The sequence below is a fragment of the Gluconobacter sp. ESL1110 genome, from assembly GCF_058107395.1.
The window spans coordinates 407,501-462,417 of record NZ_JBYLUK010000007.1 but is presented as its reverse complement, the minus strand read 5'-3'; the positions used below and the strand labels follow the sequence as shown (position 1 = coordinate 462,417).

The 54,917-nt window shown below is 55.8% G+C and carries 56 protein-coding genes, 2 tRNA genes and 1 pseudogene (2 of these 59 running past the window's edge); 34 read left to right on the top strand and 25 right to left on the bottom strand.

Features of this window, described 5'->3' with window-relative positions; translation table 11 throughout:
- Positions 1 to 557 carry the end of an aminomethyl-transferring glycine dehydrogenase gene (gene gcvP, locus AC3B6F_RS06195; RefSeq protein WP_489823710.1) on the top strand. The gene continues 2,281 nt to the left of window position 1, outside the view, so the window shows 557 of its 2,838 coding nt (coding positions 2,282-2,838); the start codon falls outside the window, past its left edge; its stop codon occupies positions 555 to 557.
- A 67-nt stretch (positions 558 to 624) separates the two neighbouring features.
- Here gcvP and AC3B6F_RS06190 read toward each other — a convergent pair whose 3' ends face one another.
- Positions 625 to 1,095: a YbaK/EbsC family protein gene (locus AC3B6F_RS06190; RefSeq protein WP_489823709.1), complete on the bottom strand. Its 471-nt coding sequence runs from the start codon at positions 1,093 to 1,095 to the stop codon at positions 625 to 627.
- Between the two features lie 105 nt (positions 1,096 to 1,200).
- On the opposite strand from AC3B6F_RS06190, the gene AC3B6F_RS06185 reads away from it, so the two are divergent.
- Positions 1,201 to 1,557 (top strand): putative quinol monooxygenase, encoded by a 357-nt coding sequence (locus tag AC3B6F_RS06185; RefSeq protein ID WP_148621140.1) that lies wholly within the window; start codon positions 1,201 to 1,203, stop codon positions 1,555 to 1,557.
- 84 nt (positions 1,558 to 1,641) lie between these two features.
- Positions 1,642 to 1,854 (top strand): heavy-metal-associated domain-containing protein, encoded by a 213-nt coding sequence (locus AC3B6F_RS06180; protein WP_489823708.1) that lies wholly within the window; start codon positions 1,642 to 1,644, stop codon positions 1,852 to 1,854.
- Between the two features lie 18 nt (positions 1,855 to 1,872).
- On the opposite strand, the gene AC3B6F_RS06175 is transcribed toward AC3B6F_RS06180, so the two are convergent.
- From AC3B6F_RS06175 to glnA, 3 genes are all read right to left on the bottom strand, one after another.
- A complete protein-coding gene (locus tag AC3B6F_RS06175) occupies positions 1,873 to 2,865 on the bottom strand; it encodes an MBL fold metallo-hydrolase (RefSeq protein ID WP_489823707.1) in 993 nt (330 codons plus the stop codon).
- A 29-nt stretch (positions 2,866 to 2,894) separates the two neighbouring features.
- Positions 2,895 to 3,524, bottom strand: a complete 630-nt coding sequence (locus tag AC3B6F_RS06170; protein ID WP_063904849.1) for a trimeric intracellular cation channel family protein — start codon at positions 3,522 to 3,524, stop codon at positions 2,895 to 2,897.
- 84 nt (positions 3,525 to 3,608) lie between these two features.
- Positions 3,609 to 4,991 carry a type I glutamate--ammonia ligase gene (glnA, locus tag AC3B6F_RS06165; RefSeq protein ID WP_023944416.1) on the bottom strand — a complete coding sequence of 461 codons (1,383 nt, stop codon included), beginning with the start codon at positions 4,989 to 4,991 and terminating at the stop codon, positions 3,609 to 3,611.
- A gap of 505 nt (positions 4,992 to 5,496) precedes the next feature.
- Between glnA and AC3B6F_RS06160 the strand changes: the two genes are divergently transcribed.
- The 3 genes from AC3B6F_RS06160 (at position 5,497) to AC3B6F_RS06150 (ending at position 9,014) form a co-directional block, all read left to right on the top strand.
- A complete protein-coding gene (locus tag AC3B6F_RS06160) occupies positions 5,497 to 6,660 on the top strand; it encodes an aminotransferase (RefSeq protein ID WP_489823706.1) in 1,164 nt (387 codons plus the stop codon).
- A 77-nt stretch (positions 6,661 to 6,737) separates the two neighbouring features.
- On the top strand, positions 6,738 to 8,201 hold the full coding sequence (gene tldD, locus AC3B6F_RS06155) for a metalloprotease TldD (RefSeq protein WP_489823705.1): 1,464 nt from the start codon (positions 6,738 to 6,740) through the stop codon (positions 8,199 to 8,201).
- Positions 8,202 to 8,801: 600 nt separating this feature from the next.
- Complete coding sequence (locus AC3B6F_RS06150; RefSeq protein WP_062022902.1) at positions 8,802 to 9,014, top strand: hypothetical protein; 213 nt, start codon at positions 8,802 to 8,804, stop codon at positions 9,012 to 9,014.
- A 3-nt stretch (positions 9,015 to 9,017) separates the two neighbouring features.
- On the opposite strand, the gene AC3B6F_RS06145 is transcribed toward AC3B6F_RS06150, so the two are convergent.
- Entirely contained in the window at positions 9,018 to 9,323 is a 306-nt protein-coding gene (locus AC3B6F_RS06145; protein ID WP_010504486.1) for a YggT family protein, read from the bottom strand.
- A gap of 143 nt (positions 9,324 to 9,466) precedes the next feature.
- Here AC3B6F_RS06145 and AC3B6F_RS06140 point away from each other — a divergent pair.
- Positions 9,467 to 9,542 (top strand) — tRNA-Ala (locus AC3B6F_RS06140).
- 52 nt (positions 9,543 to 9,594) lie between these two features.
- On the opposite strand, the gene AC3B6F_RS06135 is transcribed toward AC3B6F_RS06140, so the two are convergent.
- From AC3B6F_RS06135 to AC3B6F_RS06100, 8 genes are all read right to left on the bottom strand, one after another.
- Positions 9,595 to 11,247, bottom strand: coding sequence for an ArnT family glycosyltransferase (locus tag AC3B6F_RS06135; RefSeq protein ID WP_489823704.1), 1,653 nt, complete (start codon positions 11,245 to 11,247; stop codon positions 9,595 to 9,597).
- A gap of 76 nt (positions 11,248 to 11,323) precedes the next feature.
- Positions 11,324 to 12,076 carry a glycosyltransferase family 2 protein gene (locus tag AC3B6F_RS06130; protein ID WP_489823703.1) on the bottom strand — a complete coding sequence of 251 codons (753 nt, stop codon included), beginning with the start codon at positions 12,074 to 12,076 and terminating at the stop codon, positions 11,324 to 11,326.
- A 4-nt stretch (positions 12,077 to 12,080) separates the two neighbouring features.
- Complete coding sequence (locus AC3B6F_RS06125; protein ID WP_023944425.1) at positions 12,081 to 12,581, bottom strand: F0F1 ATP synthase subunit B; 501 nt, start codon at positions 12,579 to 12,581, stop codon at positions 12,081 to 12,083.
- A gap of 10 nt (positions 12,582 to 12,591) precedes the next feature.
- Entirely contained in the window at positions 12,592 to 13,152 is a 561-nt protein-coding gene (locus tag AC3B6F_RS06120) for a F0F1 ATP synthase subunit B family protein (protein ID WP_061929101.1), read from the bottom strand.
- An 8-nt stretch (positions 13,153 to 13,160) separates the two neighbouring features.
- Positions 13,161 to 13,385, bottom strand: a complete 225-nt coding sequence (locus AC3B6F_RS06115) for an ATP synthase subunit C family protein (protein WP_010504497.1) — start codon at positions 13,383 to 13,385, stop codon at positions 13,161 to 13,163.
- Between the two features lie 46 nt (positions 13,386 to 13,431).
- Positions 13,432 to 14,181, bottom strand: a complete 750-nt coding sequence (locus tag AC3B6F_RS06110; protein ID WP_010504500.1) for a F0F1 ATP synthase subunit A — start codon at positions 14,179 to 14,181, stop codon at positions 13,432 to 13,434.
- Positions 14,159 to 14,527 carry an AtpZ/AtpI family protein gene (locus tag AC3B6F_RS06105; protein ID WP_282858123.1) on the bottom strand — a complete coding sequence of 123 codons (369 nt, stop codon included), beginning with the start codon at positions 14,525 to 14,527 and terminating at the stop codon, positions 14,159 to 14,161. The genes AC3B6F_RS06110 and AC3B6F_RS06105 overlap by 23 nt, the downstream gene beginning before the upstream one ends.
- A 146-nt stretch (positions 14,528 to 14,673) precedes the next feature.
- On the bottom strand, positions 14,674 to 16,188 hold the full coding sequence (locus AC3B6F_RS06100) for a TSCPD domain-containing protein (protein ID WP_489823702.1): 1,515 nt from the start codon (positions 16,186 to 16,188) through the stop codon (positions 14,674 to 14,676).
- 194 nt (positions 16,189 to 16,382) lie between these two features.
- Here AC3B6F_RS06100 and mlaD point away from each other — a divergent pair.
- From mlaD to AC3B6F_RS06070, 6 genes and pseudogenes are all read left to right on the top strand, one after another.
- Positions 16,383 to 16,930, top strand: a pseudogene (mlaD, locus tag AC3B6F_RS06095) (outer membrane lipid asymmetry maintenance protein MlaD).
- Complete coding sequence (locus AC3B6F_RS06090) at positions 16,927 to 17,148, top strand: hypothetical protein (protein ID WP_489823701.1); 222 nt, start codon at positions 16,927 to 16,929, stop codon at positions 17,146 to 17,148. Before mlaD ends, AC3B6F_RS06090 begins: the two are co-directional and overlap by 4 nt.
- Complete coding sequence (locus tag AC3B6F_RS06085; protein WP_489823700.1) at positions 17,148 to 17,828, top strand: DUF2155 domain-containing protein; 681 nt, start codon at positions 17,148 to 17,150, stop codon at positions 17,826 to 17,828. Before AC3B6F_RS06090 ends, AC3B6F_RS06085 begins: the two co-directional genes overlap by 1 nt.
- A gap of 54 nt (positions 17,829 to 17,882) precedes the next feature.
- Positions 17,883 to 18,605, top strand: a complete 723-nt coding sequence (gene otsB, locus AC3B6F_RS06080) for a trehalose-phosphatase (protein ID WP_023944430.1) — start codon at positions 17,883 to 17,885, stop codon at positions 18,603 to 18,605.
- A complete protein-coding gene (locus AC3B6F_RS06075; protein ID WP_489823699.1) occupies positions 18,593 to 19,930 on the top strand; it encodes an alpha,alpha-trehalose-phosphate synthase (UDP-forming) in 1,338 nt (445 codons plus the stop codon). Before otsB ends, AC3B6F_RS06075 begins: the two co-directional genes overlap by 13 nt.
- Positions 19,927 to 20,442 (top strand): disulfide bond formation protein B, encoded by a 516-nt coding sequence (locus AC3B6F_RS06070; RefSeq protein ID WP_061929098.1) that lies wholly within the window; start codon positions 19,927 to 19,929, stop codon positions 20,440 to 20,442. The genes AC3B6F_RS06075 and AC3B6F_RS06070 overlap by 4 nt, the downstream gene beginning before the upstream one ends.
- Positions 20,443 to 20,447: 5 nt before the next feature.
- Here the strand turns inward: AC3B6F_RS06070 and AC3B6F_RS06065 are convergent, their stop codons facing one another.
- On the bottom strand, positions 20,448 to 20,621 hold the full coding sequence (locus AC3B6F_RS06065; RefSeq protein WP_026017668.1) for a DUF1328 domain-containing protein: 174 nt from the start codon (positions 20,619 to 20,621) through the stop codon (positions 20,448 to 20,450).
- 166 nt (positions 20,622 to 20,787) lie between these two features.
- Here AC3B6F_RS06065 and AC3B6F_RS06060 point away from each other — a divergent pair, with 166 nt between their 5' ends.
- Entirely contained in the window at positions 20,788 to 22,806 is a 2,019-nt protein-coding gene (locus AC3B6F_RS06060) for an NAD(+) synthase (protein WP_489823698.1), read from the top strand.
- A 92-nt stretch (positions 22,807 to 22,898) separates the two neighbouring features.
- Positions 22,899 to 24,290 carry an NAD-dependent succinate-semialdehyde dehydrogenase gene (locus tag AC3B6F_RS06055; protein WP_489823697.1) on the top strand — a complete coding sequence of 464 codons (1,392 nt, stop codon included), beginning with the start codon at positions 22,899 to 22,901 and terminating at the stop codon, positions 24,288 to 24,290.
- A gap of 96 nt (positions 24,291 to 24,386) precedes the next feature.
- On the opposite strand, the gene AC3B6F_RS06050 is transcribed toward AC3B6F_RS06055, so the two are convergent.
- On the bottom strand, positions 24,387 to 26,594 hold the full coding sequence (locus tag AC3B6F_RS06050) for a glycosyltransferase (RefSeq protein WP_489823696.1): 2,208 nt from the start codon (positions 26,592 to 26,594) through the stop codon (positions 24,387 to 24,389).
- 1,289 nt (positions 26,595 to 27,883) lie between these two features.
- On the opposite strand from AC3B6F_RS06050, the gene AC3B6F_RS06045 reads away from it, so the two are divergent.
- Both AC3B6F_RS06045 and AC3B6F_RS06040 read left to right on the top strand, forming a co-directional pair.
- Complete coding sequence (locus AC3B6F_RS06045) at positions 27,884 to 29,239, top strand: beta strand repeat-containing protein (RefSeq protein WP_426067257.1); 1,356 nt, start codon at positions 27,884 to 27,886, stop codon at positions 29,237 to 29,239.
- Positions 29,240 to 29,342: 103 nt separating this feature from the next.
- Complete coding sequence (locus AC3B6F_RS06040) at positions 29,343 to 32,123, top strand: glycosyltransferase (RefSeq protein ID WP_489823695.1); 2,781 nt, start codon at positions 29,343 to 29,345, stop codon at positions 32,121 to 32,123.
- On the opposite strand, the gene AC3B6F_RS06035 is transcribed toward AC3B6F_RS06040, so the two are convergent.
- Positions 32,124 to 33,023 carry a rhamnan synthesis F family protein gene (locus AC3B6F_RS06035; protein ID WP_489823694.1) on the bottom strand — a complete coding sequence of 300 codons (900 nt, stop codon included), beginning with the start codon at positions 33,021 to 33,023 and terminating at the stop codon, positions 32,124 to 32,126.
- A gap of 167 nt (positions 33,024 to 33,190) precedes the next feature.
- Here AC3B6F_RS06035 and AC3B6F_RS06030 point away from each other — a divergent pair, with 167 nt between their 5' ends.
- The 3 genes from AC3B6F_RS06030 (at position 33,191) to AC3B6F_RS06020 (ending at position 35,394) form a co-directional block, all read left to right on the top strand.
- A complete protein-coding gene (locus AC3B6F_RS06030) occupies positions 33,191 to 33,460 on the top strand; it encodes an HU family DNA-binding protein (RefSeq protein ID WP_010504529.1) in 270 nt (89 codons plus the stop codon).
- Positions 33,461 to 34,029: 569 nt separating this feature from the next.
- Positions 34,030 to 34,641, top strand: a complete 612-nt coding sequence (locus AC3B6F_RS06025; protein WP_489823693.1) for a 3'-5' exonuclease — start codon at positions 34,030 to 34,032, stop codon at positions 34,639 to 34,641.
- A gap of 186 nt (positions 34,642 to 34,827) precedes the next feature.
- Complete coding sequence (locus AC3B6F_RS06020; RefSeq protein WP_489823692.1) at positions 34,828 to 35,394, top strand: recombinase family protein; 567 nt, start codon at positions 34,828 to 34,830, stop codon at positions 35,392 to 35,394.
- An 86-nt stretch (positions 35,395 to 35,480) separates the two neighbouring features.
- Here AC3B6F_RS06020 and AC3B6F_RS06015 read toward each other — a convergent pair.
- From AC3B6F_RS06015 to AC3B6F_RS05995, 5 genes are all read right to left on the bottom strand, one after another.
- A tRNA-Gln gene (locus AC3B6F_RS06015) sits at positions 35,481 to 35,555 on the bottom strand.
- Positions 35,556 to 35,624: 69 nt separating this feature from the next.
- Positions 35,625 to 36,314: a hypothetical protein gene (locus tag AC3B6F_RS06010; protein ID WP_061929087.1), complete on the bottom strand. Its 690-nt coding sequence runs from the start codon at positions 36,312 to 36,314 to the stop codon at positions 35,625 to 35,627.
- Positions 36,315 to 36,394: 80 nt separating this feature from the next.
- Positions 36,395 to 37,216, bottom strand: a complete 822-nt coding sequence (proC, locus tag AC3B6F_RS06005) for a pyrroline-5-carboxylate reductase (protein ID WP_489823691.1) — start codon at positions 37,214 to 37,216, stop codon at positions 36,395 to 36,397.
- A gap of 2 nt (positions 37,217 to 37,218) precedes the next feature.
- A complete protein-coding gene (locus tag AC3B6F_RS06000; protein ID WP_489823690.1) occupies positions 37,219 to 37,725 on the bottom strand; it encodes a type III secretion system chaperone family protein in 507 nt (168 codons plus the stop codon).
- Between the two features lie 201 nt (positions 37,726 to 37,926).
- Positions 37,927 to 38,217, bottom strand: a complete 291-nt coding sequence (locus tag AC3B6F_RS05995) for an accessory factor UbiK family protein (protein ID WP_010504534.1) — start codon at positions 38,215 to 38,217, stop codon at positions 37,927 to 37,929.
- Between the two features lie 82 nt (positions 38,218 to 38,299).
- On the opposite strand from AC3B6F_RS05995, the gene rfaD reads away from it, so the two are divergent.
- From rfaD to AC3B6F_RS05975, 4 genes are read left to right on the top strand one after another with little or no spacing between them, the layout of a single operon-like run.
- A complete protein-coding gene (gene rfaD / locus AC3B6F_RS05990) occupies positions 38,300 to 39,280 on the top strand; it encodes an ADP-glyceromanno-heptose 6-epimerase (RefSeq protein WP_489823689.1) in 981 nt (326 codons plus the stop codon).
- An 11-nt stretch (positions 39,281 to 39,291) separates the two neighbouring features.
- A complete protein-coding gene (gene lgt, locus AC3B6F_RS05985; protein WP_010504537.1) occupies positions 39,292 to 40,098 on the top strand; it encodes a prolipoprotein diacylglyceryl transferase in 807 nt (268 codons plus the stop codon).
- Positions 40,091 to 40,864: a peptidoglycan editing factor PgeF gene (pgeF, locus tag AC3B6F_RS05980; RefSeq protein WP_489823688.1), complete on the top strand. Its 774-nt coding sequence runs from the start codon at positions 40,091 to 40,093 to the stop codon at positions 40,862 to 40,864. Before lgt ends, pgeF begins: the two co-directional genes overlap by 8 nt.
- A gap of 55 nt (positions 40,865 to 40,919) precedes the next feature.
- On the top strand, positions 40,920 to 42,320 hold the full coding sequence (locus AC3B6F_RS05975) for an amidohydrolase family protein (RefSeq protein WP_489823687.1): 1,401 nt from the start codon (positions 40,920 to 40,922) through the stop codon (positions 42,318 to 42,320).
- Positions 42,321 to 42,361: 41 nt separating this feature from the next.
- On the opposite strand, the gene AC3B6F_RS05970 is transcribed toward AC3B6F_RS05975, so the two are convergent.
- Positions 42,362 to 44,470 (bottom strand): catalase, encoded by a 2,109-nt coding sequence (locus AC3B6F_RS05970; RefSeq protein ID WP_489823686.1) that lies wholly within the window; start codon positions 44,468 to 44,470, stop codon positions 42,362 to 42,364.
- 225 nt (positions 44,471 to 44,695) lie between these two features.
- Here AC3B6F_RS05970 and AC3B6F_RS05965 point away from each other — a divergent pair, with 225 nt between their 5' ends.
- The gene (locus AC3B6F_RS05965) at positions 44,696 to 45,571 is read left to right on the top strand and encodes an SDR family oxidoreductase (RefSeq protein WP_489823685.1); all 876 of its coding nucleotides are present in this window, start codon (positions 44,696 to 44,698) and stop codon (positions 45,569 to 45,571) included.
- Positions 45,572 to 45,592: 21 nt separating this feature from the next.
- Here AC3B6F_RS05965 and AC3B6F_RS05960 read toward each other — a convergent pair whose 3' ends face one another.
- Positions 45,593 to 46,918, bottom strand: a complete 1,326-nt coding sequence (locus AC3B6F_RS05960) for an MFS transporter (RefSeq protein WP_489823684.1) — start codon at positions 46,916 to 46,918, stop codon at positions 45,593 to 45,595.
- 209 nt (positions 46,919 to 47,127) lie between these two features.
- Between AC3B6F_RS05960 and AC3B6F_RS05955 the strand changes: the two genes are divergently transcribed.
- The 7 genes from AC3B6F_RS05955 to AC3B6F_RS05925 all read left to right on the top strand — a co-directional run bounded on the left by AC3B6F_RS05955 (position 47,128) and on the right by AC3B6F_RS05925 (position 52,544).
- A complete protein-coding gene (locus tag AC3B6F_RS05955; protein ID WP_062018581.1) occupies positions 47,128 to 47,787 on the top strand; it encodes a 50S ribosomal protein L25/general stress protein Ctc in 660 nt (219 codons plus the stop codon).
- A gap of 3 nt (positions 47,788 to 47,790) precedes the next feature.
- On the top strand, positions 47,791 to 48,360 hold the full coding sequence (gene pth / locus AC3B6F_RS05950) for an aminoacyl-tRNA hydrolase (RefSeq protein WP_489823683.1): 570 nt from the start codon (positions 47,791 to 47,793) through the stop codon (positions 48,358 to 48,360).
- Between the two features lie 213 nt (positions 48,361 to 48,573).
- Positions 48,574 to 49,668, top strand: coding sequence for a redox-regulated ATPase YchF (gene ychF / locus AC3B6F_RS05945; RefSeq protein WP_007284278.1), 1,095 nt, complete (start codon positions 48,574 to 48,576; stop codon positions 49,666 to 49,668).
- On the top strand, positions 49,661 to 50,917 hold the full coding sequence (locus AC3B6F_RS05940) for a glutamate-5-semialdehyde dehydrogenase (RefSeq protein WP_489823996.1): 1,257 nt from the start codon (positions 49,661 to 49,663) through the stop codon (positions 50,915 to 50,917). The genes ychF and AC3B6F_RS05940 overlap by 8 nt, the downstream gene beginning before the upstream one ends.
- A gap of 32 nt (positions 50,918 to 50,949) precedes the next feature.
- Positions 50,950 to 51,537 (top strand): nicotinate-nucleotide adenylyltransferase, encoded by a 588-nt coding sequence (locus tag AC3B6F_RS05935; protein WP_489823995.1) that lies wholly within the window; start codon positions 50,950 to 50,952, stop codon positions 51,535 to 51,537.
- A gap of 95 nt (positions 51,538 to 51,632) precedes the next feature.
- Entirely contained in the window at positions 51,633 to 52,085 is a 453-nt protein-coding gene (rsfS, locus tag AC3B6F_RS05930; RefSeq protein ID WP_061929063.1) for a ribosome silencing factor, read from the top strand.
- Positions 52,086 to 52,544 (top strand): 23S rRNA (pseudouridine(1915)-N(3))-methyltransferase RlmH, encoded by a 459-nt coding sequence (locus AC3B6F_RS05925; protein ID WP_023944458.1) that lies wholly within the window; start codon positions 52,086 to 52,088, stop codon positions 52,542 to 52,544.
- Positions 52,545 to 52,610: 66 nt separating this feature from the next.
- Here the strand turns inward: AC3B6F_RS05925 and AC3B6F_RS05920 are convergent, their stop codons facing one another.
- Together AC3B6F_RS05920 and AC3B6F_RS05915 are read right to left on the bottom strand one after the other, a co-directional pair.
- Positions 52,611 to 53,336 carry a CHAP domain-containing protein gene (locus AC3B6F_RS05920; protein WP_489823682.1) on the bottom strand — a complete coding sequence of 242 codons (726 nt, stop codon included), beginning with the start codon at positions 53,334 to 53,336 and terminating at the stop codon, positions 52,611 to 52,613.
- 174 nt (positions 53,337 to 53,510) lie between these two features.
- A complete protein-coding gene (locus tag AC3B6F_RS05915) occupies positions 53,511 to 53,861 on the bottom strand; it encodes a RidA family protein (RefSeq protein WP_010504564.1) in 351 nt (116 codons plus the stop codon).
- 147 nt (positions 53,862 to 54,008) lie between these two features.
- Between AC3B6F_RS05915 and AC3B6F_RS05910 the strand changes: the two genes are divergently transcribed.
- Complete coding sequence (locus AC3B6F_RS05910; RefSeq protein WP_489823681.1) at positions 54,009 to 54,665, top strand: MBL fold metallo-hydrolase; 657 nt, start codon at positions 54,009 to 54,011, stop codon at positions 54,663 to 54,665.
- Positions 54,666 to 54,684: 19 nt separating this feature from the next.
- Positions 54,685 to 54,917: the 5' end (the start) of a DUF192 domain-containing protein gene (locus AC3B6F_RS05905; protein WP_023944463.1), read on the top strand. 259 nt of this gene lie beyond the right edge of the window; only the first 233 of its 492 coding nucleotides appear in the window; the start codon lies at positions 54,685 to 54,687; the stop codon falls past the right edge of the window.

Sequence of the window (54,917 nt, the reverse complement as noted above, 5' to 3'; positions counted from 1 at the left end):
AGGGGCTGCGCCGTGCAACGGAAGTGGCCATTCTGAATGCGAACTACATCGCGACGCGTCTGGAAGCGCATTATCCGGTACTGTATCGGGGCAGCAATGGCTTTACGGCGCATGAGTGCATTGTTGATCTGCGGCCGATCAAGGATACCGTGGGTGTGACGGTGGACGATATTGCCAAGCGTCTGATTGACCATGGGTTCCACGCCCCGACGGTCAGTTTCCCCGTAGCGGGGACGTTCATGATCGAGCCGACAGAGTCTGAGGGGAAGGTCGAGCTGGATCGATTCTGTGATGCCATGATCGCCATTCGGAAGGAAATTTCCGAGGTGGAGGCTGGTGCTGTGGCGATCGAGAACAGCCCGCTGCGTTTTGCGCCGCATACGACGGCGGATCTGGCGGGTGCGTGGGATCGGTCTTACAGCCGTGAGACGGGATGTTTTCCTGGGGGTGTTTCCACGTCCAAGTACTGGTCTCCGGTGGGGCGTCTGGATAATGCCTGGGGTGATCGGAATCTGGTTTGTTCCTGCCCGGATATTTCCACCTATGCAGACGCGTAAGCTGGTCTGTTTTTGATGCAAAAGGCGCCCTGAGAGGGGCGCCTTTTTTGTTGGATAGGGGCGAGGATCAGGTACTGACTTTGACCCATGTGGCAGACGTCAGTTCTGCGAGGCGTTGCGGTGTGAGGACCACGGAAGCGTTGGTGGCGCCGCCTGCGGGGATGATCTGTTCAAAGGCGCGCAGGGAGTCATCGCAGTACACAGGCAGAGGTTCGGGGAGGCCGAACGGGCAGACGCCGCCCGGTGAATGGCTTGTCAGGGCCAGAACCTCTTCACCGTTGAGGAAGCGGGGACGACCGCCGAGCGTTTCTTTTGTCAGGCGGTTGTCCAAGCGTTTTGTGCCTGCCATCACGATGAGAACGGTTCTGGCATTTGGACCTGATCCGACTTTGACGCCGAGGGTTTTTGCAATCTGGTCGGGTTCAACGCCATGTGTGGCGGCGGCTTCTTCGACTGTTGCTGTGGAACTGCTGGTCACGACGACGGAGAGGTCAGGCGCGCGGGTGGCGAGATCTGCTTTGACGCTTTCGAGGCTCATGGATGTTGGTTCCGGCGATGGGAAAAGGATGTTTCATGTGAAACATGGGCGAGACTTCTGAAAACTGATCTTTTAGAAGCAGGCTTTGGCAGGGCCGTGGATCGGATGTTTCATGGCGGTGCTGCGTTTCGTTTCCTGAAGGATCTTATGATGAGCCATTCTGCCTGTGTTGTCGCTATCCTGACTGTTTCTGCTGATAGGGCGCGCGACCTGGAACTGGAATTGGTGCGCTGCACGGTGGCGTCCCGCAAGGAAGAAGGCTGCCAGCGTTATGTGATCAGCCGGGATATGGAGACGGCAGGACGGTTTACGGCGGAGGAGCGCTGGGCGTCTACGGCAGCATTTGAGCAGCATCTTGAGACGCCGCATTTCCGGGCTCTGGCGGGGCTTCTGGACCGACTGGATGCCACGGTGCAGCTGATGCGCGTGGAGCCTCTGGATGAAATCAGTGACGGCGTCTGAAAGCAGTTTCAATTCCAGTAGGAATGTGTCTCTTCTGTGGGGCCGCTGTTGGAGCGACGGAACGGGGATAAAGGAGAGACACCCATGACTGCATCTGTGACGTTCAAGGTTGAGGGCATGTCCTGCACAGGGTGTTCAGGTAAGTTGCAGAAGGCGCTTGAGGCTGTGCCGGGTGTGTCGGTAGCGAAAGTCACGCTGGAGCCGGCTCAGGCTGTTATTCAGTATGATGAGGCAAAAGTTTCGCCTTCTGCACTGAAGGACACTGTTGAAGATGTTGGTTTTGATGTTGTTGGCTGATTGAAGCCGCATGGCCCATCAGAGCCTGAGATGCAGGCTCTGATGGGCCATAATGAAATGGACGCCTGTTACATTCGTAGCGTTCAATTCTTCGAAAATACGGACTGCGGGATCGTCCTGACGTTTGAGCGTTGGCTTGACGTGCGTGATGATGACGGGAAGGCCTTGGAGACTGGTTCCTGCGACCGTTTGCAGATCCTGTAGTTCTTTCTGGACCCAGTGTGGTGTCAGATGGCCATAGAGGTGGCTGGTAGGTTGACTGTTGTCGTAGGAGCATTCCATCAGGATGGCATGCAGGTGTTTCTGATGAACCAGTGGTGCGATGGCTTGCCAGAGGTGATGCAGATTGTCCGAGTGCTGGGGGGTATCTGGGCCTGTATCGCCCAGATAGAGCAGGGCGTCTGATCCGCTGATTAGCAGGAACGCGGTTGATTCCACGCCGCCATGATTGAGGGGATAAGCCTGAACCTGAAGCGGGGTTTGTGGCAAGAGGACAGTTCTTCCGGGTTCAAGGTCCTGATAATGATACAGGCCCAGGCGGGGTGTGGGGCCGCGGTCGCCCATGTTGGGCCAGACCTGCCAGTTGAAGACGTGTTCCGCCAGAACGGCGTTGACGGACGGAAGTGCCAGAATGGGTTTGGGGGCGTCATCTGGCGAGACGGCGACGAGGCCGGCGATATGATCCAGATGGGCATGGCTGATGAGGTAGGCGGTGACCCTGTCATGAAGGATTTCGCCTTCCGGGGACAAGGTCTTTGATGTCAGGGTGTGTGTGTCGAAGGCGCCTGTTCTGGTTGCTTCCTTCAGGCCGTGAAGGATGGTTCCGGCGTCGCAGAGGACACCTTTATCGGACGTGGTTGGACGGATGAAATAGGCGCTCAGGTTTCCATCTTCCAAGCCACCCTCTGCACCGAGAACAACGATGTCAAAATCTGCTGCACGGCTGCATGCGGGAGCCATGAAGAACGGAAGCGCTATCAGAAGCTTTTGCAGGCAGGTTACAAAGCGCATGGGTGATGGTCTTTCCCGCTTGAGAGGCGTTATTTCCGGTAATGAGGAAGTCCAAGCCCTTTGATGAGAGCCAGGGCGCGTAGGGCAAAACCGGCCGTAATGGCGATTGCGGCGGCAAGTGTTGTGCTGAGGCCTGCGGCGGTCAGAAACACATAGCTGCATGAGGAGAGGGCCACGGCCGTAACGTAGAGTTCCGGGCGGATGATGATGGAGGGGACACCCGCCAGAACGTCACGGAAGATGCCGCCCATGCAGGCGCTGACAATGCCCATGAGGGCTGCTGGGACGAGGGGGATGCCGTAAGCGATGGCTTTGGCGGAACCGTACACACCGTAAGCGGCAATTCCCATTCCATCGAACCAGTCCACGGCGCGTTCCGACCAGAGGCGCCCGGGGGTGAACCAGACGAGCAGTGCGCAGACCATGCAGACGGTGATCCCGGTGGAGTTGTGCATCCATGCGACCGGGGCTCCGATCAGCAGATCGCGGACGGTACCGCCTCCGACGCCTGTGATGGCGGCGAAGAACATGAATGTCAGGATCGTCAGGCGTTCACGCGCGGCCGCCAGTGCTCCTGAGACGGCGAACACAGCGGTGCCGGCGATATCCAGAACCGGCAGAATGGAAGTTGAGAAAGCCTCGAAGGCGGGGTGCATCATAAGGGATGCCGTAGCAGGGAAACTGCATACAAAAAAGCCCGGCGCGATGGCCGGGCTTTCTCGTTTGACAGATGTCTGTTCGGATCAGACCGAATAGTACATTTCGAACTCTGCCGGGTGCGGCGTGTGCTCGAACTTGTAGACTTCTGCCCACTTGATGTCGATGTAGCTCTCGATCTGGTCCTTGGTGAAGACGCCGCCTTCGAGAAGGAACGCGTGATCTTCCTTGAGGGCTTCGAGGGCTTCACGGAGCGAACCGCAGACCGTCGGGATCTGGGCCAGCTCTTCCTTCGGCAGTTCGTACAGATCCTTGTCCATGGCGTCGCCCGGATGGATCTTGTTGCGGATGCCGTCCAGGCCAGCCATCAGCATGGCAGCGAAGGCGAGGTATGGGTTTGCCATCGGGTCCGGGAAGCGGACTTCAACGCGCTTTGCTTTCGGGTTCGTCGCATGCGGGATACGACAGGAAGCGGAGCGGTTGGCTGCGGAGTAGGCGAGCAGCACAGGTGCTTCGAAGCCCGGGATCAGGCGCTTGTAGGAATTGGTGGACGGGTTCGTGAAAGCGTTCAGGGCCTTGGCGTGCTTGATGATGCCGCCGATGTAGTACAGGGCTTCATCAGACAGGTCCGCATACTTGTCGCCAGCGAATGTTGGCTTGCCGTCACGCCAGATGGACTGGTGAACATGCATGCCAGAGCCGTTGTCGCCAGCGATCGGCTTCGGCATGAACGTGGCCGTCTTGCCGTAGGAGTGGGCGACGTTGTGCACGCAGTACTTGTAGATCTGCATGAAGTCAGCGGACTTCACGAGCGTTGCGAACTTCGTGCCAAGCTCATGCTGGGACTGTGCAACTTCGTGATGGTGCTTCTCGATCGGCAGGCCCATTTCGCCCATCGTGGAGAGCATTTCGGCGCGCAGGTCATGTTCGCTGTCCACTGGAGGGACAGGAAAGTAGCCACCCTTGACGACAGGGCGGTGGCCCATGTTGCCTTCCGGGTAGGCCTTCAGGGATGCGCCCGGGCCTTCGATGCTGTCGAGCTGGTACGTGCCGAAGTTCGGGCCCGTGCCGAACTGCACGTTGTCGAAGATGAAGAACTCAGCTTCCGGACCGAAGAATGCCGTGTCACCGAAGCCGGCTTCTTTCAGATAGGCTTCTGCGAGCTTTGCAGTCGAGCGCGGGTCACGGTTGTAGAAACCACCGGTTTTCGGGTCGACGATGTCACAGAACAGGATGAGCTGCGGCTTCGCGGAGAACGGGTCCATGACGGCCGTTTCCGGATCCGGCAGCAGGACCATGTCGGACTCGTTGATGGCCTTCCAGCCTTGGATGGAGGAACCGTCGAACATGAAGCCTTCAACGAAGGTATCATCTTCAATGGTGGAGACTGTCTGGGTCGTGTGGTGCCACTTGCCCTTGGGATCGGTGAAGCGCAGATCGACGAATTCAGCCGCGTGCTCCTGGATCATTTCGAAAACGCGCGCTACGGCTGCGGGGTTCGGTGCCGGCGGCTTGCCAGCTGCGGCTGTGGTCTTGGGTGTTGCTGCCTTGGCGGAAGCGCGGCGCGGAGCAGCGGCTTTCGGTTTGGCGGTGGAAGAAGTAGGGGCTTTTCTGGCCATCGATCTGTCGCCTTGCATCGTGTGAACGGCTTCAAAACGATTACGGGACAATTTCCCATCTGTCGAGTACGACACAGCGCTTCATTTTATCATCTTTTGAAGAAAGGAAATGTCCGGAAACGGGGTTTGAACTGATCGGGTATGGCTTTCGGTCGTATAAGGTATGGGAGGAATGTTTCCTGTTCTGTGTTGTCCGATCGGGAAAACTTTATGATTTCCAAGGCAAGTGGGCTTCTATCTGTGTCATCATGGGGCAAGTGTTTAGAGCCGCCCTTCAAGGACGGAATGGCTTTTCACACGACGCTCCTCCTGCAATGGTAAAAATTCCTTTCTGCTCCTGTCAAAGTCCCGGTTCATGAAAACGCCCAATCGCTATCTTTCGTCACTTCCCACAACTGTGTTCACGGTTATGTCCCAGCTTGCGGTCAAGCATGATGCGATCAATCTGGGGCAAGGGTTTCCGGATACGGAGGGGCCTGCGGATATTATCGCGGTTGCCGCCGAGGCTTTGAAGGATAACCGGAACCAGTATGCCCCGTTGACCGGGTTGCCTGAGTTACGGGAAGCAGTTGCAGCGTCTAACCAGCGTTTCTATGGGCTGGAGATTGATCCCGCGACGGAAGTGGTTGTGACGTCTGGTGCGACGGAGGCTCTGGCAGCCTGTTTGATGGCGGTTGTGGAAGCGGGCGATGAAGTGGTCCTGATTGAGCCGCTGTATGACACCTATCTTCCCATGCTGAAGTTGATCGGGGCTGTTCCGAAATGTGTGCGTTTGCAGCCACCGCACTGGGATCTTCCGGAAAAGGAGCTCAGAGCCGCTTTTGGTCCGAAGACCAAAGCGATGATTCTGAACTCTCCGATGAATCCGGCGGGGAAAGTTTTTTCCCGGGCGGAACTGGACCTGATTGCAGGGTTGGTGCGGGAATATGACGCTTATGTGGTCTGTGATGAGGTGTATGAGCATCTGACGTTCCACGTGAAACATATTCCGTTGATGACGCTGCCGGACATGCGCGAACGATGCATGAGAATTGGCAGTGCGGGGAAGAGTTTCTCTCTGACGGGGTGGAAGGTCGGGTATGTGACTGCTTCCGCTGCGTTAGCGTCTGTGATTGCGAAGGCGCATCAGGTGATGGTTTTTGCCACGGCTCCTAATCTTCAGCGGGCGGTGGCTCATGGTCTGAACAAGGACGATGAGTATTATCAAGGTCTGTCAGCTGATCTGGAACTGCGCCGGGATCTGTTGCGGAATGGTTTGCATCGTCTGGGATTTGAGACGTTGCCTGCTGATGGAAGTTATTTCATCGTGGCAGACATTACGGGCCATGCGCAGGGGCGAACGGATGTAGAGTTTGCAAAATGGCTGGTTGAGCAGGCCGGTGTTGCGACCATCCCTGTTTCTGCGTTCTACGATCCTGACGGTCCGGCTGCTCCGCAAAACCTGATCCGCTTTGCGTTCTGCAAGAAGCCTGAGATCCTTGAAGAAGCGCTTTGCAGACTGGAAAAGGCTCTGTCCTGAGCCTGCCCTCTTCTCTTCAGCGTCTTGCACACTATCTCTGAACCTCGTTTCGCCCTCTCAGCCAGGAGATCAAGACCATGTCTATTGCCGCAGAAGCGCTGGGGGCTCTTGCCACAACGGATGCCCTGTTTTTCGACCGCCCCGGATCCCGACTGACGCGGGATGGCGCGGAGGCTCTGGTCGCGCAGGGGCTGGAAGGCGTGGATGATGGGGAGCTGTTTCTTGAATATCGCGAGAACGAAGGCATCTCTTTGGATGATGGTACGATCCGGTCTGCCAGCTTCACGACGTCTTCCGGATTTGGTTTGCGCGCGGTTCTGGGGACCGAAACGGCTTTTGCTCATTCGGACGAAATGAGTGAGGAGGCTCTTGCGCGCGCGGTGAGCACAGTTGGGGCTGTGCGACAAGGGCGTAGTGGCATTATGGCGCCCGGACCACGCGCTACAAACCAGCGGCTTTATGCTGATGCCAGACCTCTGGAAGGCACGGATTTTGCGGCGCGGGCGGCGGTTCTCGGCGAGATTGATACATATGCGCGAGCACTGGATTCGCGTGTTGTGCAGGTGAGCGCCAGTCTGAGTTCCGAGTGGCAGGCTGTGCAGATCATGCGTCGGGCCGATGCTGGTGGCCGGGTTGCTGATCTGCGGCCGCTGGTGCGTCTGAACGTGTCGGTTGTTGTGGAAAAAGATGGTCGCCGCGAGAGTGGTGGGCATGGGCAGGGCGGTCGATACGAGCTGTCGCGGCTTTTGGATGCCGAAACATGGAAAGCGGCTGTGGATGAGGCGCTGAGGCAGGCGCTTCTGAACCTGGATGCAGCTCCTGCGCCAGCTGGTGAAATGGATGTGGTTCTTGGTCCGGGCTGGCCGGGTATTCTGCTTCATGAGGCCGTAGGTCATGGGTTGGAAGGGGATTTCAACCGCAAAGGGACATCGTCGTTTACGGGGATGGTCGGAAAGCGTGTGGCTTCGCCGGGCGTGACGGTTATTGATGATGGCACGTTGCCGGAACGTCGTGGGTCGCTGAGCATTGATGATGAGGGAACGCCGACGGGTCGCACGGTTCTGATCGAGGACGGTATTCTGACGGGGTATTTGCAGGACCGTTTGAATGCGCGCCTGATGGGGGTGTCTCCGACCGGGAATGGTCGGCGGGAGTCTTATGCTCATGCGCCGATGCCCCGGATGACGAATACTGTCATGTTGGAAGGGAGTGCGACCACGGAAGAGATGATCCGCTCAACGAAGCGGGGTCTGTATGCGGTCAATTTTGGCGGTGGTCAGGTTGATATTACGTCCGGGAAGTTCGTTTTTGCGGCATCGGAGGCGTATCTGATTGAGGGTGGAAAGGTGACGCGGCCTGTGAAGGGCGCCACTCTGATTGGTAATGGCGCAGATGCCATGAACCAGATTTCCATGATTGGGTCTGATATGGCGCTTGATCCCGGGATCGGGACCTGTGGAAAGGCCGGGCAAGGCGTACCGGTTGGCGTGGGGCAACCGACGCTGAAACTCTCGGGTTTGACGGTTGGTGGGACGGCCTGAGGTTTCTGAATTTCCGGATTTCGAAAATATGCAGGCACGAAGGGCTGGTTGAGAGTTTAGGTGGGTCAAAAGTTGCGTAGGGTGGAAGTAATTTGTTCCATCGACCGACTTAATGATGCTGTAATATCAATATTCGTGCTTTCTTCTGCTTTTTTTGCGGTTTTCTGTTGTTTGGATAGTTTGTCGGTTTCAAAGGCTTTTTCGTCTTCTCGGCCCCTTCCTGAGCAATGGTATACGGGATCTTTAGTTTTCGTCCTCTTCAGCAGAAGCAAAAGCTGGTGTTCTTGCGGTTGAGCCACATTCTCAGGGGCTGTCCCTTCAGGGCGATTTGGTGCACTAGGAGAAATCCGGGCCTGTCACGATTCAGAGGTCAGTATTCTCAATACACACTGATTAAATATGGCCCGACAAAACACCGGGTGATGTCTCTGGATTTTTATGGAATTTGGTCCGGCTCTTATAACCTTGGTCCGGCAATAGAGTATAAATGGAACCCGGCCATAGGTTTTATTGGCGGGGTTATCGTCCCATTTACAGGACATAATGCGTCTAGAGCCATCATGTAGACTTGGAATGTCTGATTGAAGGAGGGCTACTGTTATGGGGCATAATTATGCCAAGCCGCTCACCAGCCAAGTGCGTTTGGAGCGTGTTCTTAGTCGTTTGCCTGAGGATTGGTCGTTGCGGATCGAACGGGACGCAGGACAGGGATGGCGTGTCTGGATGCAACCTCCTGCCCATGATGGGCAGTGGAGTGAACCGCACGATGTTCTTGCCGATGCAATGGAAGAAGTGTGGCGTGCGGTGAGGTAGAATTCAGAAGGCCGGGTGATAGATCAGCATTGCGAAGACACGGTTCACAAGCGGATAGACGAGGAACTGGATCAGCAGCAACAGGATCATCGGGGCGAAATCCATGCCACCTGTACTGGGCAGGATGTTCCTGATGGGAGAGAGCAGAGGTTCGACAACACGGGCCAGGGTGTTGAAGAGCGAATAGAAAAACCGGTTACGGATATCCAGAACGCCAAAGCCCAGAAGCATGGACAGGATACAGTAAGCCAGAAGGGCCCAGACGAAGGCCTGAATGATCATCAGGATAATGGCGTGCAGGGCAAGCATGCTGAAAACCTCGTCGGCAGTCGCGAAAGACCCGACAGCAGTCGGGCAGAAGCGGGTTTTGTATCTGTCTCTCCGGGAGAGGACAACTCTCTCCCCGAATGCTTGACAGAAACACTCTCTGTAAGAACTATCACAAATACCATGGGGCTGTAGCTCAGTTGGGAGAGCGCCTCGTTCGCAATGAGGAGGTCAGGGGTTCGATTTCCCTCAGCTCCACCATGGTGTTTTCTTTAACGGCGGGATGTTTGTGCACTCGGTGCGGGTTTGTGTGTCAGTCCGGAGCGAAAAGGCCCAGATCGAGGTGATGGCCGTTTGAGTAGTTCAGGCCTTTGACCCGCCCATATTCGACAACGCTCATTCCGGTTTTTTCCAGGGCATTCTTGAAAACAGTCTCGTCTTTTCGATCAACGAGCGCGAGCGTGCATTTTGGATTTTTTTGCAAGTAAAGAGCCGCTGCTTCAGGGCCGAGCAACTGGGTCTGTTCGCCTGCAAGAAAAACCAGACTTGGCTCGGAGTAAGACGTGGAAACCAGCACACTTTGATCACAGGGTTTAACGTCTTCGAAAAGGGCGGCTACCCGTGGGGCCAGACGGATTGTCTGCAGGTTGGGGATGACAGCGAGGAAAAGCCCAGCCTGTGCAATGATGGCTGCACCCATTGCGCAGAAAGCCGCCTGCTGCCGATGTTGGCGCAGAAGTAGAAAAATTGCTGCTCCCATCAACGGGAGTGAGCCACAGAGAGCTAGGCCTTCGCGCAGGGAAAAGACGTGTTCCATCTTGTAAAGCAGGACCGTTCCTGCAACGCAGAAGGCTATTCCGATCATAGCCCAGAGTGTGCCGTATAGTCCTGAAGCGGCTTTGCCCAATCGAGACAGCGTGGGGACTGACCAGACTGTTAGGGATGCTGCGGTTAGAATGGCGATGGCTGGGTAGGTTGGTAGAACATAGTGCGGCAGCTTGGTTGCGATAAGCTCGAACACGATCCAGTGGGGAATGATCCAGCTTAGCAAGAAGCGGACCTGTGGAAGTTTTCTGTTTTTCCAGATGGCCGGTAGGGCCAGAGCTGCGAAGAGCGACCCGGGCCAGAATGCCAGTGCAAATACCAGAAGGTGGAAGCCGGGAGGAAGTCCGTGTGCTTCCTGACCGTGCGCGACTTTGCCCAGAAAGTTTCGTCCGATGGCGCGTGAGAAGAATTCACCATGGCTGACGACGTCAATTGCGATGCACCAGGGAACGACCACGGCGAGCATGAGGAGCCAGCCCCAGTGGGGGCGGAGGCGAGACCACCATGTCTTGTCCCGTTCCACGCCCCAGAGTGCTAGAGGTGTGCCGAAACCGGGAATGAGAACGACTGGCCCTTTGAGCATGAGTCCTACGCCCAGAGCCAACCAGTAACCGCAGGCGACCAGAACCGGGGTGGGGATATTTTTCTGGCGATCGGTGAAGGCCCGTAGAAGCATTGCTTCAAAGCACAGCACATCAAGCAGCAGGACAGTGTCGATCGTCGCCATATGACTCTCGGCGACGAAAAGCGTTGAGACCATCAGGAGGCCAGCAGCCATCAGGCCCGTAGTTGCGCCAAATAGGACTGTTCCCATCCAGGCAGTGAGTGGAACAATGAGTGTGGCTGCGAGAAGGCTTGGAACACGGTAGGGCCAGGTTTTTCTGAGAACGTCTGGGCCCAGAAATGTTTTGGCGATTTGTGCTGAAGAGGCTTCAAGCCAGTAGATGCCTGCTGGCTGAAGGTAGCGGGGTTTATCCTGAAAACGGACATCCACGAAATTACCGGAGGTCAGCATTTGCTCCGAGGCTTCCATGTATCTCGGCTCGTCGCGATCAAGCGGAGGAAGCGTCATGCGTCCTGACAGAGCAAGCAGGAAGGTGACCAGCCCAAGGAGGGCATAGTGCCGGAATGTCAGTTTCATGGTGAGGCTCCGTTCCGGTCCATCACGGAATGGTGGACGGAGACGGGCCAAAAGACCATCCCCGATCGTGGATGGATCAGTGTTCGGTCAGATGATCGGGCAGGTGGGTACGGTTCTGCAGCCACATGACACCCAGCAGATCGCGGATGCCAACAAGGGCCCGATTGAAGTTGGTGTATTTGGAAGAACCGTGCAGTCGCGCACGATGTTGGACTTCATGGCAGATCAGCGGTGCACCGTAATGCCCGAGCAGGGCTGGTAGGAAGCGATGAACGCCCTCAAACTGCGGGATACGCAGGAACATCTCACGAGAGAAGAGCTTGAGAGGGGCACCTGTATCCGGGCAGCCATCGTTCAGAAGTCTGCGTCGCAGGCCGTTTGCCAGTTTTGTGGCGACGCGGCGCGACAGTCTGTCGTTCCGCTTGCGGCGTACGCCGACAACAAGCGGAGGTTGAGTGTTGGCTGTGCGGGCCAGTTCCAGCATCCGGACAATGGAAGACGGATCGTCCTGTCCATCACCGTCTATGGTGGCCATCCATTCCCCATGGGCCGCGGTTGCGCCTGTTCTCAGGGCTGCGGATTTTCCAAGGCGCCGTGGGTGGCTGATAATTCTGAGATTTGGAAGATACTGTTGCCGGGCTTCGAGAAGCTTCTGAACGGTGGCGTCTGTGCTACCATCATCAACAACGACAGTTTCAGTATTTTCCGGAAGGCGGTCAAGAACTCCTGCGAGTTCCTGACACACCGGGAGTATATTTTCCGCCTCGTTCAATACCGCCATGACAATCGAAAGAGTCACGGGGGCCTGCGATGGGCGGAGGGCAGTCATAGGCTCAGGCCGCGGAACGGCGGAGAGCTTCCGGAAGGTTCTGAATGCTCTGCTCAATCAACTGGGCAGCAACGTCCGGGCTTTCGGAAAGACGGGAAGCCACAACGTCGCGTGCTGCGGAAATTGCGATTGCCGTCGCACGTTCCTGAACTTCGCGAATGGCAGCACGTTCGGCGGCTTCAATGCGATCGTGAGCCATCTTCTCGTAACGAGCTGCTGCTGCTTCTGCTTCGTGACGGGCGCGTTCTGCAAGAGCAGCTGCTTCCGTCTCGGAGCGGGCGATCATGGCCTGCGTTTCAGCAAGCGTCTTCTCGCGTTCGCGGGTGGCATCTTCCAGCATCTGTTCGGCTTCACGACGAAGGCGTGCTGCTTCGTCAAGATCACGACGGACGCCCTCGGCGCGGGCATCGAGATGACTGGTGATCACGGTCCAGAGCTTGCGACCAAAGATCACAAAGAACAGGACAAAAGCCAGGGCGGTCCAGAAACGGGGTTCGTGGAACATCGTCGTCTCCTTAAGCGCTGACGCGTTTGACGGCGCTGGCGATAGTCTGCTCGTCCTGGTCCCCGATCAGGCGGGAAACGAGGTTCTGGGCGGTACCGGTAGCGATTGCGGGCAGGCTGGACAAAGCCTGTTCGCGGGACTGGGCGATCCGTGCTTCGGCGTTCGCGACGTCAGCTTCGAGACGCTTTGCGGTTTCCCGTGCGTGCGCTTCGGCGCTGAGGCGAGCCTCGTTCTGGATGCGCTCTACATTGGCCCGAGCCTGTGCGGCCGCTTCGTGGCGGGTGCTCAGAAGTTCGGCGCTTGCGCGGTCGGACTCTGCTTTCGCACGGCGGGCAATATCGAGATCATTCTGGATGCGGGTGCGTCGGTTGGACAGCACGCGCTCGATCCGCGGCAGAGCGGAGCGGCTGAGGACAATGTAGAAGCCGGCAAAAATGACGGCTCCCCAGACGACCTGTCCGATCAGCAGCGGATCATGGACGTTCAGCTGGGGCATGCCCGCAGCCACAGCTCGGCCCGGCACAGCCGCCAGCGGAGCGGCGAACAGGAAAAGACGTGGCGTGCGGTGCATGTTCGACCTCAGGCGAACAGGATCAGGAAGGCGATCAGCAGCGCGAACAGAGCAACAGCTTCCGTCAGAGCGAAGCCGAGCATGCCGAGGCCGAAAACGTGCGGGCGGGAAGCCGGGTTGCGAGCAATGGAGCTCACAAGCGTCGAGAAGATGTTGCCGAGGCCGATGCCGACGCCTGCGAGGGCGATTACTGCGATACCGGCGCCGATTTCACGAGCGGCTAGAACGTCCATGGTCAGGTTCCTTTAGGGTCGATACAGGGGTTGTGCCAAACCGCGCTCAGTGAGCGACGGCCTCGCGCAGATAGATGCAGGTGAGGATGGCGAAAACGTATGCCTGAAGCACACCCACCAGCAATTCCAGAGCCGTCAGCGCAATGTTGATCGCGATCGGGGCAACGGCCAGAATATGACCGAAGAAGCCCAGACCGGCGAGCATGATTGTGAAGCCGGCAAACACCTCGAGCAGAACGTGACCGGCCACCATATTGGCGAACAGACGGATCGACAGGCTGACGGGGCGAGAAAGAAAAGACAGGATCTCGATCGGCACGAGCAGCGGTGACAGCCATACAGGGGCGCCAGCCGGCATGAAGTGCTTGAAAAAGCCCAGGCCCTGAAAACGCAGGGAAGCCAGGATCGAGATCAGGAATACCGTGACGGCCAGCGCAAGTGTGACTGCGATATGGCTCGTGTAGGTGAAGGAGAAGGGGAGAAGGCCGAGGTAATTACCGGCGAGAATGAAAAAGAACAGAGCGAACACGAATGGGAAGAACGCTGCGCCCTCTTCACCCATTGTGCCGATGGCGAGGTCGTGAATGAAGTCATAGCCGATTTCGGCTGCGGCCTGGAGACGACCGGGAACGACAGAGGCCGGGCGCATTCCAATGAAGAGGAATGCGAGCACCAGCACAACGGCGATCAGCATGAACAGTGGAGACTGTGAGAACCGCAAAGCTTCGCCCAGAGATCCGAGAACCGGATGGAGCTCGAACTGTCCGAGCGCGTCAATCGTCGATCCGGCTGCCACGCTGGCTTCTCCCGTCATCTTTTGGCTCGGGTACCATGCCCGGCCCATTCAACACTCGCCAGACATTCATCATGCCGGCACCAAAACCCAGCAGGGCAAAAAGCAGCAGGAACAAGACCCTGTAACCCAGCCAGCGGTCAAGAGCGTAACCTAACGCCACTCCAACCGCCAGACCGGCAACAAGCTCGGTTCCAACCCGGATCGCAACACCGAAAGACGCATAAGTTGATGTGTCTTCTTCGGTGGACTTTGTGGAAAACTCTTCCGCCCGAGGGTCAAGCTTCTTCCTTGCGCGCTTCAGGCGCTCATCGAAAGAACCATTCTCATCGGAAGGGGCGTCTGCCACGCTGTCTGATCCCTTACCCTGTGCGCATCCTTCTCACCCGGAGAAAATATCCGGATTCCTTCTCAACGCAGGCGCTAGCTACCGACGAGTCCGCGGGCTGTCAATGTATTCCAGCCACGCGAAGGCCTGTAGACGCCATTTCTTCATCAACTTACCAGTCTGAGCCGTCGCCCGCGTGGGCTATCGCCTGAAGAGTGATCGAATGGCAGCATGGGAGACGGATCTTCCGAGCTGGGTTCAATCTGGGGAGCGTCAGGCATATGCTGTCCGAGATAGGCTTCGGACAATGTGCGGAAGGCGTAGTCGAGCATGGATGAGGCGTAAGCCGCACCTGGATCACCCTCGACCGTTCCGGCAGGACCGAAGCGCGTATAGGCGAATCGCTCTACAAAAGCTTCGAGCGGCGCGCCGAATTGCAGACCAATGCTGACGGCCTGACCAAGACAGTCCATGAGGCCGCGGGCCATGGGACTTTCGCGGGTTGGGATAATGCTGATTTCTCCCAGTGTGCCGTCTTCAAACTCACTTGTGCGCATGAACAGGTTATGTCCGCCAATGGCGGTTCTTTGTGTAAACCCTGTCTGCCGCATGGGGAGTGGTCGACGCACGCCGCGCTCAAGCTTTGCCCTGAGGCTGGCAAGTTCCGGTTCGGGTAGCTCTGGCAGAAAATCGACGGATTTTTCCAGAAAGCGGTGCATTGCAGCGTGAGCTTCCGGGCGCGTTGGTGGCAAAGGGGTTTCGCCAGCCAGAGCAAGAGCCAGGGCGGATTCCGGAGTCAATCCGCGATGTGCGAGGCGCGCAAGGGTTGATGCACGGAGGTGACCGTCATCCCGCAATGGGGAGAAAACAGGAGCCAGTCCGCAGGCTTCCACACCAAGAAGTGCATCTACGGCACCGGGAGCGGAAAATCCTGTTTCAATCGGGGAAAGGTGACGCCCTTCCTGAATTGCGCAGGCTTGTGCGGCCAGTCCTCGAAGATCGGGAAGGGCCTTGCATTCCGGAATGGATGGCAAGGGGAGGTCTGTGCCCGCGCGGGCTATGCTTGTAGCGAGGGCGGCAATGGCCTTTGCGGCATTGCGTCCGTCTTCGCTGTCATAATCCAGCCCCATAGAAGCCAGGCAGGCATCCAGATCCGTGAGCAGAAGAAGGCCAGCGGATTCTTCTGAGGGATTGACTGGCAGGTCGAACAGCGGAAGTTCGCCGGTGCGTTCGATCCGTGTGGTTGCGTGTAGTCGACGCAGGGAATCACAGGCCAGTTTGAGGCAGGCGACAAAATGTTCGGGCGCGAAGCCATCATCCTGCACGAATCCGGACAGGCGAACGATAAAGCCGGGTGCTTCGTCGGTATGGCGTTCCCAAAGGGCAATATTGGGGGCCAGTTGTCGCATAAGAAGAAGACATGACAGGCTGCGACCCGGTGATGGGGTGTTAGCTGGTGTGCCCGGGAGTGGTGGGCAGGCGTCAATCATATCAACCCAGCGTGCAGCCTCCGTTGAAAGACGGAGAGGCCCACCACTTTGTGTGATCTGGGTCAGAGCCTGGGCGGCGTCATCCTCCCAGGCAGCCGGAAGGGTGACGGAGCGCGTGGCGCTGTCGTCCGGATCGGTCGTGACCCGAAGCGTTCGCATCCGAACGCCGGTCCAGTGAAGACGGGCTGTCATGCTGCGAATCTACGCTTCGTCTCTGCGGCTCGGAAGCCGGAAAACAAGCCATTTTGCCGTGTTAATGGGTGGGAACATGGGGATATGGGGGATAACATTTTCAGAGGGGGATGATCTCTGTTTCTCAAGGGAGGGTTGGACGGACGCCACGGAGTCCGCTAGTGCAGGAAAATGATTTTTTCGAAGGTGACGTCATGAGCGCAGCCATGGGAACAGCGCGTCCTGCCGCTCGTCAGGACCGGCTGGAACTGCTTGCCGGACTGCTGGTGCTGGTTTTTCTGGCCGGAATGCTTGTTCTGGCCATGCTGGGGCATCATCAGAGCAATGATGGGGGCTACCAGGTCCATGCGTCTTTCAGCCAGATTGATGGTCTGAATGTCGGTTCGGATGTCCGTCTTGCGGGTATTACGGTTGGGCATGTGGCGTCGGAAGTGGTTGACCCGAAAACCTTTCAGGCGAAGGTGACGTTCACGTTGTCGCCGGATGTGAAGCTGCCGACGGATTTGCTGCGATCGTTACGTCTGATAGCCTTCTGGGTGGGAAATATATTGCGCTGTCTCCTGGGGGCGCTGATGCGACGGTCAAGGCTGGTGGTGCTCTGACGGAGACGCAGGGGTCCATCAGTCTGGAACAGCTTCTGAGCAAGTTCATTTTCTCCGTGACGGATACGCTTCAGAAGGCCCAGAAGACGCAGGGTGCTCAAACGCAGAAGCCTGCTGGCAGCTTGTCGGACGAGCCGTGACATCGGCTGATTTCCCTTGGCTGGATCACGATGGGCAGCCGGTGGCCTGTGTTGAGAAGGTGCGCGTGCTGCGGGAAAATGATTCCGAGCTTCGGCAGGCTCTTCAGGATGCATTTGAGGATGGAATTCTGATGGGCGTTTCGCCTGAGGCGATGTGTCGGTCCTTTACTGTGATGCTGGCAGATCTTGTGGATCCGACTGCCAAGGGAAAAGAGTGATGATGGTTAAGCGTTCTTTTTCTGTTGGTGTGGTGCTTCTGATGGTTGGCGCATCATCATGGGCTCAGGCTGCAGTTGGGGTTGCACCTCCCGCAATGTATCCGGCTGATCTTTGGCAGGGTCGTACACAGGCAGTTATTCGTGTTCTGAACCGTCTGGACGCACATATCGAGACGTTGACTGTTCCGGTCGGCGGGACTGCGACTTACGGGACGCTTTCCGTGGCTGTTGAAGCCTGTGTCAGCCGGCCTGAAACGCTTCCGGCGGATGCGGGTGTTCTTTTGCATCTTCGTGACACGGGAGATTCTGCGCGTGCGCCGTTCGATGGGTGGATGCTGCAGAATGAACCGTCTGTCGCGACTTATGGCAGCCCCCTGTATGATGTGCGGGTTGTGTCCTGTGCTGGAGACAAGGTTGCGCCGGATACGGGTCCATTGCCGGCCATAAAAACGCCGCAACTCACTGACACAAATGCACCAGAGGAAGAAGGAGGGGATGATCAGTCTCATTCCTCGCCGTCCTCTGAAGGGGGGCCGGTGCCTTTGGCTCCGGATACGCATTCCCCCATTCCTCTCGCGCCTCCAAGCGGTGGGGCACAGTCTCTTGTGCCGTCTGCGCCGCAGGCTCCGCCTTCCGGGCAACCGCTGCCCCCTCCTGAGGCTGATCCCGGTCTCGAGTAAAGGGAGAGTGGCGGAGCGGGGATAATCCTGACACTGGAAAGAGATAACTGACTCATGATCCAGGTTCCTTTTCCGCCTTCCAAGGCAGCGCTGCTGCTGGACTTCGATGGAACGCTTGTTGATATCGCTCCGACACCTGAAAGCGTTATTGTTCCTGCTGGTTTGACGGAAGATCTGCTTCGGCTGAAAGATCTTCTGGGTGGGGCTCTGGCGATCGTGACAGGGCGGCCGATTGCGCAGATCGATCATTTCCTTCCCGGAATTCCGTATGCTGTTGCAGGTGAGCATGGTGTCGCTGTGCGCAAGTCACCGGTGCACGATGTTGATCATCGGGTTCTGCCTGCTGTTCCCGCGGACTGGCTGGGCGGCGCGGAAGACATTGTGGCGCGGTATCCAGGTGCCAGTGTTGAGCGCAAAAGAGCAGGGATGGTTCTGCATTATCGGCAGAATCAGGATGCGGAACCGGCCTTTCGGTCTCTGGTTGGTGATTGGGCGGCTGAGCCGAATGGTTTTCGGCTTCAGGATGCGCATATGGCCATCGAGTTGCGCCCGCTGGGGGTGGATAAGGGAGGAGCGGTCCGTGAACTGATGGCTGAAAATCCTTTTCAGGGCCGGTTGCCACTCTTTGTCGGTGATGACGTTACAGACATGGATGGAGTGAGGGCTGCCCGCCAGATGGGGGGTGATGGCTGGCTCATTCCTGATGATTTTCCTGATGCAGCCACATTCCGCCGATGGCTGCATGATTTGTCGGAGGGACATGGATGGGGCGCCTGATTGTTGTTTCCAATCGTACACCAGCGCCCGGAGAGCGGACGCAGCCTGCCGGGGGGCTGACTGTCGGGCTGTATGATGCGGTTCAGACGCGTGACAGTTTGTGGTTCGGGTGGTCTGGTGAGCAGGATGACGCCGCGATGGAGCATCCTGTTACGGAAGAGCGCGTGGGAAATGTGACGTACGCCACATTCGACATGACGCCACGGCAGTATGACCGGTTCTATCTGAACTTCTCGAATGGTGTTCTCTGGCCGCTCTGTCATTACCGAACACAGCTCATGCGTTATACGCGTGAGGATTGTGAGGCGTATTACGAAACCAATGCCGTATTTGCGGATCGTCTTGTGCCTCTTCTTAAAGAAGATGATACGATCTGGATTCACGATTATCATCTCTTTCCGCTGGGGCAGATGTTGAGAGATCGTGGCGTTACGGGGCGGATTGGTTTTTTTCTGCACATTCCGTTTCCGCCCTGGAGTGTGGCGCGTCTCCTTCCGCAGTTGAAGAGATTGCTGGAAGGGCTTGCGGGATGCGACAAGATTGGGGTTCAGACGCCTGAGGATGCCCAGAATTTGCGGGGATGTTTCGAAGCGTCGGGCCTGACGGCAGATGTTGAGGCTGTGCCGATCGGGATTGATCCGATCCGGTTCAGGCAGCAGGCGATTGAGAGTGCCGCAGCAGAAGAGGTCGAACAGATTGTCGACAGTCTTGTTGGCAAGCGTCTGATTATCGGTGTGGACCGTCTGGATTATTCCAAGGGTCTTCCGGAGCGGATGCGTGGCTATGAAATGCTGTTGAAGAATTATCCGGAGTATCGTGGAAAGGTCACGTTTCTTCAGATTACGCCGGTGTCACGCACAGGTGTCGAAAGCTATCGGCTACTCAAGGAAGAGCTGGATGGGTTGGTCGGGACGATCAACGGCGCTTATGGCACGCCGGATTGGGTTCCGATCCGGTATACGACCTGGCCGATTTCCCGGAATGTTCTGGCGGGGCTCTATCGGGTCTCGGATGTCGGGTACATTACGCCGCTGCGCGATGGTATGAATCTGGTCGCCAAGGAGTTTGTGGCGGCGCAGGATTCCAAGGATCCTGGTGTTCTTGTGCTGTCTCGTTTTGCGGGAGCTGCGCCTGAAATGCCAGAAGCGTTGCAGGTGAACCCTCTGGATGCCGAGGGGATGGCAGATGCGCTTCATGCAGCACTGACCATGGACGTGGAGACCCGTCATGAGGCATGGTCCGCGCTCTATGGCGAAGTGTCCCGCAATACGGCGGGAAGCTGGGCCAAACAGTTTCTTGATAGCCTGGAGGCTTCCCGACCATGACCCTGACTGGAACGAAACAGCCCGATATGACCAGGATTCTGGGAGGGTTGTTCGTTCTGGCTGGTCTGGCTGCTTTGGGGACCGCTTGGTTTGCAGAGCACAGGCTTTTGCTTGCGCCCTGTGAGCTTTGCCTTTGGGAGCGTCGGCCATGGCGTGTTCTGATTGCGATTGGGGTTCTGACTCTTGCCGTGCCGCGGCGTTATGCACGCTATTCGGTGTTGGTCGGGCTGGTGTGTGTGGCGGTCAGTATTGGTTTGGCGGTTTTACACGCTGGTGTGGAACACAAATTCTGGCCGAGTCCGGCTCCTGAATGTCGTGCGCCAGTTTTCCATGGGGGAAGCTTCAAAGACTGGATGGCGTCCATGCCATCGCGTCCGAACAAGCCTTGTGACTCCCCGGATTATCTGTTCGGCCTTCCTGTTTCCATGACGGAACTGGGGGGGCTGTATGCCGTCGCTGTTTTTGTGTTGGGTAGCCTCGGAACCGTACGGTTGTTTCGGTCCCGAGGCTGAAGTCTTCAGAATCTCGGGCGACCTCGGCCGAAGATCAGGCTGATGACCAGCAGAACGAGGAAGATGAAGAACAGGATCTTGCCGATATAGGCGAAATCTGCCGAAATTCCTCCGAAGCCCAGGACGGCGGCGCAGAGCGCGAGGATGAGGAAGACAATTGTCCAGCGAAGAAGATCCATGGGTAATGTCTCCTGTGTCATGATGTTCCGTCCATTGGAGGAACGGGGATGAGCAATGCAGAACGGCGCAATGTCATTCCGGTTCAATTTCGCAACGGCGCTTTCATGACGACGGCACTCAATACATGATCCGCCTCCCAGGTTTTTCTGTCCCGAAAGAAGCAACATGACCGGATTCCGCTCTCTCTATCATCAGGGCTTTGCGCGGATTGCAGCCTGTACGTTGCCTGTTTCGTTGGCCGAGGCGCAGGTCAACGCAGAGCGGGTTCTGGAGGTTTTAAGAGACTGTGACCGTCAGCGGGTTGCTGCTGTTGTTTTTCCAGAGCTTGGGCTGACCGGGTACACGCTTGATGATCTTCGGTTCCAGGATGTGGTGCTGGAGGAGGCGCGGTCGGCCCTGATCTGGCTCGCGGAGCAAACGGCGTCTCTCATGAGTGTCGCTGTTGTGGGCGTGCCGCTGTGTTGCGGGGATCTGCTCTATAATTGTGCGGCTGTTCTGCATCGCGGGCGTATTCTTGGTGTTGTTCCAAAATCCTATTTGCCCCGGTATCGGGAGTTTTATGAGCCGCGCCAGTTTACGCCGGGATTGGGGACGACGGGTAGTATCCGGATTGGTGGGACGGAAGTGCCGTTTGGGTCTGATCTTCTGTTTGCAGCGGAAGATCAGACCGGGCTGACACTGGGCGTTGAGATCTGTGAGGATCTGTGGGTGGCCAATCCGCCGAGTGGTCGTCTGGCGCAGGCCGGTGCGAGCATCATTCTGAACCCGTCTGCGTCTCCGGTGACGATCGGGCGGACGGATGATCGATCGCTGCTGTGTCAGGCGCAGTCCATGCGAACGCTGACGGCTTATGTTTATGCGGCAGCTGGAGAGGGAGAATCCACGACGGATCTTGCCTGGGATGGGCAGGTCTCCATCCATGAGAATGGACGTCTTCTGGCACAATCAGACCGTTTTCCTCAGGGAGAGCGGCTTGTCGTTGCGGATGTTGATCTGGATTTGTTGCGGCAGGAGCGTTTGCGGACAGGCCAATTCGGGGTGGGATGTGAAAGTATCCGCACGATTGGTTTCGAGCTGGGAGCGCCTGTTGAGGATCTTGGGTTGAAGCGGGACGTCCCTCGTTTTCCGTTCGTGCCGTCCGACGTGAAAACGCTTGCTCGGGATTGTTATGAGGCTTGGACCATTCAGGTCAGCGCGCTGTGCCAGAGGTTGAAAGCCAGCGGAGCGCAACGGGCCGTTATCGGTGTTTCGGGGGGGTTGGATAGCACGTTAGCTCTTCTGGTTGCTGTGAGGGCGGCAGATGAACTCGGTTGGCCCCGAACGCATGTGTTGGCTTACACAATGCCGGGTTTTGCGACAGGCACTGAAAGTCGTGGGTTGGCGCATGCTTTGATGGATGCGCTGGGCGTGGAGTCCAATGAACTGGATATCCGACCGGCTGCGGAGACAATGCTGGAGGGGATTGGTCACCCGTATGCAGAGGGGAAACCGATTCATGACATTACGTTCGAAAATGTTCAGGCAGGGTTGCGAACCGATTTCCTGTTCAGGCTGGCTAATCACCGCAATGGGATTGTGATCGGTACGGGCGATCTGTCCGAGCTGGCGTTGGGTTGGTGCACATATGGCGTGGGAGATCAGATGTCCCATTACAATGTTAATGCCGGAATGCCGAAGACGCTGATTCAGCATGTTATCCGATGGTTGGTGCGGGAAGGCGAGTTGGGGGCTGGCACCGCTGAAGTTCTGGAGAAGATCGTCAGCGCTGAAATCTCGCCAGAGCTGGTGCCGGATACGGGGCAGGGTATTCAGAGTACGGAGCAGAGGATTGGCCCCTATGCCCTTCAGGATTTCACACTGTTTTATGTTCTGAGATATGGTTTTCGCCCGTCCCGTATCGCATTTCTGGCCGAAAAGGCGTGGGGAGATGTTACGACGGGCTCCTGGCCTGCGCATTATCCGGAAGATCGGCGGATTTCTTATGATCTGGCGGAGATCTGTCACTGGCTTGAAGTGTTTATTCTCCGGTTTTTTGGGACCAGTCAGTTCAAGCGTTCAGCTATACCAAATGGGCCAAAAATCGTTGCTGGAGGCTCTCTTTCGCCGCGTGGGGACTGGCGAGCTCCATCGGATGGTAACGCACGATCCTGGCTAAAAGAGCTAAAACAGAACACGGCTATGTGAACTTTCAAACTTTTCGGGGGTTGGGGGTTCCGTACCGTGGCTTTCATGCCAATATGTGGAACACCATTTTATCTAACGGAGATTTGTCCGTCATGGCTTACGCTACGACCAATCCTTATACGGGTGAAACGCTCAAGACTTTCCCGGAAGCGACCGATCAGGAAGTCCAGCAGGCAATCACCGACGCGTATGAGGCTTTCAAAAGCTGGCGCGATGTATCTTTTGCAGACCGCGCCAAGGTCATGAGTGCTGCTGGTGCGATCCTGCGCCGCGATATTGATAAATATGCCAAGCTTCTGACCCTTGAAATGGGCAAGCTTTATGAAGAAGCCAAGCTGGAGACGATCCTCTCCGCTGAAATCTTCGAATATTATGCCAAGAATGCTGAAGAGCTTCTGAAGCCGGAGAAGCTTCCGGTTGCTGATCCGAAGGAGGGCGAAGCCATCCTGATCCATCAGCCGCAGGGTATCGTTTTTGCGATCGAGCCCTGGAACTTCCCATATTACCAGATCGCCCGCATCATCGCGCCGCAGCTTTCTGCCGGTAACACGGTTCTGCTGAAGCATGCTTCCAACGTTCCGCAGTGTGCGGCGATCTTCGACGACCTGATGGTTGAAGCTGGCCTGCCAAAGGGTGCGTTCAAGAACCTGTATGCGGCTCGCCATCACACGGAAGTCATCCTGAATGATCCGCGTGTTTGTGGTGTTGCTCTGACGGGTTCTGAAGGAGCTGGCGCCATTGTTGCCAGCACGGCTGGTAAGGCTCTGAAGAAGGCCACAATGGAACTCGGCGGTGCTGATGCTTTCGTGGTTCTGGAAGATGCCGACGTTGAGAAGGCTGCCAAGTGGGCCGCTTTTGGTCGTCACTGGAACGCCGGTCAGGTTTGCGTGTCGTCCAAGCGTCTGATTGTTGTGGATTCGATCTACGACCAGTTTCTTGAGATCTACAAGGCTGAGGTTGCCAAGCTGAAGGCTGGCGATCCGATGGATCCGTCCACGACGCTGGCTCCGCTGTCTTCCCAGAAGGCTGCTGACGATCTGAGAGCTCAGGTTGAAGAAGCCAAGAAGCATGGTGCTGTTGTTGAAGTAATTGGTGCACCGGTTCCGGAGAAGGGAGCATTCTTCCAGCCGCTTCTGATGACGAACCTGCATGGTGACAATGAAGCCCGTCACTGGGAGTTCTTCGGTCCGGTCACCCAGCTTTATCGTGTGAAGGATGAGGCTGAGGCGATCCGCGTTGCCAACGACTCCCCGTTCGGTCTGGGTGGCTCTGTCTTCACAAAGGATACGGCTCGCGGCGTGAAGGTTGCTGAGAAGATCTACACCGGCATGGTCTATGTGAACCATCCGACGATGGTGAAGGCTGATCTGCCGTTTGGTGGCGTGGCCCGTTCTGGTTATGGCCGTGAGTTGATCGGTCTGGGGATCAAGGAATTCGTCAATCACAAGCTGATCGACGTTGTTGATATCGACGCTCCATTCTGAGGTTGTGATGGTCAGGGGAAACTCTGGCCGTTCAACCAGAGAAAAACCCCGGACAGATTATCTGTCCGGGGTTTTTTATTGTCATTGGGAAAGTGTTTAGAGGCGTTGTTCTGGGGCCTCTGCCGTCAAATTAATCCATGGGTGACGCGATTTGACGTAGCTGACGACGCGCGCCTTATGAGCGGCCTGCTCCGTAGAGAGATTTGTCATGGAATGAGTGTGCTGGCGGTAGTCGGCCAGAATGACTGGAACCTGACGGCCAGGCAGGCCAAGTTCGGCTAAAGTGCACCAGAGATCAAAGTCTTCCCATCCCATTGCTTCACGTGAAACATAATAGCCGCCAGCGGCAGCCCAGGCCCATTTTGCAATCATTGCCATGGCATCCACGCGGTTTCCCGAGACGAGTGAAAGTGGATTGAAAGGAAGGTCGCCAAGGACTGCAAAAGGGCCTTTGCCTGGCGAGACGTCCTGAGGGCTAAGCGGGATTGGCCCATTTTCGTTGAAGCACTGGATAATGGGATAAGCGTAAGCGATTCCGAATGCCATGGCGGCGTGAAGGGTTTCGCAGGCATCAGGGCGCAGAAGATTGTCTGCATCCAGTTGCATGACGCAATCTGTCTCTGCGGTATCCATTCCAATGTTTCGTGCTCCTCCCAGTCCGGCATTGCGGAGAGAGCGCTTCAGGATCAGTCTGTTGAAGCGTGTTACATTTCGCTCCATCCAGAGGCGTATCAGGTCTACGGAGCCATCTGTTGAGCCGTCATCAACCACAATCAGATCAAGTTGAGAAAGTGTCTGAGCGGAGACAGAATCCAAGGCATCCAGAATGTAGTTGTTGTAGTTGTAGGATGTGATGACGACGGTGACGTCAGCTTCTCCAAAAACGTCGTGATGGAAAAGTGTTTCGTGCTCTGGGATAACGGGTAGAGCGCGCGGTTGCAGATGTTTGCGGGAAAGAAGCAGTTCGCCCGCTTCGGCAGCCTCTTCGTCTCCCTGCAGGGAGGAAATGGCAAGTTTCATGCGGCGCGCCTGTGCCTCCGGGCTGAAAGGCCACAGCACGTCATGATAGGCATCGCGCGCCATGCGCTGTCGTAGTTCTGGGTTATCGACCAGCGCAAGAAGTGCGGTAGTCCATTCGGCAGGTGTTTCGGCAAGAAAGCCTGTTATGCCGTGACGCACCAGCTGTTTGAATGGGCCTGTTGGAGATACGACGGAGGCGCTTCCTGAGAGGGAGGCCTCCAGAAACTTGATCTCACTTTTTGCTTCGCAAAAGACATTCCCGATTTCGAGGGGGGCAATAGAAATATCAAACCGTCCGAATTCATCGGGAATATCTGGGAGAGGAACTGTTTCCCGCCATTCGATCTGGCTGCTCAGGTTCTGGAATTCTGGAAACTCTTCCAGAAGGAGCATGGGGGACTGACTGTCTTTCTCCCGAAACAAAACCAGTCTGACGTTTGGGCGATGTGACAGAACATGTGCGATAGAAGGGGCGGCTACGGCAAAATCACGCTGATGTGTTCTGGTGCCGGTGGCGTATCCGATGCGAATGAGGGTGTCGCCAGCCGCAGAAAGGTGAAGTCCCTCTTGAAGGCGATGTTTCAGACGGGAGCGGCGCAGAGTATGTTTGTCATAGGTATTGGGAAGGATGTGTACCACCGGCTGCAATTTATGCATTGCGTGGGCGAGTTTCCGGGTTGTGGCTGCCCCCTGATCGCAACGCATCAAGGTTCGGCGAACATCCGTAAAGAAATCTTCCATTCTTTCCTCGGTGATTCCGATCGACCGGATACCGTCAATCAGATCTATGCGCGCATAGTGAGGAATGAAAACGATGTCGTCGGCATCGAATATGGTTTTGACGTTCTGCTGCTGGGCCAGATCAAGCATTGTGCTGACATGCCCACTGTATTCTACCCGCCAGAATATCATGACGTCTGCCCAGCAGATATCATCGTAGCTCACGTTTGCACAATCCTGAACGCGAGCTTCGAAACCGGCGTGGCGTGCGGCTTCGGCGTTTCGGTAGCAGCGATAAATCACGCCCGGTGTGTTGGCTTCGCCTGCAACAAAGAGGACACGTGTTGTCGCTGAAGGAGAGGGAATGTCTTCGTTAGAGGGCAGAGCGAGATCTACGGAAGATGTTTCTGCATCGGCTGATGTGGGTTCAGACGGGAAAAATGTTGGGTGTGTGAGAATATCTCGTAGGATGGGCGGTTCGGGGAGTGTGGGTACGTAAGGGATGAAAGGTGTCCGTAGAGCTCTCAGTAGCCTGCGCCAGACAGGTTTGGGGTGATAGAGCAACTCTCTCAGAGCTTCCAGCGCCTGATGGCTTAGTGTGAGTTTTGTACTGAATGCCGCACAGACCTGTTGAGCGTCTATGTAAGATTGTTCAATTTCTTCTCGTCTGAGAGAGGAAATGTGAAGTTCATATTTGATATTATCAAGCTCCTTTTGAATATTATTTAATTTGGCATGAATAATAATGTTTTCAGATTGGAGAAGGTGAGATTTTTCAGAAATAGACTGAATAATAGAGGCTTGGGTAGAAATATTTTGTGTTGAGGCGCGTGTATCGATTCGAAGAGAACGTGTGGTTTCTTCTGCACTGTGAAGGGCAGTGATTGCGGTAACGAGTTTATCGCGGGCTCGACGTCCTTCCAGATCGTGGGCGAGAAGCTGGCGTAATTTTTGACGGAACTGGTGCGCAGGTTCAGATATCTCATTTAGAAAAGACAGGGTGGTATTCTGAGAGGAAATTCGAACATCCAAACAGTCTGAAAGAAATATGAAATCTTTTTCTGTATTGAATTTTGGGCCTACAAGCAGAGTGCTTGCGGAATTTTGATCTGGAACAGCCTCGTGAGCGTAATGACAAAAAAGAGAAATTCCAGTTTTTTGTGTGGTCGTGAAGATATTTCTTAGCTCTGGGATGAAATTTTTTTGAAATTCTTGGAGATTTAGGCCAATATTTCTGTCTAATTCAGTGGATAGAAATATGAACGGCTGATTCGAGCGGGCATTTTTTTCTAAAGTGACCAGCCAACACAGAAAGCGTATGGCCTGTTCATTATACGCAGACGCGTTATTGGCTGCCCTCGGTGATTCTACTGAGAGGAAGAGTGCCAGTTCGGCCAGAATCTGATCTTGATGAGCGGGAAACATGCTGGATGAATGATCAATCACGGTATGCAGCTTAAGGATTCTGGAACAATTTCACAGAGAGATGTGAAGCAAAAAATTGAAAAATAGTTCACAATACTCTATTTTTTATGGAGTATTAAAATTTTTGCAACACAGAAGCTCGGTAAATTTTATATAATCATTGCAACCTTTGGTAAAATGCAATCTTGTGATGTGGGGCATTCCTGCCCCGGCTCATTCTGCAGCTTAGGTGGCTGAGTGGGAAAGAAGCACTGTTTGCGGGTCTGTGTGTTGCCCGATGAACGTGGGTAGAGTCGTGCGGGGACCAAGGCAGAATCCTGATTGCTTTTTGGGAGGCGGCTTTGATATATGCAAGACTCGTCACTCGATCATTTGGGTGGTCTGAGGGCCGCCAGTGCGAGGCAATCTTTGTTTAGGAGTGCATGGTAATGGCAATCACTACCGTGGTTGGCGCCTCCGGCCAGATCCTTGCGGTCACGGTCGATGGTGCACAGGCCCAGGCTCTGGCCAATCAGTATTCGTCTGCTATCTCAGGTGTGAGCGGTCTGACGAGTTACGATCTGGTTCCAGGAAGCAACAGTTCATTCTCTGCGGGTGTTTCTCAGGGTGTCATTACCCAGAGCGGCAGCTACAGCATTAATGGCGACGTCCAGTATATCGCTGCAGGCAGCTATGCCGCGCAGGATACGCTGACTGGCTCCGTAGCGATCGATCTTAGCAAGAACACGGCATCTTCCGTTAGCCTGCTCACGGGCGCATGGGATGGTGTTTCTGTTGTTGCTGGCAATCAAAGCGGCTCGGTCGTCAGTAGCGTTGGAAACAACTTCTTCCTCGGAGCGGGTAAGACGGGTAGCTGGAACATCGTTACGGGTTCTGGAAACGACACGATTCTCGGCTCTAATGGTAACAATACCATTGATGGTGGAACGGGTAATAACCTGATCTATCTGGGTAGTGGCACGAACGTTGTCCGTTCTGAAGGTCAGGACACGATTGATGGCAGCAACGGTACCGACACCGTTACCCTGCTTGGTGGCAGCTCGGTTGTTAACCTGCATGCAAATGCAACGGTTTATGACACGACAGGCTCCAACAGTGTAACCGTTGGTAACAACAGCTTCATCACGGGCGGTAGCTCCAGCACGTACTTCACGACTGGTGCCAGTGCCACTGTTTCTGGTGGTCTTAACGACACCATTTCTGCTGCAGGCGACCTTCAGCAGATCCGGGGTACGGGTAACACGATCAGCGTTGATGGTTCGTTGTCCTTCCTCAATGGTACGGGTAACACGACCATCACGGCAGGCAATGCAACCCTGTTCGGTGCATCTGGCCTGAATGTTCAGTTCGATGGCACATCCGGTTACAGCCTGTTCGTAGGCACCGGTGGTGACGAAACGATTTCTGCTGCGTCTTCACACGGCGTTCTGGAAGCGTTTGCATCCAACGGCGGCAACACGACGATCATTGGTGGCACGGGCGCAGACACGCTTGTTGCTGGCTCCGGCAATGCAACCTTCACGGGTGGTTCGGGCGGTTCCAATCTGTTCGCTCTGAACGGTGGCCTGGCTGGCGGTGACTACACGATTACCGACTTCGGTAGCGCTGCTGGTAACCTCGTGGCTCTGTATCGGTATGGCTTGCAGAATAACGATGGTCTGCAGAACGTTCTGAGCGCAGCGACTGTGGCTGGTGGTAACACCACCATTGCTCTGAATGACGGTTCCAAGATCACCTTCGTTGGTGTCACGGATCTGAAGGCTTCGGACTTTACTCTGAGCTGATCTGGTTTGTTAGCTTGCTAACATCTATAAAGAGAGCTGGGTTCGAAAGAGCCCAGCTTTTTTATTTGTATTTAATCGTTTCTAGACCTGAGCTTTTTGTCTGATGAACCTGCCGACTCAAGATGTAACGCTTCTTCCTGCTGAAGTCGAAGAGGACTCACAGAAAGTTCTTTTGGAAAGCTATCGTAGCTCTTCTCGGTTAAACGGGATGCGTGCCGATGGTTTGCAGGGCGAGAGCGCCCATCTGCGGCATCAGATTTCTTTGATTCATCGTTCTTTGTCCTGGCGTGTCACTAAGCCGCTTAGGGCTGTACGTTCGCTCAGTCTGGGAAGACTTCCCTCTGGACGTCCTCTCAAGGAGTTGCCGGAGAGACTTTCCGCTCTCTGGGAGGAAGGTGGCGTCAAGGCGATTGGTAAGGCGGTTGAGAAACGATTTCCTGCCCGGATACGGCTGAAGCAGAAAGTGAAGGTTTCTTCTCAGGGACAGAAGCCGTCTTCGGTGCCGGGGCAGCCCTCTCTTTCAAGTGGGACTGGAAAGCCGGTTTCGCCGCTGTCTGTTTATAGTGATACCCTTGATAAGACGGCAGCAATTTTGGCTCCTCGTATTCTTATCATTGCAGAAGTATCTCTTCGTCAGTGTGCAAAATATCGTGTCTGGCAAAAGCGCGATCTTCTTGAGCGTCTTGGATGGACAGTGGAAGTTGTTGACTGGCGCGACATCAACGTTGCCATGTCTGCTCTACAGATTTGTACGCAGGTTATTTTCTACCGGGTCCCGGGCTTTGATGATGTCATGAAGCTTGTGAAGGAAGCGCATCGTCTGCGTCTTCAGCCGCGTTGGGAAGTCGATGATCTGATTTTTGATGCAGAAGAATATTTGCAGAACGGTAATATCAGTAGTCTTCCCAAGTCTGAGCAGGATCTGCTCATGTCCGGTGTGGTTTTGTTCAAGCGTTGTATGCTGGCGTGTGGGCAAGGCATTGCATCTACGCGGGCTCTGGCCCAGGCGATGCGAGATGCCGGGTTGAAGCATGTTGATATTGTTGAAAACGCTCTTGATCGCGAGACACTGGAGATTGCAGCGTCTTTACCGCCTCGTGGAGACGCTGTTGATGATCGTGTGTGGGTGTCTTACGGGTCGGGTACCAACACGCATGATGAGGATTTCCGGCAGGCTGAAGCGGGGCTGATTGCTGCTCTGGACGAAGAGCCGCGTTTGTGTCTGCGTGTTATCGGGCAACTCAAACTTTCGAAAGACTTTGACCGGTTTGGGGATCGGATTGAGCGCCTCACGGAACTGTCCTATCGCGATTATCTTGCGGCTCTGGCGCAGACGGATATTGCGATTGCTCCGTTAGAGCCTACGCTTTTCAATGACTGTAAAAGTAACATCAAGTTTCTTGAAGCAGCTGTGGTGCGGGTTGCTGCTCTTTGCTCACCTCGTGATGCGTTTCTTGCAGTCATGCGTCATGAGGAAAACGGGCTTCTGGCGGTTACCTCTGACGAGTGGAAGAGTGGCTTCCTAAAGCTTGCGCGGGATAAAGCGCTTCGTGATCGGTTGGCGGCTCGGGCCTGGGAGGATGTCATGGCGCGCTATGCGCCTGAATCCATGGCTGTGACACAGGGTAAAGCCCTGTTTGGTTTGCCGGTGCTGCCTGAGCGCAAGTCGTTGCGCGTCCTTATGACGAATGTTTATTACGCGCCACGGTCTTTTGGTGGTGCGACAATCGTTGTTGAGGAACTAGCGCTGCGCTTGCGCAAGAGTGGTGTAGAGGTTGGGATATTGACGTCCCGGCCCCATCTTGACGGGCGGCTGTCAGGAAATATCCGCTATGTCGCTAATGGGTCTGATGTTCTTGCCGCAATGATTCCAGACGGGAACGATGTTATCGGCTCGATGGATAACCCGCATATGGCAGAGCAGTTTGCAGACTGGCTTGATGCCTACCAGCCGGATGTTGTTCATGTTCATGCTGCGCAGGGGTTGGGTACGGCCATGTTGCGGGTGTGTCAGGAGCGCGGCGTTCCTTATGTGCTGACGCTTCATGACGCCTGGTGGCTGTGTGATCGGCAGTTCATGGTTCGTGGGGATGGCCGTTACTGTTTTCAGACGACCATAGACCAACAGGTTTGCCAAATGTGCGTGCCACATGCCCGTCATCTGACGGATCGGTGGTTCCTGATGCACCAGGCTTTGTCAGAGGCGGCTTTGCTGATTAGTCCGTCAGAGGCTCATCGTCAGCTTTATCTGGCGAATGGTGTTGATCCGGAGCGTATTGTGGTGAACCGGAATGGTTTCCGGTGGCCGGAACGTCCTCGGACGCCGCGCCTTCCGGGTTCGCCTGTTCGGTTCGGGTTCGTAGGGGGAACGGAGGCTGTGAAGGGCTATCCGCAACTCAAGAAATGTATGGAGTCTTTGGAGCGTTCGGACTGGGAGCTTGTTCTGGTTGATAACAAGCTTAATCTTGGTTTCAGGTCGATCCATCCGCGGGACTGGTCGGTCAAGGGGCATTTGGAAATCATACCGGCATTCACTCAAAGTGGCCTTGATGACTTCTATGACCAGATTGATGTGCTGCTGTTCCCGTCACAGTGGAAAGAGAGCTATGGCCTGACGGTGCGTGAGGCCCTGTCTCGGGATGTCTGGGTTGTAACCACTGCACCGGGTGGGCAGTCAGAAGATGTCGTAGATGGTGTAAATGGCACATACCTGCCGATTGATGGTCGTGCAGAAACGCTTGCCGCTGCGGTTGAGGCTATTCTGGATCAACCGGGTAAGTTTGATGGGTATGTAAATCCGTTCAAAGATCGTCTGGCGACATATGAAGCGCAGACGGAAGAACTGCTTGGCTTCCTTGAAGGGGTGGCCAAGCGAAAGACCTGATTATCGACCGAGGAGCAGGGCCGGCAATGCGTGTAGCCGGTCCTCGCTTGCAATCGCCTGTACCAGTCGCGCGCGGAAACCTGCTTTTTTGTACTGGGCGCGAGGTGGATGACTGGCCAGATATTGGGCGATCCAGTCTGGGTTGAAAAAGGCGGGATCAGGGATTTCCTGACGCCAGAGATGCACGGACGGTATTCCGCTGGGGTTGTCTCTCAATAATTCGGTTTTGATGAAGGGAGCTTTTCCTGAACGCAGGACGGCCCGCCAATCCGTGTGCATGGGGTTGATGGCGAGGAGGCGTGCTATGCCGCGTGTGCCGCTCCATGAAGATGCCATATCCATTTCTGCAGCCTGCATGGCCAAGCCAAGACCCAACTCACCGTGAAGAACGATTTCCGGTTTGCTCATTTCGCAAAACGGTTGGCGAAAGACCCTCTGAATGGCAGGATGCTCGAACGCCTGTCGGGTCATGACCAGAAACCATGACTGGAGATGACGGTTGATGGCCTCTGAGCAGACCATGCCCCAGATTGGGTGCTGTGCCGCACGCATGCGGGTTAAGATGGGCGAGAGGGGGGCCATCGGGCCGAAAACGCTGTCATTGGCGAACAGGATTTCGTCAGCGCCTTCGTCGCAGTGTTGCTTGAGAAGCTCTTGCCAGGAGCCGAAATCAAGACCGGCATTTTCTCGTGGATAAAGTGTGGCTTTTACGGGGTTGGGTCCAGATGTGAAGCTGCGCTTCAAGTTTTCCAGCCCTTGATGGTCCTGCGGTGACAGGCTGGAAACTGCAACATGGATCTCGAACCCACAGTCCGCAATCTGGTTGAGAAGGTGGCGAGTGTGGGGAGCCAGGGTTCCTGCAGGATCGTGGTAGGCAAAAAGACAGACAGAATGTGACATGGAAGTCCTACGGATGGAACGCTGGGGCAATTGCGGCGATTATATCATTGTTCCTTGGTAGCATTGTAAGAAATACTGAGGAATGTTGTATTGATGGCAGCAGAAGTTTCTGGGTGTTTTGGGATGCAGCCTGAGAGAAAATCGAAGCAGAGGAGAATGATGCATCCATGAGTAAAGCATTTCTCGCCGCAGTTCTTCAGGACTCCATTGACTGTACAGGCGTTGCGGCGCAACGGGCTGCGAATGATCTTGTAGAAGCGATTATTGACGAGTTGAAGCGCGAAGGTGGCTTCACCATTCCGTCTTTTGGCACTTTCACTGTGTGTGAGACGAAGGCTCGACAGGCGACGAACCCTCGGACTGGTGAGCCGGTTTCAGTCCCGTCGGGGAGAACGGTTCGGTTCAAGGCCAGTCCGGGATTGAAGCAGAATTTGTAGGGAAGTGGTGTTTTTTGGAGAGGTGAGTACTGGCTTTGAGGGTCAGTACTCATTTCTCTGTGTTAGATTTTGATGGGGTAAGGGGATAATGCGTAGATGTCCCTAAATTTGGTGTCTTTGGGACGGTAGAATTTTAAAATGGACAAAAGCTGAAGGTTTTCCCAAAGGGGCGAACTATGCAAAAGGCAATTTCTCTCCTCATATGATAGCACCAGCCCGATAACGATAATAATAGATGGCGCTGTTATTTCGAATAAAATAATATTTTAAAATTATATATTTCTAATTTTTGTTTTCAACAAATCAGGTCTCGTATCCGAGATGTTTTCTGCGTTAGATACGATTTAACAATGGGTTCATGTTCGAGAATTGATTGGATAAACAAGATTGAAAAAATTACACGACGACATATAATAAATATTATTTTATATAAACTATGTAGTAATTATTTTATGTATATTTTAATTATAATAATATTATCTTTATTTATATGGATTGTATTTGAGAATATAAAGACCAATAGAAATTCGAAGACGCGATTGTTAGATATAAAAAATCGTATTTCTTATATGGAAAATTATCTTGAGCATTCACAAATTGCTACAATGAAAAAAAGATTTATAGCCATTGACGTTGAAACGACGGGACTAAAGGCCGCTGAGTGTAATATTATTCAAATTTCAATAATTATTTTTGAAGATTTATTACCGAAAAAGAAGTTTGTTTCTTATATAAATCCAGGCATTTCCATCCCAGAGTCAGCAACAAAGGTAAATAAAATTACCAACAATATGGTAAAAGATGCCCCTAGATTTGGCCAGATTGCTCCAATAATTCTTAATAGTGTCACTAACAATTACGTTGTTGGACACAATCTTAGATTTGACTCTGTTTTCATCGAAAGAGAACTCGAGAGAGTCGGTTACAAAGGAGTAAAAATTAAATGGGGAGCCTGTACAATGACTGATGAGATGGCACGTCCAAGAGATATGAACAAAAGGGCACCAAATTACATAAAGCTAAGCAAGCTATCAGAGCAGTTTAATATTAAGCCCGAAGGTGATTTGCACGATGCTTATGTTGACGCCATGTTGTGCGGAAAAATTGCAGCAAAGCGAATTGAACTCAAAATCAGTTCAATGGTTAGAGAAATTGAAAATCTCAAAAATATCTATAATTAGGTTAAATAAGATATGAAAAATACTATATTACTAATTTATCCTCGTTTATATTTAAAATATATCATACTCCGATATATGATAAAATAAATAATATAGTAGAATAACCGTGTTTATATTCTAAGAAATACTTATATTTTTAGATATAGTACCGCCATAAATCTCCGCTAAAATTATAAGGAGAATTATATGAAATACGGTTATTGCAGAGTGTCCACAGTAGGACAGGACTTGAAGGAACAGGAAGACGCCCTGGTGGCTCTTGGAGTTCCAAAAGCGAATATCTTTAAGGAAAAGATTTCAGGTGTCATCAGGTCAGATGACAGACCTCAGTTCGGGAAGCTCCTGAAAAAGATTCAGGCCGGGGATGAGCTGGTCGTGATGAAGCTCGACCGACTTGAAAGGTCTACCCTCGATATCCTGACAGTCATCCAGAACCTGAGAGGTCAGGGCGTAGCCATTACCATTGAAGGAGTAGGGACCATCAGAGATGACATGATGGGAAGCCTTACCATGAACCTCCTCGCCTCCTTTGCAGAGTTCGAGCGTGCTCTGATTATCGACCGTACCCAGTCCGGCAGGAAGAGAGCCATGGCCAATGGTTGCGTAAATTTTCTCGCCAAGCCAGAGACGCTATCAGGCGACGTTATGGAAACGAGACAGGAGCAGCACTGGCAAAAGAATATGGGATTGGCTTGCGCACTGTTCAGAGAGTCGCAGCAGAAGGCTGATTTCAGGGGCTCACAGAATCCCTAAAATGGCTTAAACTATCTCCACCGTTGTCCCCAAAGTTGCTTTTCTCTGGGTGCATAAGTGTTTGATTTCATTGATTTATAGGTACTTGGCTGGGGCGGGAGGATTCGAACCTCCGCATGGCGGAATCAAAATCCGCTGCCTTACCGCTTGGCTACGCCCCAGCAGACGCGTTTCAGAAACGCGCTGGAACGGCTTTTAATCCGAACCAGCCTGCTTCGTAAAGCCCAATATCAGGATTCAAGTTCGAGTTCGTGATCGGGCAGGCCTGTGTTGCGCATGGCGTCGTCCATTTTACGGCGTGCGGAGGCTTTGAGGACGCCGAGCCGTTCGGCGCGGTTCAGAGCGCTGTCGAGGGCCGCCATGGTGCTGCCGAGATCCTGACTCTCGTCTTTTTCCCAGGCGCGCAGGGCGTGGCCCCAGACGGCGGTCAGGGCGTTGACGCGCCAGAGGCCACCCAGTCCGGAGCAGTCCATGCCTGCGGCGTCTGCGAGCCAGCGCATGGAGTCCATGGTGGCGCCTGCCAGAAGAGCGGCGAGGGGGGGATCGTAAGGGAGGGCGTGCAGGACAGCGCGGACGCCTTCGCGGTATTCTTCGAAAATATCGAAGCGACGCATCATCAGGTCGAAGAGGTATTCGCGCAGGGTGCCGCCGTTACCGTCGTCTCGGAGTGCGCTTTCGTCTGCCAGTCGGCCGAGGCGGAGGAGGAGCAGGGCTTTGACGGGGTAGCGGGAGCGCACGGCGTCGACCGGGAGGCCTGCGTCACGTGCGGCATCCACGAGTGAGAACCGGTGCCAGCCGTCTGTTCCTGCCAGGCTTAACGCAGATTGCAGGAGGGCGATGTCGAAGGCTTCCCTGTCCAGTTCCGGTGTGCTGTCTGGTGTCAGCTCATCGGTGTCAAATGGGTCCTGCCGTTCTTCCATTGCCGGTCTCCTGTCAAAAACATGTTTCTTATGGTGGGAGCGTTTGCCTGGGGCGGCAAGTTCCCACCAGAAAGAAACGGTTACCCGGCGAGTTCGTCGGCTCGTTTTGTCGCGGCGTCAATGGCTTTTGCAATATTTGCGGGCCAGGCGTCGGGTGCCATGAGGACGCTCAGGGCTGCGGCGGTGGTTCCGTTGGGGCTGGTGACGGCCTTTCGGAGGTCTTCTGCGTCATCGGGTAGATCATCGAGCATGCGGCCTGCGCCGTAGATGGTTCCGCGTGCCAGACGGCGGGCTGTTTCCTTGGAGAGGCCGTGGTCTTCCCCGGCTTTTTCCAGCAGTTCCGCGAGGAGGAACACGTAGGCGGGGCCTGATCCGGAGACGGCTGTTACGGCGAGGAGGTCTTCTTCTTTTTCCACGCGGACGACGTCGCCTACGGCGAAGAGGAGCTCATGGCAGAGTGTGGCCTGTTCGGTTGTGGCGTTGGGTGGGGCGTAGAAGCCGCTGATGCCAGCACCGATAGCCGAAGGGGTGTTGGGCATGGCGCGGAGGACGGGGATTTCCGCTCCGGCTTGGGCTGCTGCTGAAGCGAGCGCTTCGCAGGTGCGGCCGGCCATGACGGAGAGGAGGGCTGATTTCTTGAACCGGCTTCCGAGGGCTTTGCCGATGTCTTCAATGGTTTTGTCTGCGCCTGTTGGTTTGACGGCGAGAACAATGATGTCGGGTGTGAAGGATTCCGGGATTTCAGCGGGGCTGCTGGCGATTGTCAGATTATCATCCGAGCCCGTTCGGTGACGGTCAAGGACGACGATTTTTGGAGGTGTGGGGGAGGCGAGCCACCCGTCGAGTAGCGCGCCTCCGAGTTTGCCACATCCAGCCAAAAGGATTGAGGGGGTGGAAGGCAAGGTCAGGCGTCTCCAACACAGTCTAGCATTGCGGCATCCAGTGCATCCTGAGGGGATTTTCCCCCCCAGAGAGCGAACTGGAAGGCGGGATAGAATCTTTCACATTCGGACATGGCGATGTCGATCAGGTCTTCCATGCTTTCGCCGGGAAGTGTGGCGACGCCGCGCATGAGGAGCGTATGGCGGAAGGCTGGGGTTCCGGTTTCGGTGTCGATCGTGAAATGGCCGACCCACAGGCGGTTGTTCGCCAGCGAAACCAGTTCGTGGACATCGGCCCGGCGTGCGGCTGGAGAGCGGAGGTCCAGCGTGCAGTTCAGGTGCAGCGCGGAGAGTTCGTCCGACCATGTGAAGTAGAGGGAATAATCACACCACTGGCCCGGGGCCTGGGCTGCCATTTCGGACTGGCCGAGGCGCTCGAATTCCCATTCATACAGGCTCATGACCTGTTCCATGATGTCGAGCGGGTGGGATTCGGTTTCTGTGGTGAGTGAGGTGCTCAGGGCAGGCATGTCGGATCTCCCAAGGCCGTGGAGCCTGGCACCGGCCGTGCGCCGGTGCGGCGCTCCAGATGTCTGCGTCTGGGGGCAGGGTGCCTGCCTCCAGCATTCATCACGTTATGGGTCCTTTTGAGACTGCGCAAGTATTACGAGCATCTTCAGTGAGTTCGTACGAAGATGTGTTGCAGTGCTGGCGCAGTCGAATGGGCTGGATCAGCCCTGCGGACCGCCTTTTTCTTCCGTTGCCAGTTCTTCAAGGGCGGTCAGGCGCGATTCGATGGCGGCGAGACGGGCTTCTGCTTCGTCCTGTGCCATGCGGGCGCGGGTGGCCATTTCCTGCACGGCGTCGAACTCGTCCCGGCGGACCAGTTCTAGGGACGTCAGAATTTCATCGACGCGGGTGCGGATGATGGAGTGCAGTTCTTCGCGGGCACCGGTAACAGCGGAAAACGCATTGCCGGCGAGGCCTGCGAGGTCGTCGAAGAAGCGGGGTCTGTCAGACATGGGAGAAACTCCTGCAGAGAGGCGGCGTGTCGTGTGTGGCGCGTCGCTTGGATCGTTTTCGGGGGCAGACTATACAGGAAGGATGATTATCGTCACCGGCGGAGCCGGATTCATTGGATCGTGCCTTCATGCCGCCCTGCGTCAGCGCGGGCTGCGGACGGTTATCGTGGACCGGCTGCATGAGGGGGTGAAGTGGCGGAACCTTGCCTCGCATGCGCCCGATCAGATCATCACGCCTGAGGTGCTTCCGAGTTTCCTTGAGAAAGCGCCAAAGATTGAGGCGGTGTTCCATATGGGAGCCGTCAGCGCCACGACGGCGCGGGATGGGGATCTGGTGTGGTCGACCAATGTGGCGCTGTCGCAGTTTCTCTGGCGTTGGTGCGCGCAGAATGACGTCCGGATGATTTATGCCTCTTCTGCGGCCACATATGGCGCGGCGGACAGCCCTGAGATGTTCCGGGATGGTCTGGAGGCGATTGACCCTCTGAAGCCGCTAAACCTTTATGGCTGGTCCAAGCAGGCGTTTGATCTGTGGGTGAAGCGGGAGCTGGCGGCGGGTCATCCGGCTCCGAAGCAGTGGGCTGGGCTCAAGTTTTTCAATGTTTACGGGCCGAACGAGTATCACAAGGGGTCCATGATCTCCGTTGTGAAGGTCAAGTATGATGACCTTCAGCGTGGATCGGCTGCCAAGCTGTTCAAGTCCGATATTCCTGGCTTGCCGGATGGTCAGCAGAAGCGCGATTTTATCTGGGTTGGGGATGTGATGAACGTTATGCTCTGGCTGTTCGACCATCCCGATGTCAGTGGGTTGTTCAACTGCGGAACCGGCGTGGCGCGGAGCTATCTGGATCTTGCTTATGCGGTCTGTGATGCAGCGCATCGGGCGCGGGATGTCGAGTTTGTCGAGATGCCTGAGAAGCTGCGGGGGCAGTATCAGTCCTATACCTGTGCGGATATGAGCCGACTGCGGGCTGCGGGCTATGATCTGCCGTTTACAACTCTTGAAGACGGTATCCGGCAGTATGTCCGTGATTACCTTTCCCGATCGGAGCCGAACCTTTGAGCCAGCCATTGATGTTTCCGGGGTTTGACCCTGTTGCCTTCCATGTCGGGCCTTTGCCTGTGCGGTGGTATGCGCTGGCTTACATGGTGTCGTTCATCATTGCCCTGCCTATTGCGCGACGGTTGAATCGTCTTTCCCCCGAAGTGGCGACGAGTGAGCAGGTCGATGATTTCCTGTTTTACGCCATTCTGGGTGTTCTTCTGGGTGGTCGTCTTGGGTACGTGCTGTTCTACCGGCCTCTGGATTATCTCGCGCACCCGGTGGACATCATTAAGACATGGGATGGCGGGATGTCGTTTCATGGCGGCGCGCTGGGCGTCATTCTGGCTCTAGCGTTCTTCTCCTGGAAGAACCGTCTGAGCTTTCTGGCTTTTGCTGACCGTATTGTGCCGGTTGTTCCGATCGGGCTGGCGCTGGGTCGATGTGCGAACTTCGTGAACGGGGAATTGTGGGGGCGCCCGGCGTCTCCGGATCTGCCGTGGGCGATGGTTTTTCCGACGGGTGGGCCGGTCGCTCGGCATCCGTCCGAGCTTTATGAGGCGCTGACGGAAGGCGTTCTGCTGCTGTGTGTGATGCTGTTTGCGGCATCTCGCCCCAAGCTGCGGGGGCATTTCGGGTTTCTGTCCGGGTTGTTCCTGTTCGGATATGCCTGTGCGCGGAGTTTCTGTGAATTTTTCCGGGAGCCGGATGCGAATATCGGCTTTCTGGCGGGTGGCGTGACGATGGGGCAGATCCTGTGCATTCCTATGGCGCTCGCTGGAATTGGACTGATGACTTATGCGCTGCGTCGCCCATGGCGGGAGACGGCGCATGTCTGACGCGGTGCTGGGGAGTGATTTGCTCAGTGTGCCGCATGGGTTTTTCACCCGCCTGGGCGGTGTTTCTCCCAAGCCTTATGATAGTTTGAACTGTTCTCTGTCGTCCCCTGATGATCTGGAGAATGTGCGGGAGAACCGGGCGCGTGTAGCTCGGAAAATTCAGGTTGAGCCTGACTTGCTTCTGGGTTTGAAGCAGACCCATAGTGACATTACGGTTCCTGTGACTGTCGAAACGCTGCTTTGGGCCATGGGCGCGGGGCAGAATGGCGATGCGTTGGTGACGGATCGACCTGATGTGGGTGTCAGCATCATTACGGCGGATTGTGGGCCTGTTCTGCTGGCTTCGGGCGATGGTCGTGTTGTTGGGGCTGCTCATGCGGGGTGGCGTGGGGCTGCGGGCGGGATTTTGGAATCCGTTGTGGCGCAGATGGAAGCTCTTGGGGCTTCCGAAATTCGGGCGGCTGTCGGGCCGTGTATCGGGCCGGAAAGCTACGAAGTGGGTCCGGATATGCGGGACGCAGTTCTGGCGCAGGATCAGAAGGCTGAGGTATTCTTTCGTCTGGCAGAGCGTGCTGGGCATTTCATGTTTGATCTGCCGGGGTATTGTGCTGCGCGTCTGCGTGCTGCTGGAGTTCAGAAGATTGAAGTACTTGGCGTTGATACATTGACGGATCAGCGGTTCTTCAGTCATCGTCGCCGGACGCTGGCAGGTGGTGGCCATATTGGCCATCAGATTTCGGCCATTCGACCCCGTCTTTCATCATAATATGTCTGAGGCATTGTGAGCTTGTTCCCGGAGCGGTGAGTGTTATCGTTTCGGGATGAAAATGCTTCGTCCTGTCCAGATTCTGTGTTCTGCCGTGATGGCGGTATGTGCGAGCGGTGTGGCTTATGCTACGCCGTCGCATCTTCTTGTGCGTAATGCCTTGATTTTTTCGATGGTCGATGGGCAGAAAGCGCCTTTCAAAGGGTATTTCTCTGTCCGTTCGGATGGCGTGATCGATCACATCGGGGCGGGTCTTCCGCCAAAAGGGCTGAAAGCCGATCAGGATGTGGATCTGCATGGGCACTGGGTGATGCCGGGCTTTATTTCCGCACATAGCCATCTCTGGCAGGCTGCCTATCGGGGGCTTGCTGCGGACCAGACGCTGATGGGCTGGATTGAGGCTCTGTATTCCGGAAAGGCGAGCGTTGCGCGACCTGAAGATATTTACTGGTTCACGCTGGATGGGGCGCTCGATCATCTCGCGCATGGTGTGACGGCGGCTTACAATTTCAATTACGGTGGGGCGAATTCCGCTGTGGTCGAGGCGACTGACCGGCTGCAGTTCCAGGCAGAGGCGGCTTCTGGAATTCGGTTCGTGCATGGTCTGGAGCCATTGCCGAGTAAGGGCGATGTATCGCTGGGAAAGGCCTGGCAGCATGTGGGGGATTTTCTGGCGTGGTCCGCCGGGCAGCACGTGGGGTCTACGTTTCTGTCCGTGATGATCAATGGTGGGACCGGATTTCACGACACTGGAGAGGTGGCGAAGATCGAAGGCACATTGATGCGGGAGTATCATCTGTCCAACCAGAGCCATTATCTGGAGCCGCCTGAGAACGTTTCAGCCCAGCAGGCCCGGTTTCACTGGTTTGAGGATGAAGGCATCCTTGGGCCGCATCTGATCTTCGGGCATTTCATTCATACGACGCCTGCGATCCTTGCTCGATCTGTAAAGGCTGGGGCGTCCATGGTCTGGAATCCGCTGTCGAATGGTCGTCTGGCGTCAGGAACGGCGGATATTCCGGCTTATCTGAAGGCAGGTTTGCGGGTTGGAATGGGAGAGGACGGGGAAGCCAGTGCGGATCTGGCTGATCCTTTCGAGAATATGCGGACCGGGCTTTATGCCATCCGGGACAAGTATCAGAGTGCCGCGATCATGAGCCCGTATGATGTGGTGCGCCTGCATACGCGAGGGAGTGCGGATGTTCTGGAAGTGGGGGATCGGCTTGGGAGCCTAGAAGTCGGGAAATTCGCGGATTTTCTCGTGATTGATCCGACTAATCTTGGGTACGTATTTGACCCATATGCCACGCTGGTTTTTGCTGCGGCTCAGGAAAATCTGGAGCAGGTTTATGTGGGAGGCGAGTTGATGGTGGAGCATGGCAAGCCGCTGAAGCAGGATTTTGCACATGTTCGGCAGGAAGCTGATCGCCGGGTTGCGGCCTCTGTTCAGCATTAAAAAAAGCCGGGGTGTGATCCCCGGCTTTTTCTATGCGCATTTTAAACGCTGTGGGTTTTGGCTTCACGGTCCCAGAAGCGGAGCTTCCGACAGGTTGTGATGAAGGGTTTGATGTCTGCCTCACTGTTGAGGGCGATCACACCATCATCCATGTCGTCGGGCGTGATGCCGCCTTTTGCCAGAAGAGGCGTAGCGTCTGGCCCGTAGGCGATGAATTTGGTGTGGGCGAAAGCATCTGCCACGAAATCTCGGGTTGTTGCGTCTTTGCCAAGGAGTTTTGTTCCCTCGGCGGACGAAAGGAGCACGACGGCATCGTAAAGGACGGATGGTGCACCGACGATTTTCTGTTGGGCAGGGATGGTCTGGCCATCTGTTAGAGTGATGCCTCCAACAACGGGAGCGACCAGTTCCATAATTGCTCCTTCCGCCTCGGCCTGCGTCTGAAGAGCGTTGAGAAGGGCGGCGTCTGTTCCATCTGTGACAATGACGCCCAGCTTTCGACCTGCAAAAGAGTCTGGTCCGTTCTTGAGGATGCTGAGCGCTGTTGAGGCGGCCAGATCCGTGATCGGTGTGCGGGCGGCTGGAGCTGGGGCGGGCAGGTCTTTCAGGCCCAGACCTTCAGCGACATCCTTGGCCAGCGTTTCATCTACATTTAGCAGATGAGCGATGACGCGGGACCTAATGTTTGGCGTCTCAACCTTGCTGAGTTCGAACACGAACGCATTCTTGATGTGCGTTTGTTCGGGCTTTGTCTGGCTGATGTAGAACTGGCGTGCCTGACTGTAGTGATCGGCGAAGAGTTCACCGCGTTCGCGGGTCGTGCGACCGTTGTCATCGGGGAAGTGTTTGTAGCCAGTCTTGGGGTTTTCACGCGGACCTGCACCCCAGGAGTTGGGTTCGTAATTTACGCGACCCTTTGGGTTGTGCATGGCGGCGTGGCCGTCCTGCTGGAAGTTGTGGAACGGGCATTTCGGCGCGTTAATGGGGATGTGCGTGAAGTTCGGGCCGCCGAGACGCTTTGTCTGTGTGTCCAGATAGGAGAAGTTTCGGCCTTGCAGGAGCGGATCGTTGGTGAAGCCGATACCGGGGACGACGTTCTGGGTGCAGAAGGCGACCTGTTCGGTTTCTGCGAAGAAGTTATCCACCATGCGGTCCAGCACGAGGCGACCAATCCGGCGAACGGGGACGAGTTCTTCCGGGATGAGTTTGGTGGCATCCAGAATGTCGAAGTCGAATGTGTCGGCGAAGGCGTCATCAAAGAGCTGTACGCCCAGTTCCCATTCCGGATAATCGCCGGATTCGATGGCCTGCCAGAGGTCGCGGCGGTGAAAGTCGGGGTCGGCGCCGTTGATTTTGACGGCCTCGTTCCACACGACGGACTGAAGGCCCTGCTTCGGCTTCCAGTGGAACTTGACGTAGGTGGAGTTTCCGTCGGCGTTGATGAGCCGGAAGGTGTGGACGCCGAAGCCTTCCATGAAGCGGAAGGACCGGGGGATGGCTCGGTCGGACATGACCCAGAGGAGCATGTGGACGGTTTCGGGCGAGAGGGATGCGAAGTCCCAGAAATTATCATGGGCGGACTGAGCTTGCGGGAAACCGCGATCAGGTTCTTCCTTCACGGCGTGGACCATATCTGGGAATTTCATGGCGTCCTGGATGAAGAACACGGGCATGTTGTTGCCCACGAGATCCCAGTTGCCTTCCTCCGTGTAGAGCTTCACGGCAAAACCGCGGACGTCTCTGACCAGATCGGAAGACCCTTTTGCGCCAGCGACGGTTGAGAAGCGGACGAAAGCCGGGACACGGGTTCCGGTTTTTCCAAGAACTTTGGCGGTTGTGTAGTCGGAGAGGGAGTCGGTGAGCTCGAAGAAGCCGTGTGCGCCGTAGCCTCGGGCATGGACGACGCGTTCGGGGATGCGTTCGTGGTCGAAGTGGAAGATCTTCTCCCGAAAATGGAAGTCTTCCAGAAGCGTTCCGCCGCGGGGGCCTGCTTTCAGGGAGTTCTGGTCATCTGCGACGGGTACGCCCTGCTGGGTGGTCAGGGTGGGGATGTCGTCGCTTGCGGTCTGATGGGTTGCCCCCTGGGGGCCGCGCTCGAAGGTCTGGTCACCGATGGTCACGGTGGTGCGTTTATCTGCCGTGTCGCTCATGGGTCGATCCGATCTGCTGTCGTCGCGAGTGTCCGGGGAAGTAATGCCGGGCGCTTCGGTCTGATTTCAGTAAGTCGACTTCCGTTTCGGGAAATCCTTCACTTTAGAAGTCTGAGACGTCGATAAATGTTCCGGAAAATAATTTGGAGAAATGTTCTGAACTGAACGAAAGAGCAGCTCGTTAGCGCTCAGACTGGCGTGACTGCCGTACTGAAGGAGGCTTGGATGCCTGTTGATCCGCGTCATTGTTATCCGCAGCCTCCTTTTGAGGGGCAAACGCAGCCTTTTCCTGGTCTTTCGGCGAAGATGACGCCGGAACCTGATTATGGTGAGAAAACCTATCGGGGGTCAGGAAAATTGACGGGGCAGGTGACTCTGATTACGGGAGGGGATTCTGGAATCGGGCGTGCTGTGGCTCTGGCTTTTGCTCGTGAAGGCGCCGATGTTGCGGTGTCTTACCTTGATTCTGAGAGTCAGGATGCGAAGGAGATTGCAGGGCAGATCGAAGCTGAGGGACGGCGTTGCCTTCTTCTGTCGGGGGATATTCGGGAGGCTGCTCAGTGTCAGGCGCTTGTGAAAAAGACACTGGACGCCTTCGGGCGACTTGATGTTCTGGTAAACAATGCGGCGTTCCAGAGTTGGGCAGAGCATCTTGAAGACATCAGCGACGAAGATTGGCAACGTCATTTTGATACAAACACGCATGCCATGTTTTATCTGACGAAGGCTGCGTTGCCGCATCTGAAGCCGGGGGCGTCCATTATCAACACCTCTTCAGTCAATCTGAAAACGCCTCCGAAAATTCTTGTGCCCTATTCGATGACGAAAGCGGCGATTGCGAACTTTACAGTGAGTATGGCGCAGCAGCTTGCGTCCCGAGGCATTCGGGTGAATGGCGTGATGCCGGGGCCGATCTGGACGCCGTTCATTGTGACGGGAATGCCGGAAGAAGCCCAGAAGAGCATTGGGTCCGATGTTCCGCTGGGCCGATCGGGTCAGCCAGCAGAACTGGCTGGGGCTTATGTGTATTTTGCTGATCCGCTTAACAGTTACACGACGGGCGCTTTGCTGGCTGTTAATGGCGGGATGCCGATGCTCTGACCGGGTTGGATATTCTGGATTTCAGTGGAACGCCTGCTCCTGATCGAGCGGGCGTTTTTCTGTTCTGGGACCAAAGATCAGAGTGGTGCCCGCGCCTATAAGCAGGACGCAGGTTGTGAGGCCGAAGACGCCGGGGAAACCGGCTTTTGGGTAAATCCAGCCGATCAGGACAGGGGATGAGATAGCGCCCAGGCGTGCGATGGCGGAAGCCAGTCCCATGCCTCTTCCGCGCAGGGATGTTGGGAAGAGTTCCGGGGTGTAGGCGTAGATACCACCGTAGGTTCCGTTCATGAACATGGAGAGCAGGATGCCGAAGATCAGGACCTGTGTGGGTGTCTGGCTTGCGGCCAGGCCAATAGCGCTGATTCCGCCGCAGGTCATGAAGGTTGCCACTGTGGCGCGTCGGCCGAGACGTTCCGTGCAGAAAGCTGAGGCGAGATATCCGGGAAGTTGTGCGGCATAGATCGAAATGGCGTATGCGAAGCTGCGGGTCACGGTCATGCCACGTTCGATCATGAGCGTGGGGATCCAGGTAAAGAACGCGTAGAAGCAGAAGGTGATGCTGAGCCACATGACCCAGCTCATGAGCGTAGAGCGTCTGAGGTTGGGAGCGAAAAGATCGCTCAGGGACCGGTTGGCTCTTCCGGCAGTATCGGGTGTTGTTGAAAGACCGACGGCCAGTCCTGCGCTTTGTTCAATCATTCCGACAATGCGACAGGCTTCGTGTGTGCGTCCCTGCTGATCGAGCCATCTTGGAGATTCGGGAAGAGTCCGTCTCCACCACAGAAGCATCAGGACGGGTAGGGCTGTGGCGGCCAGTGCCCATCGCCAGCCGTCGGGGGAGGAGGGGACGATCATGAAGCCGAGCATGGCAGCTGTCACGTAACCGAAGGAATAGAAGCCGGTGAGGCTGGCCGTGAAGGCTCCGCGATAACGGGATGAGACGAATTCGCTCAGATAGGGGGCGATGATCGTGGCTTCCGCGCCCGCACCCAGTCCAGCGAGAAGACGGGCGCTGAAGAAACTGCTGAATGTTTGGGAAACGGCGGATAGCAGGGATCCGGTGGCGTAAAGCGCGAGGGCGCTCATCATGACGGTGCGCCTGCCGGATCTGTCTGCCCATAAGCCTGCCAGCAGAGAGCCGATGCCGTATCCCAGATAGGTTGCGCTTCCCAATAGCCCGAGGAATGGACCGGACAGGTGCCATTCCGTTTTCAGAACAGGAAGTGTGAAAGCGACGATCGCGGAGTCCAGACCGTCAAACATATATCCGCAGCCTCCGAGAATCAGGAGGCGGCGATGGAAGGGAGTGAAGGGGAGGTGCTCAAGGCGTTGGGCAATGCTCATGGGTTCTCTGGGGCGCGGGCAGCTATGGGGCGTGTGACAGACTATCTGGGGGGCTGGGGGCGGGTCCAGTCATGGCGGATGAGGGGCGTGAGGTATGCGGAATCCGGGAAAAAGGTTGTGTGTGTCGCAGTTTTCCGCTATTTCGCCGCTCGCACAGGCACCCCTGGAGGTCTGTGTGGTAACGAAATTCAATACGCAGGAGCGTAACAGTGGCTAATTTGACGACACTTGCTGTCTCGACGCGCGCGAAGGCTGGTAAGGGGGCAGCGCGCGCAACGAGACGTGCCGGGCTGGTTCCGGCAGTAATCTATGGTGGCAAGCAGGAGCCTTCCATCATTGCTCTTGATCCGCGCGTGATCATGAAGGAACTGCACCGTGGTGGCTGGTCCTCCCGCGTGTACAACCTGGCAGCAGAAGGTGCAGAGCCGGTTGCAGCTCTGATCCGTGACGTGCAGCTGCACCCGGTTTCCGATGCTCCGATCCATGTGGACTTCCAGCGCGTTTCCGCTGGCACGAAGGTTCACGTTGAAGTCTCCATCGTCTTCACGGGCGAAGAAAAGGCTCCGGGCATCAAGCGCGGTGGCGTTCTGAACGTTGTCCGTCACTATGTTGACGTTGCTGCTGACCCGGCCAACATTCCTGAGCACTTCACGGCTGACCTGAGCGCGCTGGACATCCATGACAGCGTTCGTTGGGCTGACCTGAAGGGCACCGAAGGCGTTTCTCTGACGGGTGGTCAGGCTACGGATATCGTGATCGCTTCCGTTGCTCCGCCGACCATCGATGCAGAAATGGAAGCTGAAGCTGCTGCCAAGGCTGCTGCGGCTGCTGCGGCTGCTACGGCAAAGCCGGGCGCAAAGAAGAAGTAAGTCATGAGGCTCTGGGCCGGTCTCGGCAATCCCGAGCCGGGGATGAGCCGTCATCGACATAACATCGGCTTTATGGCGGTTGATGAAATCGCCAGGCGTCACGGGTTTTCCCCGTGGCGCAAGCGCTTTCGGGGGGAGACCTCTGAAGGAACGCTTGGGGGGCAGAAAATTCTGCTCCTCAAGCCGATGACGTATATGAACCTGTCGGGTGACAGCGTTCAGCAGGCCGCGCAGTTCTTCAAGATCGCGCAGGCCGACATCACCGTTTTCCATGATGAACTCGATCTTGCTTTTGGCAAGCTGCGCATCAAGCGTGGCGGCGGAGCGGCTGGGCATAATGGCCTGCGCTCAATGGATCGCTGTCTTTCCGGGCCGGATTACTGGCGTGTGCGGATGGGCATTGGTCATCCGGGGCATAAGGACCGGGTACACGGGCATGTTCTGGGGAATTTCGCCAAGGCGGAAGAACCGGAGTTGGAGCGGTGGCTTGAGGCGGTTGCGGATGCTGCGCCTATTTTGGCCAAGGGCGAGAATGAAGCGTTCATGACGAAAGTCGCGCTGCTTACGGCCTGAATGCTGGGAGACTTCGGGTCTCTTATGGTCAGCTTTTTTCACTGGTATAACGTGCGGGGCGCTGCCGGAGAGAGATCTCAGGCGGGAATCGTACTCTGCTGCCTGTTTTGCAGGGCACAGGTGTTGTCCGTGGGCGTGGATTCTGCGAACACAGGGCAACTGAATTCTGAGACTGGGCTGACCGCACTGGCGGCCTGAAAAATGGAGAGCACAATGGGTTTCAATTGCGGCATCGTTGGTCTGCCCAATGTTGGCAAGTCCACGTTGTTCAATGCCCTGACGGAAACAGCCGCAGCGCAGGCAGCGAACTACCCATTCTGCACCATTGAACCGAATACGGGCCGTGTTGCCGTGCCGGACCCGCGGCTGGATATTCTGGTGAAGATCGGCAAGTCCCAGAAAGAGATCCCGACCAGCCTTGAGTTTGTTGATATTGCGGGGCTGGTCCGTGGTGCGTCCAAAGGTGAGGGGCTGGGGAACCAGTTTCTGGCGAATATCCGCGAGACGGATGCGATCATCCATGTTCTGCGTTGCTTTGAAGATGATGACATCACCCATGTTGAAGGTGGGGTCGATCCGGTTCGGGATGCGGACATCATCGAGACCGAACTGATGCTCGCGGATCTGGAAAGCCTTGAGAAGCGCCAGATCAATCTTCAGAAGCGTGCGCGTGGCAATGACCGCGAAGCACAGGCCCAGCTTGAGCTGATGGAACCGCTGATTGCGGCGCTGCGTGATGGTAAGCCTGCCCGTACGGCGGTGCCGAAGGGCCAGGAAGAGGAAGCAGCGCGTCTTCAGCTGCTGACGACGAAGCCGGTTCTGTATGTTTGCAATGTTGAGGAGGCTTCTGCGGCCACTGGAAACGCGCACTCGGAGGCGGTTCGCAAGCGTGCTGAGGAAGAAGGCGCTGGTGTTGTGATTGTGTCTGCGGCGATCGAGGCTGAGGTCAGCCAGTTGCCGCAGGAAGATCGTACGGAGTTCTTGGAAGGGCTTGGCCTGAGTGACAGTGGTCTGGATCGTGTGATTGCGGCTGGCTATCGTCTGCTGGGTCTGCGGACATACTTCACGGTTGGCCCGAAAGAAGCGCGTGCCTGGACGATTACTGCAGGAACGAAAGCGCCTCAGGCTGCTGCGGTTATTCACAATGACTTCGAACGTGGCTTTATTGCCTGCGAAACGGTTGCTTTTGACGACTATGTGGCCTGCAATGGTGAAGCAGGAGCCAAGGAGGCCGGGAAGTTGCGGATCGAAGGCAAGGAATATGTTGTGCAGGATGGAGATATTCTCCTCTTCCGATTCAATGTCTGACGCTGCGACTATTCTGAAAAGCCTGACGGATAAAGCCCGTCAGGCGAGCCGGGGTCTGGCACGGGCTGATGAGGCTACGCGGAACAGGGCGCTTGTGGCTGCGGCTGCGGCACTTCGTGAAAATTCTACAGCGATTGTTGCGGCCAACCAGCAGGATCTGGCCACATTGTCTGCTGACCGGACGGCAGCGTTCCGGGATCGTCTGATGCTGACGCCTGAGCGGGTCGAGGCTATGGCAAAGGGTCTGGAAGACGTTGCCCAGCTGCCAGATCCGCTTGGACGTATTCTGGCGGAATGGGAGCGACCGAACGGGTTGCTGTTTCGCCGGGTTGCGGTGCCGCTTGGCGTCATTGGTATGATCTACGAAAGCCGGCCGAATGTTGGTGCTGATGCTGCGGCACTTTGCATCAAGTCGGGCAATGCCGTCATTCTGCGTGGTGGTGGCGAGAGTTTGAACTCGGCGCGGGCCATTCATGCGGCGATGGTTTCTGGGTTGGAGCAGGCGGGTCTTGATCCGGCTTGTGTGCAAATCCTGCCTTCTGCTGATCGTGCACTGGTTGGAGCTTTGCTTCAGGCGGCTGATGGGGTTGATCTCATTATTCCGCGTGGTGGGAAGTCTCTGGTTGAGCGGGTTCAGCGTGAGGCGCGTGTGCCTGTCCTGGCGCATGCGGATGGGCTGAATCACACCTATGTTCATGCCAGTGCTGATCCGGACATGGCGCGTCGGGTTCTGCTGGATGCCAAGATGCGCCGGACCGGGATCTGTGGTGCGACGGAGACTCTGCTGATTGATCGGGCGATTGCTCCGTCATTGCTGCCGTTCATTGTGGACGATCTGGCTGCAAAAGGGTGTACGTTCCGGGCAGATGAAGCGGCTCGGGCGATTGTTTCGTCTTTACCGGCGGCCAGTGCGGCGGATTTTGATACCGAGTGGCTGGATTCGATTCTGTCCATTGCTGTTGTGGATGGCGTTGAGGATGCTCTGGAGCATATTGCTCGTCATGGCAGTGCACATACGGAAGCGATCATTGCCGAAGATCCCGAAGCCGCTGCTGTGTTCCTGAATGGGACGGACAGTGCGGTGGTGTTGTGGAATGCGTCTACGCAGTTCTGTGACGGTGGTGAGTTTGGATTCGGGGCGGAGATCGGTATCGCTACAGGGCGGATGCATGCCCGTGGGCCGGTCGGTCTCGAACAGTTGACCTGCTATCGCTACGAAGTTCGTGGCAATGGGCAGGTGCGCGGCTGACCGTGATCCCGACATTTGGGGACGGGCGCCGGATGCGGATTGGCCTTCTGGGCGGTTCTTTCAATCCGGCACATATCGGGCATCTTCAGGTGGCGCAGCGTGCCTTGCGTGCTCTTCGGCTGGATCAGGTCTGGCTTATGGTGTCACCGGGAAATCCACTGAAGCCTCGGAAGGGTATGGGGACGTTCAGGGCGCGGCTTGGATCGGCGCGGAGGCTTGCGGACGGGAGACGGATCTGTGCGACGGATATCGAAGCTCGTCTGAAGCAGCGTTATACGGTAAAAACTGTGGCGTTGTTGAAGCAGCGTTTCCCGAATGTGCAGTTTGTCTGGCTGATGGGTGCTGATGGGCTGGCTCAGTTTTCCCGATGGAAGAACTGGTGTGTTTTGGCGCGGATGATTCCGATTGCGATTCTTCCCCGGCCAGGGAGTGTGACTCCGGCATTACATGGGGCGGCAGCCTCGGTTTTGCGTCGAAATCGGCGGCCATCGAGAGAGGCCCCCGTATTGGGGCGGAGAAAAGGAAGCGCTTGGACGTTCCTTTCTGCGCCGCAGAACGATATATCGGCTACAGCGTTGCGTGAGTCTGGGCAAACCTGTCTGGACGCGGATCAGGAGTAAAAACCATCACCAAGACGACCTCAATCGACCCGAAGGCCAAGACCACGCGTCGGAAAACCAGCACCCCTGATGCGGCACTGGCCGAGGCTGCCAAGGTGCCGGGAACGCCTCGCAAGAAGGCTGCTGCTGCCGGTCCGAAGAAGACAGCGGTCAAGCGCGAGCCTGTGCAGCCGGATGTTCTGACGAAAATGCTCTCCATCATCACGGCGAGCCTTGAGGAAGACAAGGCAGAAGACATTGTGGTGGTGGATCTGGTGGGACGCGCCAATTTTGCTGACCGCATGGTTGTCGCTACAGGTTTGGCAGACCGTCAGATTGCGGCCATGGCTCATCACATCGAGAAGAAGCTGGGTGAAGAAGGCTTCAACCGGGTTCTCGTTGAAGGGGCTAATGGCAGCGACTGGGTGCTGCTTGATGCCGGTGACATTGTTGTTCATCTCTTCAAGCCGGAAAGTCGTGAGCTCTACGGTCTGGAAAAGATGTGGAGTGCCGATCTGGATTCGAGCGAATCCGAAGTAGCTGTCGGTAAGGGCGAAGAGCAGGGCTGAATGAAGCTCGTTGCTATTGGACGTCTGAAATCCGGGCCGGAACGGGAATTGTTTGACCGTTATGCGGCCCGGATTCGCCCTGCTCTGACTGTTACAGAGCTGTTGCCTTCCAAGGGGTCGGTTCAGGAGCAGAAACGGCGAGATGCTGGTGTGCTTCTGGCGGCGTGTCCTGAGAACGCCTTTGTCGTTGCTTTGGATGAGGGGGGCAAAACGCATGGCAGCTTGCAGTTTGCCACCCTTCTTTCCCGATGGCAGGAAACGGGCCGGCCTCTTCATTTCCTCATAGGGGGAGCGGAAGGGCTGGATGGTTCTGTTATTCAGAGAGCAGATGCGGTCATTTCTCTGGGCGCCATGACCTGGCCTCACATGCTTGTACGGGTCATGATTGCTGAGCAGATTTTCAGAGCTCAGGCGATTAACTCCAATCATCCGTATCATAAGGATACGCGACCTGACTGAGTTTCGATCACTGGGCCGGGCACAAAAGAAGCGGGGATCTACCCCGCTTTTTTTATAAGCTCAGTCTTAGCGGATTGAGCGGTTGGGAGCGTCTGAGGTGAACGCGTCGTCTGGGGCTTCAGCAACTTCTGTGTTGCTCATCGGGTGGCCTAGAGCGTTCGAACCACGGAAAACAGCGCGATGCCGGAAGGTCGTAGGGTGGCTTTCACGGGCCACCATAACCTGTCGTGCTGGGCGTCCATCATCTGGGCGGCCATAAATGAAGCCATAAGTGGGATAGATGCTACCGAATCGTCCGCTACGGTCATTCAGTGCAACGCGGACTGCGCTCCAGTCATTGTTGGGCGATACGTCTACAACGCGCACATTGTGTGCGATGCCGTTGGAGGCCCAGTGAGACTGGTCAATGTAGATGGTGCGGCTGTTTTCTACCGCGCGAACGACGGCCACATGACCCAGTGGCATACGGCGGATGGCGCGGAAGTTCAGGACTGATCCTGCTTCCGGAGCGTTCCCGCGGGCATAGCGGCCAGCAGCATTGTACCACCAGTCACGGGCATTGCCGTGAAGGACAACGTCAGAAGCTTCTTTTGCGTAGGCTACGCACTGAATGACGTGTGCCGTGGAGAATGTGTGGTGGTGGTAGGAATGGGATGCTCGGTGAGAGCGGAAGACACTGTGACCGCCGTGTGAACCACGGAGGTGTTTGGCCTGTGCATGACTTGAAAAGAACATGACCGCTGAGAGCGCCAGGGCAGAGAAAAAAGTTTTCCGGCAACTTTTATGCGTCACGATCTTTTTGATCCTGAATTGGCTTGTGTCGTTCGGGTGACAGGGAGCTAACAATCTTCATGCAACCCTGACAAGGGCAGAATGCATTGCTGAGGGTTAAATTTTCATTTCAGTTGAAAATCTTTCTTGCGTCGCATTCTGCCTTAATTATGCCTTATTGTCCCCGAAGCGGTTTTATTTGGTCGTCGTCAGCATGATTTCCACGAGGATGCGTGGGTCAGCCATGACGGCCTGAACGCAGGCACGTGCAGGAGCCAGGCCTTCCTGAAGCCATGCGGACCAGTGAGTGTTGAGGGCATCGCGATCAGCAATGTCTTTCAGCCAGATCTGTGCCTGAAGAATGCGGGTGTTGTCTGTGCCGTGTTCTTCGAGGATGGCGTCCAGCTGGGCCAGAACGTCCTTTGTCTGTCCGTTGATGTCTTGGGACAGGTCTTTGGCGACAACACCCTGTGTGAAGATGAAGCCGTGGTATTCGACAGCCTTGGACAGGATGGCGTTGGGTTCTGTGCGGATGATACGGCTCATGGAATATTCCTGATCCTGAGGGAAGAAAGGTGCAGAGTGATGCGCCTTTGAGGGCTGGTCAATCACCCCGTTGGTCCCTTGTGGTAGGGGGAAGGACGCGGTATCGCCGGGAACGATGGATGAACCGGCCGGTCGGGAGACAGAAGCGTGGTCCCTTTGAATGTCAAAAGAGTAGCTGTGACGCCGATCCGGCAGAACTGCACGATCCTCTGGGATGAACGGAACCATGCCATCGTTGTGGACCCGGGCGGCGATGTAGATGATCTGCTTCAGGAGCTCACTGGTTTGACAGTTGATGCGATCCTGTTGACCCATGGGCATCTTGATCATGCCGGTGGGGCTGATGACCTTCGGACGCGTCTGACTGAAGTACAGGGGCAGCCTGTTCCGGTTCTAGGGCCTGATCGTCGGGATGCGTTTCTTCTGAGTACTATTGAAAAGCAGGCAGCTCATTTTGGTTTGAGCGGCATGGTCAGTGTCGTGCCGGACCGGTTTCTGGAAGGTGGAGAGACGCTGCGGCTTCTAGGGCACGATATTGAGGTGCGACATCTTCCGGGTCATACGCCTGGCCATGTGGTTTTTATTGATCATGCCAGTGGTAGAGCAATCGTCGGGGACACGCTGTTTCGTCGGACGGTAGGGCGCACTGATTTTGCTTATGGCGATTCTGAAGCCTTGATTGCTGGTATTCGACGCCAGCTTCTGAGTTTGCCCGATGAAACCGTCGTGTTGTGTGGGCATGGAATGCCAACCACAATTGGTGAAGAGCGTCGCTCCAATCCGTTTCTTGTTGCTGGTCTATAAATTTTCAAAGGGGTTTTTCATGCGATTTTCTGTGTGTTCCGTGTTGGCCGCTGCATGTTTTGCTGTTGGTGGGCTGTCTGGTTCCGCTTATGCAGCGGAGGAGCCGATCCGGCAGGCGCAGCCCGTTTTGCCGACGGCACCTCTGACGATCACCACACAGGATGGGGTCAAGCATCAGTTCACGGTGGAGCTTGCAAAAACATATCGTCAGCAGGAAGTCGGCGAGATGTTTCGCAAGGAATTGCCGAAAGA

Excerpts from the sequence above, each read along its gene's own strand:
- AC3B6F_RS06045 (WP_426067257.1), top strand. The coding sequence starts at position 27,884 with ATGGCAATCACTACCGTGGTTGGCGCCTCCGGCCAGATCCTTGCGGTC.
- AC3B6F_RS06070 (WP_061929098.1), top strand. The coding sequence starts at position 19,927 with ATGACCCTGACTGGAACGAAACAGCCCGATATGACCAGGATTCTGGGA.
- rfaD (WP_489823689.1), top strand. The coding sequence starts at position 38,300 with ATGATTATCGTCACCGGCGGAGCCGGATTCATTGGATCGTGCCTTCAT.
- AC3B6F_RS06185 (WP_148621140.1), top strand. The coding sequence starts at position 1,201 with ATGTTTCATGGCGGTGCTGCGTTTCGTTTCCTGAAGGATCTTATGATG.
- AC3B6F_RS05995 (WP_010504534.1), bottom strand. The coding sequence starts at position 38,217 with ATGTCTGACAGACCCCGCTTCTTCGACGACCTCGCAGGCCTCGCCGGC.
- AC3B6F_RS06060 (WP_489823698.1), top strand. The coding sequence starts at position 20,788 with ATGACCGGATTCCGCTCTCTCTATCATCAGGGCTTTGCGCGGATTGCA.
- AC3B6F_RS06040 (WP_489823695.1), top strand. The coding sequence starts at position 29,343 with ATGAACCTGCCGACTCAAGATGTAACGCTTCTTCCTGCTGAAGTCGAA.
- AC3B6F_RS06160 (WP_489823706.1), top strand. The coding sequence starts at position 5,497 with ATGAAAACGCCCAATCGCTATCTTTCGTCACTTCCCACAACTGTGTTC.
- AC3B6F_RS05925 (WP_023944458.1), top strand. The coding sequence starts at position 52,086 with ATGAAGCTCGTTGCTATTGGACGTCTGAAATCCGGGCCGGAACGGGAA.
- AC3B6F_RS05940 (WP_489823996.1), top strand. The coding sequence starts at position 49,661 with ATGTCTGACGCTGCGACTATTCTGAAAAGCCTGACGGATAAAGCCCGT.
- AC3B6F_RS06085 (WP_489823700.1), top strand. The coding sequence starts at position 17,148 with ATGATGGTTAAGCGTTCTTTTTCTGTTGGTGTGGTGCTTCTGATGGTT.
- AC3B6F_RS05975 (WP_489823687.1), top strand. The coding sequence starts at position 40,920 with ATGAAAATGCTTCGTCCTGTCCAGATTCTGTGTTCTGCCGTGATGGCG.
- AC3B6F_RS06035 (WP_489823694.1), bottom strand. The coding sequence starts at position 33,023 with ATGTCACATTCTGTCTGTCTTTTTGCCTACCACGATCCTGCAGGAACC.
- AC3B6F_RS06100 (WP_489823702.1), bottom strand. The coding sequence starts at position 16,188 with ATGACAGCCCGTCTTCACTGGACCGGCGTTCGGATGCGAACGCTTCGG.
- pth (WP_489823683.1), top strand. The coding sequence starts at position 47,791 with ATGAGGCTCTGGGCCGGTCTCGGCAATCCCGAGCCGGGGATGAGCCGT.
- AC3B6F_RS05915 (WP_010504564.1), bottom strand. The coding sequence starts at position 53,861 with ATGAGCCGTATCATCCGCACAGAACCCAACGCCATCCTGTCCAAGGCT.
- ychF (WP_007284278.1), top strand. The coding sequence starts at position 48,574 with ATGGGTTTCAATTGCGGCATCGTTGGTCTGCCCAATGTTGGCAAGTCC.
- AC3B6F_RS06020 (WP_489823692.1), top strand. The coding sequence starts at position 34,828 with ATGAAATACGGTTATTGCAGAGTGTCCACAGTAGGACAGGACTTGAAG.
- AC3B6F_RS06115 (WP_010504497.1), bottom strand. The coding sequence starts at position 13,385 with ATGGACGTTCTAGCCGCTCGTGAAATCGGCGCCGGTATCGCAGTAATC.
- AC3B6F_RS06175 (WP_489823707.1), bottom strand. The coding sequence starts at position 2,865 with ATGCGCTTTGTAACCTGCCTGCAAAAGCTTCTGATAGCGCTTCCGTTC.
- AC3B6F_RS06150 (WP_062022902.1), top strand. The coding sequence starts at position 8,802 with ATGGGGCATAATTATGCCAAGCCGCTCACCAGCCAAGTGCGTTTGGAG.
- AC3B6F_RS06000 (WP_489823690.1), bottom strand. The coding sequence starts at position 37,725 with ATGCCTGCCCTGAGCACCTCACTCACCACAGAAACCGAATCCCACCCG.
- glnA (WP_023944416.1), bottom strand. The coding sequence starts at position 4,991 with ATGATCCAGGAGCACGCGGCTGAATTCGTCGATCTGCGCTTCACCGAT.
- AC3B6F_RS06125 (WP_023944425.1), bottom strand. The coding sequence starts at position 12,581 with ATGTTCCACGAACCCCGTTTCTGGACCGCCCTGGCTTTTGTCCTGTTC.
- AC3B6F_RS05970 (WP_489823686.1), bottom strand. The coding sequence starts at position 44,470 with ATGAGCGACACGGCAGATAAACGCACCACCGTGACCATCGGTGACCAG.
- AC3B6F_RS06130 (WP_489823703.1), bottom strand. The coding sequence starts at position 12,076 with ATGACTGCCCTCCGCCCATCGCAGGCCCCCGTGACTCTTTCGATTGTC.
- otsB (WP_023944430.1), top strand. The coding sequence starts at position 17,883 with ATGATCCAGGTTCCTTTTCCGCCTTCCAAGGCAGCGCTGCTGCTGGAC.
- AC3B6F_RS06030 (WP_010504529.1), top strand. The coding sequence starts at position 33,191 with ATGAGTAAAGCATTTCTCGCCGCAGTTCTTCAGGACTCCATTGACTGT.
- AC3B6F_RS06190 (WP_489823709.1), bottom strand. The coding sequence starts at position 1,095 with ATGAGCCTCGAAAGCGTCAAAGCAGATCTCGCCACCCGCGCGCCTGAC.
- AC3B6F_RS05960 (WP_489823684.1), bottom strand. The coding sequence starts at position 46,918 with ATGAGCATTGCCCAACGCCTTGAGCACCTCCCCTTCACTCCCTTCCAT.
- AC3B6F_RS05965 (WP_489823685.1), top strand. The coding sequence starts at position 44,696 with ATGCCTGTTGATCCGCGTCATTGTTATCCGCAGCCTCCTTTTGAGGGG.
- AC3B6F_RS06145 (WP_010504486.1), bottom strand. The coding sequence starts at position 9,323 with ATGCTTGCCCTGCACGCCATTATCCTGATGATCATTCAGGCCTTCGTC.
- AC3B6F_RS05935 (WP_489823995.1), top strand. The coding sequence starts at position 50,950 with ATGCGGATTGGCCTTCTGGGCGGTTCTTTCAATCCGGCACATATCGGG.
- AC3B6F_RS06065 (WP_026017668.1), bottom strand. The coding sequence starts at position 20,621 with ATGGATCTTCTTCGCTGGACAATTGTCTTCCTCATCCTCGCGCTCTGC.
- pgeF (WP_489823688.1), top strand. The coding sequence starts at position 40,091 with ATGTCTGACGCGGTGCTGGGGAGTGATTTGCTCAGTGTGCCGCATGGG.
- AC3B6F_RS06180 (WP_489823708.1), top strand. The coding sequence starts at position 1,642 with ATGACTGCATCTGTGACGTTCAAGGTTGAGGGCATGTCCTGCACAGGG.
- AC3B6F_RS06010 (WP_061929087.1), bottom strand. The coding sequence starts at position 36,314 with ATGGAAGAACGGCAGGACCCATTTGACACCGATGAGCTGACACCAGAC.
- AC3B6F_RS06135 (WP_489823704.1), bottom strand. The coding sequence starts at position 11,247 with ATGAAACTGACATTCCGGCACTATGCCCTCCTTGGGCTGGTCACCTTC.
- lgt (WP_010504537.1), top strand. The coding sequence starts at position 39,292 with ATGTTTCCGGGGTTTGACCCTGTTGCCTTCCATGTCGGGCCTTTGCCT.
- AC3B6F_RS06120 (WP_061929101.1), bottom strand. The coding sequence starts at position 13,152 with ATGCACCGCACGCCACGTCTTTTCCTGTTCGCCGCTCCGCTGGCGGCT.
- tldD (WP_489823705.1), top strand. The coding sequence starts at position 6,738 with ATGTCTATTGCCGCAGAAGCGCTGGGGGCTCTTGCCACAACGGATGCC.
- AC3B6F_RS06025 (WP_489823693.1), top strand. The coding sequence starts at position 34,030 with ATGGAAAATTATCTTGAGCATTCACAAATTGCTACAATGAAAAAAAGA.
- AC3B6F_RS06075 (WP_489823699.1), top strand. The coding sequence starts at position 18,593 with ATGGGGCGCCTGATTGTTGTTTCCAATCGTACACCAGCGCCCGGAGAG.
- AC3B6F_RS06170 (WP_063904849.1), bottom strand. The coding sequence starts at position 3,524 with ATGATGCACCCCGCCTTCGAGGCTTTCTCAACTTCCATTCTGCCGGTT.
- AC3B6F_RS06055 (WP_489823697.1), top strand. The coding sequence starts at position 22,899 with ATGGCTTACGCTACGACCAATCCTTATACGGGTGAAACGCTCAAGACT.